This is a genomic window from Pseudomonas sp. P7779 (assembly GCF_013386315.1).
GTDB lineage: Bacteria > Pseudomonadota > Gammaproteobacteria > Pseudomonadales > Pseudomonadaceae > Aquipseudomonas.
In genome coordinates, this window is record NZ_JACARZ010000075.1 from 1 (window position 1) to 57013 (window position 57013).

At 61.0% G+C, this 57013-nt stretch carries 50 protein-coding genes and 1 riboswitch (1 of these 51 cut by a window edge); of the genes, 18 read left to right on the forward strand and 32 right to left on the reverse strand.

What is annotated here, in order from left to right; all coding sequences use genetic code 11:
- Window positions 1–37: 37 nt before the first annotated feature.
- Both HX869_RS21530 and HX869_RS21535 read right to left on the reverse strand, forming a co-directional pair.
- Window positions 38–757 (reverse strand): 16S rRNA (uracil(1498)-N(3))-methyltransferase, encoded by a 720-nt coding sequence (locus HX869_RS21530; protein ID WP_178903615.1) that lies wholly within the window; start codon window positions 755–757, stop codon window positions 38–40.
- Between the two features lie 86 nt (window positions 758–843).
- The gene (locus HX869_RS21535; protein WP_003216840.1) at window positions 844–2250 is read right to left on the reverse strand and encodes an adenosylmethionine--8-amino-7-oxononanoate transaminase; all 1407 of its coding nucleotides are present in this window, start codon (window positions 2248–2250) and stop codon (window positions 844–846) included.
- Between the two features lie 280 nt (window positions 2251–2530).
- Here HX869_RS21535 and HX869_RS21540 point away from each other — a divergent pair, with 280 nt between their 5' ends.
- Both HX869_RS21540 and HX869_RS21545 read left to right on the forward strand, forming a co-directional pair.
- On the forward strand, window positions 2531–3082 hold the full coding sequence (locus HX869_RS21540; protein ID WP_003216842.1) for a cytochrome b: 552 nt from the start codon (window positions 2531–2533) through the stop codon (window positions 3080–3082).
- 32 nt (window positions 3083–3114) lie between these two features.
- Complete coding sequence (locus HX869_RS21545; RefSeq protein ID WP_003216844.1) at window positions 3115–3711, forward strand: YceI family protein; 597 nt, start codon at window positions 3115–3117, stop codon at window positions 3709–3711.
- Between the two features lie 69 nt (window positions 3712–3780).
- On the opposite strand, the gene HX869_RS21550 is transcribed toward HX869_RS21545, so the two are convergent.
- The 5 genes from HX869_RS21550 to ahcY form a co-directional block, all read right to left on the reverse strand.
- On the reverse strand, window positions 3781–5664 hold the full coding sequence (locus HX869_RS21550; protein WP_003216846.1) for a DEAD/DEAH box helicase: 1884 nt from the start codon (window positions 5662–5664) through the stop codon (window positions 3781–3783).
- A 222-nt stretch (window positions 5665–5886) separates the two neighbouring features.
- Window positions 5887–6690: an ABC transporter substrate-binding protein gene (locus HX869_RS21555; protein WP_087693230.1), complete on the reverse strand. Its 804-nt coding sequence runs from the start codon at window positions 6688–6690 to the stop codon at window positions 5887–5889.
- Window positions 6691–6760: 70 nt separating this feature from the next.
- The gene (locus HX869_RS21560) at window positions 6761–7843 is read right to left on the reverse strand and encodes a hypothetical protein (RefSeq protein WP_178903616.1); all 1083 of its coding nucleotides are present in this window, start codon (window positions 7841–7843) and stop codon (window positions 6761–6763) included.
- Between the two features lie 75 nt (window positions 7844–7918).
- Complete coding sequence (gene metF, locus HX869_RS21565; RefSeq protein WP_008434100.1) at window positions 7919–8764, reverse strand: methylenetetrahydrofolate reductase [NAD(P)H]; 846 nt, start codon at window positions 8762–8764, stop codon at window positions 7919–7921.
- A 174-nt stretch (window positions 8765–8938) separates the two neighbouring features.
- Window positions 8939–10348, reverse strand: coding sequence for an adenosylhomocysteinase (gene ahcY, locus HX869_RS21570; RefSeq protein ID WP_178903617.1), 1410 nt, complete (start codon window positions 10346–10348; stop codon window positions 8939–8941).
- Between the two features lie 21 nt (window positions 10349–10369).
- Window positions 10370–10475, reverse strand: a riboswitch (S-adenosyl-L-homocysteine riboswitch).
- 198 nt (window positions 10476–10673) lie between these two features.
- Between ahcY and HX869_RS21575 the strand changes: the two genes are divergently transcribed.
- Entirely contained in the window at window positions 10674–11078 is a 405-nt protein-coding gene (locus HX869_RS21575) for an acyl-CoA thioesterase (RefSeq protein WP_003216852.1), read from the forward strand.
- A 77-nt stretch (window positions 11079–11155) separates the two neighbouring features.
- A complete protein-coding gene (locus HX869_RS21580) occupies window positions 11156–12043 on the forward strand; it encodes a formate/nitrite transporter family protein (protein ID WP_008434095.1) in 888 nt (295 codons plus the stop codon).
- On the opposite strand, the gene HX869_RS21585 is transcribed toward HX869_RS21580, so the two are convergent.
- Together HX869_RS21585 and HX869_RS21590 are read right to left on the reverse strand one after the other, a co-directional pair.
- A complete protein-coding gene (locus HX869_RS21585; protein ID WP_008434094.1) occupies window positions 12037–13302 on the reverse strand; it encodes a sodium:proton antiporter in 1266 nt (421 codons plus the stop codon). The two genes, HX869_RS21580 and HX869_RS21585, sit on opposite strands and share 7 nt — an antisense overlap.
- A 157-nt stretch (window positions 13303–13459) precedes the next feature.
- Window positions 13460–13600, reverse strand: coding sequence for a hypothetical protein (locus HX869_RS21590; protein WP_178903618.1), 141 nt, complete (start codon window positions 13598–13600; stop codon window positions 13460–13462).
- A 155-nt stretch (window positions 13601–13755) separates the two neighbouring features.
- Between HX869_RS21590 and HX869_RS21595 the strand changes: the two genes are divergently transcribed.
- Together HX869_RS21595 and HX869_RS21600 are read left to right on the forward strand one after the other, a co-directional pair.
- Window positions 13756–14589 (forward strand): EamA family transporter, encoded by an 834-nt coding sequence (locus HX869_RS21595; RefSeq protein WP_063026578.1) that lies wholly within the window; start codon window positions 13756–13758, stop codon window positions 14587–14589.
- A 31-nt stretch (window positions 14590–14620) separates the two neighbouring features.
- Complete coding sequence (locus HX869_RS21600) at window positions 14621–15007, forward strand: MAPEG family protein (RefSeq protein WP_003216858.1); 387 nt, start codon at window positions 14621–14623, stop codon at window positions 15005–15007.
- Between the two features lie 140 nt (window positions 15008–15147).
- Here the strand turns inward: HX869_RS21600 and HX869_RS21605 are convergent, their stop codons facing one another.
- Complete coding sequence (locus HX869_RS21605) at window positions 15148–16317, reverse strand: murein transglycosylase A (protein ID WP_178903619.1); 1170 nt, start codon at window positions 16315–16317, stop codon at window positions 15148–15150.
- Between the two features lie 128 nt (window positions 16318–16445).
- On the opposite strand from HX869_RS21605, the gene HX869_RS21610 reads away from it, so the two are divergent.
- Window positions 16446–16895 carry a cytochrome c gene (locus tag HX869_RS21610; RefSeq protein ID WP_178903620.1) on the forward strand — a complete coding sequence of 150 codons (450 nt, stop codon included), beginning with the start codon at window positions 16446–16448 and terminating at the stop codon, window positions 16893–16895.
- Window positions 16896–16902: 7 nt separating this feature from the next.
- Here the strand turns inward: HX869_RS21610 and HX869_RS21615 are convergent, their stop codons facing one another.
- The 4 genes from HX869_RS21615 to HX869_RS21630 all read right to left on the reverse strand — a co-directional run bounded on the left by HX869_RS21615 (window position 16903) and on the right by HX869_RS21630 (window position 21414).
- A complete protein-coding gene (locus HX869_RS21615; protein ID WP_008434082.1) occupies window positions 16903–17298 on the reverse strand; it encodes a DUF1090 domain-containing protein in 396 nt (131 codons plus the stop codon).
- A gap of 81 nt (window positions 17299–17379) precedes the next feature.
- A complete protein-coding gene (gene ligB, locus HX869_RS21620) occupies window positions 17380–19065 on the reverse strand; it encodes an NAD-dependent DNA ligase LigB (RefSeq protein WP_256344254.1) in 1686 nt (561 codons plus the stop codon).
- A gap of 143 nt (window positions 19066–19208) precedes the next feature.
- The gene (gene metK / locus HX869_RS21625; protein ID WP_003216863.1) at window positions 19209–20399 is read right to left on the reverse strand and encodes a methionine adenosyltransferase; all 1191 of its coding nucleotides are present in this window, start codon (window positions 20397–20399) and stop codon (window positions 19209–19211) included.
- Window positions 20400–20418: 19 nt separating this feature from the next.
- Window positions 20419–21414 carry a metalloregulator ArsR/SmtB family transcription factor gene (locus HX869_RS21630; protein ID WP_178903621.1) on the reverse strand — a complete coding sequence of 332 codons (996 nt, stop codon included), beginning with the start codon at window positions 21412–21414 and terminating at the stop codon, window positions 20419–20421.
- A gap of 249 nt (window positions 21415–21663) precedes the next feature.
- Here HX869_RS21630 and tkt point away from each other — a divergent pair, with 249 nt between their 5' ends.
- The 6 genes from tkt to fba all read left to right on the forward strand — a co-directional run bounded on the left by tkt (window position 21664) and on the right by fba (window position 27947).
- A complete protein-coding gene (gene tkt / locus HX869_RS21635) occupies window positions 21664–23661 on the forward strand; it encodes a transketolase (protein ID WP_178903622.1) in 1998 nt (665 codons plus the stop codon).
- Window positions 23662–23870: 209 nt separating this feature from the next.
- Window positions 23871–24920: an erythrose-4-phosphate dehydrogenase gene (gene epd, locus HX869_RS21640; protein ID WP_008434077.1), complete on the forward strand. Its 1050-nt coding sequence runs from the start codon at window positions 23871–23873 to the stop codon at window positions 24918–24920.
- A gap of 20 nt (window positions 24921–24940) precedes the next feature.
- A complete protein-coding gene (locus HX869_RS21645; RefSeq protein ID WP_178903623.1) occupies window positions 24941–26104 on the forward strand; it encodes a phosphoglycerate kinase in 1164 nt (387 codons plus the stop codon).
- Window positions 26105–26133: 29 nt separating this feature from the next.
- Entirely contained in the window at window positions 26134–26361 is a 228-nt protein-coding gene (locus HX869_RS21650; RefSeq protein WP_008434073.1) for a hypothetical protein, read from the forward strand.
- Window positions 26362–26421: 60 nt separating this feature from the next.
- A complete protein-coding gene (locus HX869_RS21655; protein ID WP_178903624.1) occupies window positions 26422–26757 on the forward strand; it encodes an MliC family protein in 336 nt (111 codons plus the stop codon).
- A 125-nt stretch (window positions 26758–26882) separates the two neighbouring features.
- Complete coding sequence (fba, locus tag HX869_RS21660; RefSeq protein ID WP_003177554.1) at window positions 26883–27947, forward strand: class II fructose-bisphosphate aldolase; 1065 nt, start codon at window positions 26883–26885, stop codon at window positions 27945–27947.
- A gap of 792 nt (window positions 27948–28739) precedes the next feature.
- Here fba and HX869_RS21665 read toward each other — a convergent pair.
- The 4 genes from HX869_RS21665 to HX869_RS21685 form a co-directional block, all read right to left on the reverse strand.
- On the reverse strand, window positions 28740–29426 hold the full coding sequence (locus tag HX869_RS21665; RefSeq protein WP_178903625.1) for a transposase: 687 nt from the start codon (window positions 29424–29426) through the stop codon (window positions 28740–28742).
- 232 nt (window positions 29427–29658) lie between these two features.
- Complete coding sequence (locus HX869_RS21670) at window positions 29659–29952, reverse strand: fructose-bisphosphate aldolase (protein ID WP_177068429.1); 294 nt, start codon at window positions 29950–29952, stop codon at window positions 29659–29661.
- A gap of 492 nt (window positions 29953–30444) precedes the next feature.
- A complete protein-coding gene (gene alr / locus HX869_RS21680) occupies window positions 30445–31674 on the reverse strand; it encodes an alanine racemase (protein WP_003216875.1) in 1230 nt (409 codons plus the stop codon).
- Between the two features lie 141 nt (window positions 31675–31815).
- A complete protein-coding gene (locus tag HX869_RS21685) occupies window positions 31816–32481 on the reverse strand; it encodes a polysaccharide lyase family 7 protein (RefSeq protein WP_003216876.1) in 666 nt (221 codons plus the stop codon).
- Window positions 32482–32789: 308 nt separating this feature from the next.
- Here HX869_RS21685 and HX869_RS21690 point away from each other — a divergent pair, with 308 nt between their 5' ends.
- From HX869_RS21690 to HX869_RS21700, 3 genes are read left to right on the forward strand one after another with little or no spacing between them, the layout of a single operon-like run.
- Window positions 32790–34901, forward strand: a complete 2112-nt coding sequence (locus tag HX869_RS21690; RefSeq protein WP_003216879.1) for a bifunctional diguanylate cyclase/phosphodiesterase — start codon at window positions 32790–32792, stop codon at window positions 34899–34901.
- Window positions 34902–34944: 43 nt separating this feature from the next.
- The gene (locus HX869_RS21695; protein WP_087693221.1) at window positions 34945–35445 is read left to right on the forward strand and encodes a M48 family metallopeptidase; all 501 of its coding nucleotides are present in this window, start codon (window positions 34945–34947) and stop codon (window positions 35443–35445) included.
- 19 nt (window positions 35446–35464) lie between these two features.
- Window positions 35465–35761 (forward strand): helix-turn-helix domain-containing protein, encoded by a 297-nt coding sequence (locus HX869_RS21700; RefSeq protein ID WP_087693220.1) that lies wholly within the window; start codon window positions 35465–35467, stop codon window positions 35759–35761.
- A 115-nt stretch (window positions 35762–35876) separates the two neighbouring features.
- Here HX869_RS21700 and HX869_RS21705 read toward each other — a convergent pair whose 3' ends face one another.
- Window positions 35877–36329, reverse strand: a complete 453-nt coding sequence (locus HX869_RS21705) for a GNAT family N-acetyltransferase (RefSeq protein ID WP_003216885.1) — start codon at window positions 36327–36329, stop codon at window positions 35877–35879.
- A 219-nt stretch (window positions 36330–36548) separates the two neighbouring features.
- On the opposite strand from HX869_RS21705, the gene HX869_RS21710 reads away from it, so the two are divergent.
- The gene (locus HX869_RS21710) at window positions 36549–37286 is read left to right on the forward strand and encodes an ABC transporter substrate-binding protein (protein ID WP_178903626.1); all 738 of its coding nucleotides are present in this window, start codon (window positions 36549–36551) and stop codon (window positions 37284–37286) included.
- A gap of 104 nt (window positions 37287–37390) precedes the next feature.
- Here the strand turns inward: HX869_RS21710 and yccS are convergent, their stop codons facing one another.
- The 10 genes from yccS to betI form a co-directional block, all read right to left on the reverse strand.
- Window positions 37391–39574 (reverse strand): YccS family putative transporter, encoded by a 2184-nt coding sequence (gene yccS / locus HX869_RS21715; protein ID WP_178903627.1) that lies wholly within the window; start codon window positions 39572–39574, stop codon window positions 37391–37393.
- Between the two features lie 234 nt (window positions 39575–39808).
- On the reverse strand, window positions 39809–40987 hold the full coding sequence (locus HX869_RS21720; protein ID WP_177020221.1) for an NAD(P)/FAD-dependent oxidoreductase: 1179 nt from the start codon (window positions 40985–40987) through the stop codon (window positions 39809–39811).
- A 160-nt stretch (window positions 40988–41147) separates the two neighbouring features.
- Entirely contained in the window at window positions 41148–42485 is a 1338-nt protein-coding gene (dbpA, locus tag HX869_RS21725; protein ID WP_236260841.1) for an ATP-dependent RNA helicase DbpA, read from the reverse strand.
- Between the two features lie 130 nt (window positions 42486–42615).
- Window positions 42616–44043, reverse strand: coding sequence for a multidrug transporter subunit MdtD (mdtD, locus tag HX869_RS21730; RefSeq protein ID WP_003216894.1), 1428 nt, complete (start codon window positions 44041–44043; stop codon window positions 42616–42618).
- A gap of 36 nt (window positions 44044–44079) precedes the next feature.
- Window positions 44080–44970, reverse strand: a complete 891-nt coding sequence (locus HX869_RS21735; RefSeq protein ID WP_102604368.1) for an alpha/beta fold hydrolase — start codon at window positions 44968–44970, stop codon at window positions 44080–44082.
- A gap of 329 nt (window positions 44971–45299) precedes the next feature.
- Window positions 45300–46616 carry a TldD/PmbA family protein gene (locus HX869_RS21740; RefSeq protein ID WP_178903628.1) on the reverse strand — a complete coding sequence of 439 codons (1317 nt, stop codon included), beginning with the start codon at window positions 46614–46616 and terminating at the stop codon, window positions 45300–45302.
- Window positions 46616–48058, reverse strand: a complete 1443-nt coding sequence (locus HX869_RS21745; RefSeq protein ID WP_134327445.1) for a TldD/PmbA family protein — start codon at window positions 48056–48058, stop codon at window positions 46616–46618. The genes HX869_RS21740 and HX869_RS21745 overlap by 1 nt, the downstream gene beginning before the upstream one ends.
- 211 nt (window positions 48059–48269) lie before the next feature.
- Window positions 48270–49973, reverse strand: a complete 1704-nt coding sequence (gene betA / locus HX869_RS21750; protein ID WP_178903629.1) for a choline dehydrogenase — start codon at window positions 49971–49973, stop codon at window positions 48270–48272.
- Between the two features lie 196 nt (window positions 49974–50169).
- Window positions 50170–51642, reverse strand: coding sequence for a betaine-aldehyde dehydrogenase (gene betB, locus HX869_RS21755; RefSeq protein ID WP_003216900.1), 1473 nt, complete (start codon window positions 51640–51642; stop codon window positions 50170–50172).
- Between the two features lie 61 nt (window positions 51643–51703).
- Window positions 51704–52297 carry a transcriptional regulator BetI gene (gene betI / locus HX869_RS21760; protein ID WP_003216902.1) on the reverse strand — a complete coding sequence of 198 codons (594 nt, stop codon included), beginning with the start codon at window positions 52295–52297 and terminating at the stop codon, window positions 51704–51706.
- Window positions 52298–52673: 376 nt separating this feature from the next.
- Between betI and HX869_RS21765 the strand changes: the two genes are divergently transcribed.
- Complete coding sequence (locus HX869_RS21765; protein ID WP_236260840.1) at window positions 52674–54608, forward strand: BCCT family transporter; 1935 nt, start codon at window positions 52674–52676, stop codon at window positions 54606–54608.
- A gap of 154 nt (window positions 54609–54762) precedes the next feature.
- Here the strand turns inward: HX869_RS21765 and choV are convergent, their stop codons facing one another.
- The 3 genes from choV to HX869_RS21780 form a co-directional block, all read right to left on the reverse strand.
- On the reverse strand, window positions 54763–55941 hold the full coding sequence (choV, locus tag HX869_RS21770; protein ID WP_178903630.1) for a choline ABC transporter ATP-binding protein: 1179 nt from the start codon (window positions 55939–55941) through the stop codon (window positions 54763–54765).
- A complete protein-coding gene (choW, locus tag HX869_RS21775) occupies window positions 55938–56783 on the reverse strand; it encodes a choline ABC transporter permease subunit (RefSeq protein WP_003216909.1) in 846 nt (281 codons plus the stop codon). The genes choV and choW overlap by 4 nt, the downstream gene beginning before the upstream one ends.
- A gap of 68 nt (window positions 56784–56851) precedes the next feature.
- On the reverse strand, window positions 56852–57013 hold the 3' end of the coding sequence (locus HX869_RS21780) for a choline ABC transporter substrate-binding protein (protein ID WP_178903631.1). The gene runs 786 nt beyond the window's last position; 162 of the gene's 948 nt are visible here — the last part of the coding sequence; its start codon lies off the right edge, out of view — the gene reads right to left on this strand; it ends in the stop codon at window positions 56852–56854.

The window sequence follows — 57013 nt, forward strand, 5'->3', positions numbered from 1 at the left end:
GCCCGCTCCCACATTTGATGGGGTTTGCAAAACGGGTTTAGAAGTCGCCCCAGAGTTGTTGAGCCACCGCCAGCGCCACGACTGGCGCAGTTTCGGTACGCAGCACCCGTGGGCCCAACCGTGCGGCATGAAACCCCGCACCTTGTGCCGTTTCGACTTCGCCATCAGTCAATCCACCCTCCGGCCCGATCAGGAAGGCCAGGCTCCCAGGCTTGGCGTGGCTCACCAGGGGCTCGGCCACCGGGTGCAGCACCAGCTTCAAATCCGCTTCGGCCTGTTTCAACCAATCCGCCAGCAACAGCGGTGGGTGAATCACCGGCACTCGCGAGCGACCGCACTGCTCGCACGCGCTGATCGCCACCTGGCGCCAGTGCTGCAGGCGTTTGTCGGCGCGTTCGTCCTTGAGGCGCACTTCGCAGCGGTCGCTGAAGATCGGGGTGATTTCATTCACCCCAAGCTCGGTGGCTTTCTGGATCGCCCAGTCCATTCGCTCGCCACGGGACAGGCCCTGGCCGAGGTGAATCTGCAACGGCGATTCGACCTGCCCGGCGAAGGTTTCGGTGACTTGCACCACCACGCGTTTTTTGCCGACTTCCAGCAAGCTGGCGCGAAACTCCTGGCCGGAACCGTCGAACAACTGCACGGGGTCGCCTTCGCCCATGCGCAATACGCGGCTGATGTAGTGCGCCTGGGCTTCCGGCAACTCGTGGTCGCCAAGGCTCAGGGGGGCGTCGACAAAAAAGCGGGACAGTCTCATTTCTGTTCTCTGGAAATAGTGTGCAGGGCGGACGCGGAGCGTCCATGGCTGCATTCCCACGCGGAGCGTGGGAACGATCAACTCAATCAGCCCGGATCACGAAACCCCGGGTGGAAATCCTTGGGCACCGCCACGCTGACCTTGCTGTTGGTGGCAATGTCGATCCCTTCGCTGGCCACTTCAGCCAGGAAGTCGATCTGCTCCGGGGTGATCACATAGGGCGGCAGGAAGTACACCACGCTGCCCAACGGCCGCAGCAACGCGCCTCGCTCCAGCGCATGTTCGAATACCTTCAGGCCACGGCGTTCCTGCCACGGGTAGGCGGTCTTGGTGGCCTTGTCCTGCACCATCTCGATGGCCAGCACCATGCCGGTCTGGCGCACTTCCGAGACGTGCGGATGGTCCACCAGGTGCGCGGTGGCGGTGGCCATGCGCTGGGCCAGGGCCTTGTTGTTTTCGATGACGTTGTCTTCTTCGAAGATATCCAGGGTCGCCAGGGCCGCCGCACAGGCCAGCGGGTTACCGGTGTAGCTGTGGGAGTGCAGGAAGGCCCGCAGGGTCGGGTAGTCGTCGTAGAAGGCGTCGTACACATCGTCGGTGGTGACCACCGCGGCGAGCGGCAGGTAGCCGCCGGTCAGGGCCTTGGACAGGCACAGGAAGTCCGGGCGGATGCCGGCCTGTTCACAGGCGAACATCGTACCGGTGCGGCCAAAGCCCACGGCGATTTCGTCGTGGATCAGGTGCACGCCATAACGGTCGCAGGCTTCGCGCAGCAGCTTGAGGTACACCGGGTGGTACATGCGCATGCCGCCGGCGCCCTGGATCAGCGGCTCGACGATCACGGCGGCCACGGTGTCGTGGTTTTCGGCCAGGGTCTGCTCCATGGCCAGGAACATGTTCCGGGAATGTTCTTCCCAGCTCATGCCGTCGGGGCGCAGGTAGCAGTCGGGGCTCGGCACCTTGATGGTGTCCAGCAGCAGGGCTTTATAGGTCTCGGTGAACAGCGGCACATCGCCAACCGACATCGCGGCGATGGTTTCGCCGTGGTAGCTGTTGGTCAGGGTGACAAAGCGCTTCTTGTTCGGCAGGCCGCGGTTGAGCCAATAGTGAAAGCTCATCTTAAGCGCGACTTCGATGCACGACGAGCCGTTGTCGGCATAGAAGCAGCGGGTCAGGCCTTCGGGGGTCATCTTCACCAGGCGCTCGGACAGCTCGATTACCGGCTGGTGGCTGAAGCCGGCGAGGATCACGTGTTCCAGCTGGTCGACCTGGTCCTTGATGCGCTGGTTGATGCGCGGGTTGGCGTGGCCAAACACGTTGACCCACCAGGAACTGACGGCGTCGAGGTAGCGTTTGCCTTCGAAGTCTTCCAGCCAGATGCCTTCACCGCGCTTGATCGGGATCAGCGGCAGTTGCTGGTGGTCTTTCATCTGGGTGCAGGGATGCCACAGCACCGCAAGGTCGCGTTGCATCCACTGGTTATTCAAACCCATGTTTATTCTCCTCGAAGCGGCTCGCGACGTGCGCGGGCGAAACAATCGCGCAAGCCTATGCAATGCCGGCCTGTGTCACAACCCATTGCGAGTCTGAAGCGTAAATTGGTGGTAAACGCAGGACAGTCCGTCACGTTTCTTCTGGATAGTCCTTAATCTCTTGTTAACTTACTCTGCATACGCTCTTGATCGTATTTCTCGATATTTCAAAGCGAAATTTTCCGCTTTAATTCGATAGGTAAATCGATAGTCTTGCCACAGCTCTTACGGGATTTGGGACATGCAACTACGTAATTCACCGGCCCGCTATGGCTGGGTCAGCATCGTTTTGCACTGGGGCGTGGCCCTGGTGGTGTTCGGTCTGTTCGCATTGGGCCTGTGGATGGTCGGTCTCGACTACTACAGTGCCTGGCGCAAAGACGCCCCGGACCTGCACAAGAGCATCGGCATTACGCTGTTCGCCATCATGCTCGTGCGGATCGTCTGGCGCCTGGTCAGCCCGCCGCCGCCACCGCTTGCCAGCTATAGCCGCATGACGCGTCTGGGGGCTGCGTTTGGCCACGCGTTCCTGTATCTCGGGCTGTTTGCCGTGATGATTGCCGGTTACCTGATTTCCACCGCAGACGGTGTCGGGATCCCGGTGTTTGGCTTGTTTGAGATTCCTGCGCTGGTTTCCGGGCTACCGGACCAGGCAGACACTGCAGGTGTGGTGCATTTGTACCTGGCCTGGGTATTGGTGGTGTTCGCCGGCCTGCATGGCGTGGCCGCGCTGAAACACCATTTCATTGATCGTGATGTGACCCTGGTTCGTATGCTGGGGCGCAAAGCCTGATGTTCAACCTCGACTCACAAGGAATAGAAAGCATGTTGAAAAAGACTCTCGCCGCTCTGGCCATCGGTTCTGCCCTGCTGACTGCCGGTCAGGCGATGGCAGCTGACTACGTTGTCGACAAGGAAGGCCAGCACGCCTTCGTTGACTTCAAGATCAGCCACTTGGGCTACAGCTTCATCACCGGTACCTTCAAGGACCTGGACGGCAAGTTCAGCTTCGATGCTGCCAAGCCTGAAGACAGCAAGATTGAGTTCAACGTCCGCACCGCCAGCGTGTTCACCAACCACGCCGAACGTGACAAGCACATCGCCAGCAAAGACTTCCTGGACGTTGGCAAGTTTGCCGATGCCAAGTTCGTCTCCACCAGCGTCAAGACCACTGGCAAGAATGCCGCTGGCCAAGTCACTGCTGACGTGACCGGCGACCTGACCTTTCACGGCGTGACCAAGCCGATCGTCGTCAAGGCGACCTTCCTGGGTGAAGGCAAGGATCCATGGGGCGGCTACCGTGCCGGCTTTGAAGGTACTACCTCCTTCAATCGCCAGGACTTCGGCAAGCAGATGGACCTGGGTCCAGCGTCCAACAACGTTGAGCTGTACGTGACGTTTGAAGGTGTGAAAGCGAAGTAATTTTCGCCGGCCACACAAAAATGCCCCGGATCTCGCGAACCGGGGCATTTTTTATGGCGCTTTGAAAACTCAGCGGTTGCGGGTCAGCAACGCCGGTTTTTCACCACGTGGACGGCCCGGCAGTTGATCCAACTGCTCAGGTGTCAGCGTGCGATCGCTTTTCGACTCTTTGTGGATGATCTTCGGTGCCGGGCCGCCGCGCGGGTTTTGCACCGCTGGCTCCGACAGGCGAGGTTGATCATCACGGGCCGGGCGACGGTTGCGCGACTCTTCGCGACGGGCCTGGCCGTCACGCGGTGCACCGTTGCGCGGGCCGCTGCGCTTGGCAGGCGGGGTGCCGGTGGTGGCGCCATTGCTGCTGCGCGGACCGTTCTGGCGACCTTGTGGCTGGCCGCCGGTACGCGGAGTACCGGCGCCTGCGCCCTGGGCTGGAGCGCCCGGACGACGACCACGGCCCTGGGCCGGCTTGGCCTGGGGCACGTAGTCAACGCGGTTACCGAAGTTGTCCACGTCGTCGTCCAGGAACTCGTCCGGAGCACGGTCGGCAGCAGCACGTGGCGGCTGGCTCGGCTGGCGCTGTTCGCGGGCCGGGGTGCCTTCACGGGGCTTTTGCTCACGGGCCGGGCGTTCGCCACGGCCATTGGTCGCAGCCTTGTCCTTGCCGCCCTTGTCCTTGCCCTTGTCTTTACGACCGCCACCACCGCCGCCGCCGTTCGGGCCATCGCCCTTCGGACCGCGTGGGTTGTTGCGCGGGTTGCGCACGTCCGGACGTTCGCGCACTTCAGGCTTCTCGGCCTCAACGGCGCTGGAGTCGAAGCCCATCAGGTCGCCGTCGGCGATTTTCTGCTTGGTCATGCGCTCGATGCTTTTCAGCAGCTTTTCTTCGTCCGGTGCGACCAGGGAAATGGCCTCGCCCGAACGACCGGCCCGGCCAGTACGGCCGATACGGTGCACGTAGTCTTCGTCGACGTTTGGCAGCTCGAAATTGACCACGTGGGGCAGTTGGTCGATGTCCAGGCCGCGAGCGGCGATGTCGGTGGCGACCAGGATGCGCACTTCACCGGCCTTGAAGTCGGCCAGGGCTTTGGTGCGGGCGTTCTGGCTCTTGTTGCCGTGGATCGCGACGGCGGTGAGGCCGTGCTTGTCCAGGTACTCGGCCAGGCGGTTGGCGCCGTGCTTGGTGCGGGTGAACACCAGCACCTGTTCCCACGCGCCGGCGGTGATCAGGTGGGCCAGCAGCGAACGCTTGTGGGCGGCCGGCAGGCGGAATACGCGCTGCTCGATACGCTCGACCGTGGTGTTCGGCGGCGTGACTTCAATGCGCTCGGGGTTGTGCAACAACTTGCCCGCCAACGCGGTGATGTCGTTGGAGAACGTGGCCGAGAACAGCAGGTTCTGGCGTTTGGCCGGCAGGCGCGCGAGGACCTTTTTCACGTCATGGACAAAGCCCATGTCGAGCATGCGGTCGGCTTCGTCCAGCACGAGGATTTCCACGTGGGACAAATCGACGCTGCCTTGGCCGCACAGGTCGAGCAAACGACCCGGGCACGCAACCAGTACGTCGACACCGCGGGACATGGCCTGAACCTGTGGGTTCATGCCGACGCCGCCGAAGATGCAGGCGCTGACGAACTTCAAGTCGCGGGCATACAGCTTGAAGCTGTCATGCACTTGTGCGGCGAGTTCGCGGGTAGGGGTCAGGACCAGTACGCGCGGTTGGCGCGGGCCATGACGCTGGGATTTGTCCGGGTGACCGTTGGGGAACAACCGCTCCAGGATCGGAAGGGCGAAGCCGCCGGTTTTACCAGTACCTGTCTGAGCCGCAACCATCAGGTCGCGGCCTTGCAACACGGCGGGAATGGCCCGCTGTTGCACCGGAGTAGGCTCGGTATAGCCCGCTGCCTCGATGGCGCGGACTAAAGCCTCGGAGAGACCGAGGGAAGCAAAGGACATGAGTAATCCTGTTTTAGTTAGGGCTTGGCCCAGAGGGATAGTCTTGCCTGGCGTGAATGGCGTTTAGATGAACGCAATCCCGTCCGGTCCTGCTGGGGCTGGCGGGCACTCAGACGGCTCGCGCGGGCTTGAAAGCTGCGCTGTAGCGGGGTCGGGTGCCTTTTGCAAGACCGAAGCGTCCGGGCGTAAGCCTGGCGGAAAGGCCGGAGTATAACAGAGCAATCACTCTGCGCCGCTTTCCTGCTGCTCAACGGTGCGTACGGGCAGGGCTGATGCGCTGGTTTGCGGGCTGCTGCCCGCATATTTGGCACTCAAGGCCGCGTAGGCAGGCTCTTGCTTGAAGCGTTTGAGTTCGGCGGCGAAGCGTTGCACCAGCAAATCCATGCCGGCACCGCGGCGCACGGCCAGGAACTGTGGCTGGCTGCTGACTACCTGGGGTGCCTGGGTGACCTGGTCCTCAAGTCCAAGGGCCTTGAGTACATGCTGGCCAACCCGACGGTCCGTGATCACCAGGTCGATCCGGCCAAGGGCCAGTTTGCCGAAGTTGGCCTCATGGCTGGCGGCCGGCTCCTGCTTGAAGAGGGTGGACTCGCTGAATTCGGCGCCATAGAGGTAGCCTGGCGAGGTGCCGATGGTCAGGCCGCGCAGGTCGTCGAAGGTCTGGAACGGGTGTGGGCGCTGATTGGCGTAGAACAGCACGAACTCCACCTCGGACAGCGGCTCGCTGGGGTACAGCAGCACCGCGTCGCGTTCATGGCTATGGAAAATATCCAGTGCGCCGTCGGCCTGGCCCTGGTCGAGCATCGCCAGGCAGCGCTTCCAGGGCAGGAATTGCCAATCCACATCGATGCCCAGGCGCTGGAACACGATCACCGTGGTCTCGTAGTCGAGCCCGCGCATGGTGCCGTTGTCGTCGTAGACGTAAGGCGCCCAGGGCTCGGTGACAATGCGCAGTTTCTCGCCATGGGCACCGAGGCTCAGGCAAGCGAAAAGAACAGCAGTCAATAACCGGAAAGTGACAGGCATACCCTGAGATTACGACTGTATCGGGCTAAAGAGAAGCTCTGGCACAGTGATCTGCGGGCGCCCGCCAGGTTTACTTGCCCGGAGATTTGATCAGGTGTTCGTAGATCGCCTCGCGCCGCTCGCCGAGAATCAGCCGCACCACGGGATTGTCAAACCAGTGCTCCAGCAGATGGGCATCCACCGGTCGACCCTGGCGCTCTTCCTGGTTTTGTCGGGCCTTGTCCCACCAAACCGGGCCACACGCCTGGTCGAACTCGTTTTCATGTTCGTAGCAGCCGTAGAGGATTTCCCGGATGAACTGCTGCTGGTGCTTGGGCAATGCCAGGGTGATCAGCTTGTACATCAGGCGTTGCAGACGAGGCGGGCGGGGCAGGTGGGCGGAAACCTGGCGCGTGTCATCCAGGGCCGTGGCGCCGGTGGGGTTTGCCCCATGTTTGGCGATCCACGCCTTGACCTTGGCCCGGAACAGCTGCTTGCGGCTCCAGTAATGGTGGATCAGGTCCGGGCATTCGCGCACGTTGAGGGTGCGATAGGCGGCAATGGACAGGCAGAACTCTTCCAGGGTGTAGGCGCCCTGGGCATGGGGAAACAGTTCGTCCATCAATTCGATCGAGCGGTCGAGGATGTGCGCGTCCTGCTGCGTCAGGCCCATGACCCCGGAATTGAGGGTCATCATGTCATCGTCGGCCACGCCCATGTCCAGCAGGCGCTGGTACAGGGCGCTGTACAGAATGCTTTCGTGGTTGTCGCCGTACTTGGTGTAGAAGGCGTTGCACAGCAGGGTGCCCGGCTGCACGCGTTCAAACAGCGCCAGGGGCGAATGATGGAAAAACGTGTCGGTGTCGATCAGCAGCGCCACTTCGGATTCTTGCAACACTTGCCGCAGCACTACGTGCTTGGTGCGAAAGTGGTAGCCGTGAGGCTCGCTCCAGCGTTTGCGCGTGGCTTCGTCCAGCGGGCGTACCCGTACCGGCAGCAGGCGGTAGGGCTCGGGGTTGTCGGTGAAGACCTGGATGTCGATGCCTGTGTCCGGCTCGTCCCGCAGGAACGACAGGGCGCTGGCGATGCTGAATACCGCTTCCTGATGGTAAGTCTCTGCGCCGAACACCAGGTAGACCAGTTGCGGGCGGGACGTCGGGGCGGTTGTATTCATGGACTGCAGAATTCCGTGGGCGTTTAGAACGGCAAAGGCCCTCATTATGAGGGCCTTTGCATTTCGGAACAGACCTTAGCGTGGCAGCTTCAGGTTGTTCCAGACAGCGAGGCTTGGCTCAGCCTGGTTCAGGGTATAGAAGTGCAACCCTGGCGCGCCACCTTGCAACAATTGTTCACACATTTCGCTGATGACCTGTTCGCCGAACGCCTGGATGCTCTTGACGTCGTCGCCGTAGGCTTCCAGTTGTTTACGAATCCAGCGTGGGATTTCCGCGCCGCAGGCGTCAGAGAAGCGCGCCAGTTTGCTGTAGTTGGTGATCGGCATGATGCCCGGCACGATCGGGATGTTCACGCCCATCGCTTGTACACGCTCAACGAAGTAGAAGTAGCTCTCTGCGTTGAAGAAGTACTGGGTGATCGCGCTGTTGGCGCCGGCGTTGGCCTTGCGCACGAAATTCTGCAGATCGTCTTCGAAATTGCGCGCCTGGGGGTGCATCTCCGGATAAGCGGCCACTTCGATGTGGAAGTGATCGCCGGTTTCTTCGCGAATGAAGCTCACCAGGTCATTGGCGTAGCGCAGCTCGCCGCTGGCCATGCCCATCCCGGACGGCAGGTCACCGCGCAGGGCGACGATGCGCTTGATGCCGGCTTGCTTGTATTGGGTCAGCAGGCTGCGCAGGTCGGCCTTGCTGTCGCCCACGCAGGACAAATGCGGAGCTGCAGGTACTTTGACTTGGCTTTCCAGCTGCAGCACGGTGTTGATCGTGCGATCGCGGGTGGAGCCACCGGCACCGTAGGTGCAGGAGAAGAAATCGGGGTGGTAGCTGGCCAACTGCTTGGCAGTTGCCATCAGTTTTTCATGCCCAGCATCGGTCTTGGTCGGGAAGAACTCGAAGCTGTAGCGACGGTCTTGGGACATGGTCATACCTATGGAAACTCATAAAGCCAGAAGGTGCACACCGTCAATGTGGGAGCGGGCTTGCTCGCGAAGGCGGTATGCCAGTAGTAGATAAGTCGACTGACACACCGCCTTCGCGAGCAAGCCCGCTCCCACAAAAGCCTGCCCCCACATGGGGAGCAGGCAGCAGGCAAATCAGTAGCGGTAAGCGTGCGGCTTGAACGGGCCTTCGACCGTCACGCCGATGTAGTCGGCCTGGGTCTTGGTCAGTTGAGTCACTACGCCGCCGAAGCCGCGGACCATTTCCAGGGCCACTTCTTCGTCGAGTTTCTTCGGCAGTACTTCCACGGTCAGGCGCTCGGCTTTCTGGGCGGGCGACAGGTCGGCGTATTTCTGGCCGAACAGGAAGATCTGCGCCAGTACCTGGTTGGCGAACGAGCCATCCATGATGCGGCTTGGGTGGCCAGTGGCGTTGCCCAGGTTCACCAGACGGCCTTCGGCCAGCAGGATCAGGTAGTCATCGTTCTGCGGGTCGAAATCGCCAGCACCGGTACGGTGAACCTTGTGTACCTGTGGCTTCACTTCTTCCCATGCCCAGTTCTTGCGCATGAAAGCGGTGTCGATTTCGTTGTCGAAGTGACCGATGTTGCACACCACGGCGCGCTTTTTCAGGGCCTTGAGCATGTTCGAGTCGCACACGTTCACGTTGCCGGTGGTGGTCACGATCAGGTCGATCTTGCCCAGCAGAGGCTTGTCGATGCTGGCTTCGGTGCCGTCGTTCTGGCCGTTGATGAACGGCGAAACCACTTCGAAACCGTCCATGCAGGCTTGCATGGCGCAGATCGGGTCGACTTCGGAGACTTTAACGATCATGCCTTCCTGACGCAGGGACTGGGACGAACCCTTGCCCACGTCACCGTAGCCGATCACCAGCGCTTGCTTGCCGGACAACAGGTGGTCGGTGCCGCGCTTGATCGCATCGTTCAGGCTGTGACGGCAGCCGTACTTGTTGTCGTTCTTGCTCTTGGTCACCGAGTCGTTGACGTTGATGGCCGGGATTTTCAGCTCGCCCTTGGCCAGCATGTCCAGCAGGCGGTGTACGCCGGTGGTGGTTTCTTCGGTCACGCCGTGGACGCGGTCGAGGATCTGCGGGTATTTCTTGTGCAGCAGCTCGGTCAGGTCGCCGCCGTCGTCGAGGATCATGTTGGCGTCCCATGGCTTGCCATCCTTGAGGATGGTTTGCTCCAGGCACCACTCGTACTCTTCTTCGGTTTCGCCTTTCCAGGCGAACACGGCGATACCGGCAGCAGCGATAGCGGCAGCGGCCTGGTCTTGAGTCGAGAAAATGTTGCAGGACGACCAGCGTACTTCGGCACCCAGGGCAACCAGGGTTTCGATCAGCACGGCAGTCTGAATGGTCATGTGGATGCAGCCGAGAATCTTCGCGCCCTTGAGCGGCTGCTCAGCGGCGTACTTGCGACGCAGGCCCATCAGGGCTGGCATTTCGGATTCGGCGATAAAGGTTTCGCGACGGCCCCAGGCAGCGAGGGACATGTCGGCGACTTTGTAGTCGGTAAAACCTGCAGGCGTGATTACAGCGCTCATGAAGAGCCTCCATTCGTAGTGTGCGAATGGGCGCCGTTGTGCGTTTAGTATCCAGCTGGCTAACCAGGCCGGACAACGCCCCATCCGAGCCTGACAGGTCGAGCCTGCTGCAGCGCCCCTCGGACAGGTGGCGGGAGAACGGTATCAATCGAAGATGACCGTTTTGAAGCGGAGGCGATTATAGCCGCCTGCGCCTGACTTCTAAAGCCTTTCTGTCGGCGGCATGAAGATCGCTCATGGGGTTGATAGGCAATGGCTCATAGAGCTTGGGCCCGGCCTCTGCCATGATGTTGCCCATCATTTCGCAACACGCTTTGGAGTGAACATGAACTTCCACACTCGCAAATGGGTAAAACCCGAAGACCTCAACCCCAACGGCACCCTGTTCGGTGGCAGCCTGCTGCGCTGGATCGACGAAGAAGCGGCCATTTACGCGATTGTCCAGTTGGGCAACCAGCGGGTGGTGACCAAGTACATCTCCGAAATCAACTTCGTCAGCGCCTCGCGCCAGGGCGACATCATCGAACTGGGCATCACCGCCACCGAGTTCGGTCGCACCTCCATCACCCTGACCTGTGAAGTGCGCAACAAGATCACGCGCAAGAGCATTCTGACGGTGGAAAAAATGGTCTTCGTGAACCTGGGCGAAGACGGGTTGCCGGCGCCCCACGGCCGTACCGAGATCAAGTACGTGAAGGATCAGTTCCAGTCGGAAGGCCTCGGCGAGTAATCCTGCGCAGGGCCAGTGAACGCTCTTGATCAACCATAGGTCGTACCTGAACATCGCCCCCCCGTTCAGGTATCACCATGGCCACGCAAGAAGACGGCAAGACCCCCAATCTGTCGCAGGAAGAGCAGCACGACGTCGACAAGAACCAGCCGCCTCGCGCGGCGGTTCTGCATGAAATCATCCGCACTCAAGGCGATCAGGAACTGGAGCGCAACGTCGCCGCGTTGTGGTGGTCGGCGCTGGCCGCCGGCCTGACCATGGGCCTGTCACTGATGGGCATGGGCTTGCTCAACTCGCGCCTGCCGGATGGCGAGGAGTTCAAGGTGATCGCCAGTTTTGGTTACTGCGCCGGCTTTCTTGCCGTGATCCTCGCCCGTCAGCAGTTATTCACCGAAAACACCCTGACCGCGGTGTTGCCGGTGATGAGCAAACCCACGCTGAAGAATTTCGCACGCCTGCTGCGTTTATGGGCCGTGGTGCTGGTGGGCAACCTGTGCGGCACCTTGCTGGTGGCGTATGTGATGCTGCACTTGCCGATCTTTGACACCAAGACCGACCTGGCCTTCCTGGAAATCGGGCGCAAGGTCATGGAAAACGACGCCTACCAGATGTTCGCCAAGGGCATCGTGTCGGGCTGGATGATCGCCACCATGGTGTGGATGATCCCCTCCATGGAAAGCGCCAAAATCTGGATCATCATCCTGATCACCTACCTGATGGCACTGGGAGACTTCACCCACATCGTGGTGGGCTCGGCGGAAGTGTCGTACCTGGTATTTGCCGGCGAGCTGCCGTGGAAAGACTTCTGGCTGGTGTTCGCCGGGCCGACGCTGGCGGGCAATATCATCGGCGGCAGCTTTATCTTTGCGCTGATCAGCCATGCGCAGATTCGCAGCGAAAGCAGCCTGCCGGGCAAAGCCGCTGCGGACCCGAGGCATCCGCAGCAGATCAACAAGGGTCAGTGAGTCTCCGGCGCCGCAGCAGGCGCCGGCTCATCCTTGGTCACATGCTTGACCAGCTTGCCGATGCTCAAGCCCTGCAACAGGATCGAAGACAGCACCACGATGTAGGTGATGCTCAGCAGCAAGTCACGCTCCGGGCCCAGTGGCAGGGCCAGGGCCAGTGCCACGGAAACCCCGCCGCGCAAGCCGCCCCATGTGAGGATGCGGATAGTGCCGCGGGGCACCGTGCGCCAGCGGCGCAGCAGCAGGATCGCCGGGGCCACCGTCAGCAGGCGTGACAACAGGATTGCCACGGCCAGCAAACTGGCGGCCAACACGTGCAGCCAGTTGAACGGCAACAGCAGCAATTCCATGCCGATCAGCGCAAACAGCAGGGCGTTGAGCATGTCATCGAGCAGTTCCCAGAAACCGTCCAGGTAGCGCCGGGTCATGTCGTTCATCGCCAGCTTGCGGCCGAGGTTGCCGATGATCAGGCCCGCCACCACCATCGCAATGGGTGCCGAGACGTGCAGTTCAGTGGCCATCGCCGAGCCGCCGATCACCAGGGCCAGGGTCAGCATCACTTCGATCTGATACTGCTCGATGCTCTTGATCATCAGGTACACGATGTAGCCGATCAGCCCGCCAAACACCACGCCGCCAATCGCCTCATGGGCAAACAGCATGGCCGTGGCGCCGACCGTAGGCGTCTCGCCCAGTTGCGCGATGCCCAGCAACACGGTGAACACCACCACCGCCGTGCCGTCGTTGAACAGCGATTCGCCGACGATGGTGGTTTTCAGCGGTTTCGACGCATTGGCGGTCCGCAGCACACCGAGTACGGCGATCGGGTCGGTGGGGGAAATCAGTGCGCCGAACAGCAGGCAGTACAGGAAACTCACGTGCCAGCCGAACAGGGCAAAGATGTAGAAGGCCAGGCTGCCGATCACCACCGTGGCAATCAATACGCCGAAGGTGGCGAGCAGGCCGATGGGCCAGCGGTAGCTGCGCAGGTCGCTCAGGTTGACGTGCAAGGCGCCGGCGAACAGCAGGAACGAGAGCATCCAGTTCATCAGCAGGTCGCCGAAGTCGATCTGGCCGATCAACTGCTGGATGCGCTCTTCAAGGCCGGGGTAGCCGATAAAGCTCAAGCCTTGCAGCAGCAGGGAAAACATCAGTGCCGTGACCATCACACCGATGGTGGGCGGCAGGCCGATGAAGCGGTAGTTCACATACGTGAGCAGGGTGGTGAGGCAAATAAACGCAGCGACAAGTTCAAGCATCCGGGGTCCTTGGATGGAGGAGTGAGTAGAGATCATATGTGGGAGCTGTCGAGCCCCAGCGAGGCTGCGATGGCATCACCTGGGTGAGGCTGCAAGACCGCAGCGCCTGTATCGCAGCCTCGCTAAAGCTCGACAGCTCCCACACAGAACACATTTATCAGTTGGCTACGTTGACCGCAGCAAGGCGACGACGTTGCAGGTCGATGAACAAAAGTGCCGCCACCACCATCCCGCGGATCCAGGCACCGAGCGGCAGGCGAGGATCTCCTTCGGTAATCGTGACGCTCTGATCAGGCATACGCAGGCCGACGCCCGGATCGGCGAAGATCGGGCAGCGGCAAAAATTTATTGGTCTAGGTCTTTGCGCAACTGAGTGCGGCGTGGTCGGCTTTAGTATAAACAGGTGCTGAAATATGGCGAATCAATTCCGCTTTTTATGACTGGGGAGTCACCGTGATTGCAACAGCTCTGGTACTGGTAGCGGCGTTGTTGCATGCGACGTGGAACACCTTGATCAAATTCAGCGGCGAGCGCCTGTTGGTCATCGCGTGCATGGACACGGTGGCGTTGCTGTTTGTGGTGCTGGCGGTGGGGTTTGTATCGTTTCCGCCACTGGAAATCTGGCCGTGGATCATCGCCTCGGCGTTGTTTGAATTGCTCTACCGCTACCTGCTGATCCAGGCCTATCGCGTGGGTGACCTGGGCCTGGTGTACCCATTGATGCGCGGCTTGTCGCCTTTGGTGGTGCTGGCGCTGACGCTGGTGTTTGCCGGTGAGGTGCTCAGTACCCAGCAGATTCTCGGCATTCTGCTGATCCCGTTCGGCATGCTGTGCCTGTTGTGGCAGGGCGGCGGTGGCGACCGGTTGCCCTGGTCGATGCTGCCGGTGGTGGCGTTGATCGGCTTGTGTATCGGTTGCTACACCTTCCTCGATGGCCAGGCATTGCGCCGTTGGTCACACCCGCTGGACTACCTGGTGTGGCTGACGCTGATAAGCGCATGGCCGTTTCCGTTGCTGGCGATGGTGCGCAAACGGGCGGCGTTCGGGCTGTTCTGGCGCACGCAGTGGCGGCTGGGGCTGAGTGTCGGGTTGTGCGTGTTGTTGAGCTACGCTCTGGTGCTTTGGGCCATGCAGTTGGGCTCGATTGCCGAAGCCGCCGCGCTGCGCGAAGTCAGTGTGATCCTGGTGGTGCTGTTCGGCATGCGTTACCTGAAAGAACCTTTCGGCCGCCCACGGCTCATAGCCTGTGGGTTGGTGCTGATCGGCATGTTCGTGATGAAACTCTAACCGTCGGATAAAACTAAAAAAGGAATGGGTTATGACAGTCGCTTTCTGGTGTGTGTTGATCGCAATTTTTCTGCCGTACCTGTGCACGGGCGTGGCCAAGTTCAGCGGCGGCAAGTTCGGGCCGCGGCAGAACCATGATCCGCGGGCGTTCCTCGACACCCTCGAGGGGTTTGCCAAGCGCGCCCACAGTGCGCAACTCAACAGCTTTGAAGTGACCCCGGCGTTTGCGGCGGCGGTGATCATTGCCCATCTGGCTGGCGTTGCGTCGCTGGTGACGATCAACGTCCTGGCGGTGCTGTTCATCACCAGCCGGTTGCTCTACATCATCTGCTACCTGGCGGACTGGGCGATGCTGCGGTCGGTGGTGTGGGCGGTGGGGATGGCGTTGATTGCGAGCTTCTTCTTCGTCTCGATCTGAAGCCTGACACTGTTCAAATGTGGGAGCGGGCTTGCTCGCGAATGCGGTGTGTCAGTCACCGGATGTATCGACTGATCCACCGCATTCGCGAGCAAGCCCGCTCCCACACAAGCCCGCTCCCACATAGACCTTGGTGTTCTTCAGGTGCCTGTCGGCGCGTCCGGCACTTTTGGCAACGCTGCGCCTTTGGGCCACAGCATCCAGATCTGACCCTGCTGCTTCATGTTGCCCGCCAACTCACCAGCGGCATCACCGGTTCCCCAGAACAGGTCGGCCCGCACTTCGCCGGTAATTGCACCACCGGTATCCTGCGCAGCCACCGGGCGGGCAATCGGCGCACCATCCGGTCGGGTAGTCGACAGCCACAACAGGCTGCCCAGTGGAATCACCTTGCGATCCACCGCAACGCTATACCCCGCAGTTAGCGGCACGTTCAGCGAGCCACGCGGGCCTTCGTTGCTGTCGGGGCGGGCACTGAAGAACACGTAGCTGGGGTTGCTTGCCAGCAATTCAGGAATACGCTGCGGATGCGCCTTGGCCCAGGCCGCGATGGCGCCCATGGTCACGTCTTCTTTTTTCAGCTCGCCCTGCTCCACCAGCCAGCGGCCGATGGGGCGGTACGGGTAACCGTTCTGGTCACCGTAACCCACCCGCAATTGGCGGCCGTCGGCCAGTTGGATACGACCTGAACCCTGGATCTGCAGGAATTGCAGGTCCATCGGGTTGGTCAGCCAGGCGATGGGCTTGGCGGTGGAGCCTTGGTGGTTGATGGTGCTGGCGTCGTCATAGGGTTTGAGTACCCGGCCTTCCAGGCGACCGCGCAGGCGCTTGCCCTTGAGCTCCGGGTAGATGCTTTCCAGGTTGACGATGATCAGGTCATCCGGCACGCCGAACACCGGTACATGGGCGGTGGCGGTTTCGGTGAGGCTGCCGGGGTAAACCGGTTCGTAGTAGCCGGTGATCAGGCCGTTGGGGCTGTTGTCTGCCGAGCGCAAGCCGTAGACATCGAGGTTGGCCTTGAGGAAGTCGCGAATCGCCACTGCCGTCGACGGCACAGTGGCCGATGCCGCGCACGTCGTGCCCCACACCGGGTCAGCCTTGAGTCGTTGACAGGCACTGCGCCAGGATTCAAAGCCGGCTTGCAGGTCGCTGTCCGACACGGCCGGCAGGTTTTCCCAGGTAGCGCCAACGTAGGTGGCGATGGCGTGGGGCTTGGCTTTTTCGTCCTTGCCGGTGTCGCAACCGGCCAGCAGCGCGATCATTGGCAGGGCCCACACGAGGCGGCGCCAAGGCTTAAAACGGGTATTCATACACAAAATTCCTGAAGCGATTGCTCGTATCGGCTGGCGTTCGAGCAACCCTTATTATTAATAGGGGTATTGGTCTTTGCGGGCGGGGCGAGGATACTGGCCGCCGTTTCCCGTGACCTTGAGCCATCATGACTTTTAAAAGACTGACCGTTGTATTGCTGGCCTGCCTGACACTGTCCGCCTGCGGCGGGGTTGATCCGAATTCGCCCCTTGGCCAGCGCAAGGCCATTTTCAAGCAGATGCTCAAGACCGGCGAAGACCTGGGCGGCATGTTGCGTGGGCGCATTCCATTCGACGGCGGCAAATTTGCCGAAGGCGCGGTCAAGCTTGATGCGTTGTCCCACGAACCGTGGAAACATTTCCCGAGCGTGCGTGAAGAAGACCACACCAGCGCCAAGGACGACGTGTGGCAGCAGCAGGCACGTTTCCAGGAAATGGCTCGAAACCTTGAAACGGCCACCGGTGAACTGGTGATCGCCAGCCAGGTCCAGCCCTACAAGGCCAGCAACCTCGTGCCGGCGGTGCAGAAAGTCGAAGATGCCTGCACCGCGTGCCATAAACAGTTCCGCGATCACTGAGGCCGTCTTACTTGTCCAGTTCGTCCAGGGCTTCCTGCAAGTCCTTGCGTGACTGGGCCAGCTTGTCCTTGCGCTTGTTGATCTTGTCGGAATCACCCTTCTTCATGGCCTTGTCGAGGTCAGCCTGACGGCGGCTGACTTCGTGCTTGGCGTCGAGCACCTTGTTTTCCCGCTCCTTTTTCAAGGAGGCATCGGTGCAGTTGGCGGTGACTTCACTCAAGGCTTTTTCCAGGCCGGCTTGTTGCTCACTGTTGCCGTGGGCCTTGGCTTGTTCGATCTGGGTGCTGATGGACTCGCGCTTGGCGGCGCAGCCTGTGAGTGGCGCAGCTTCCTCGGCTGCCAGCAATGGCGCGGACATAAGGGTAGCGACGGTCAACAGGGCAAAAGGTGCAAGAAATTTCATAAAGGCTCCAAGGCAAACAAGGTCGCAATCAGGTGGGCAGGATGAATTCTGCCGGCACCGGTTAATGCCGTCGGGCAGAGGTCAAAAACCATCTATCCCGGCAGCCCGTAATGTTTCACTCAAGGCCAGTACCTGCGGGTCGCGAAAAAAAGCGCTCAGTTGCGCCGCGCGACCCGGGCCTATGCCGTCTTCGGCCAGCCAGGCTTGAGTGTCTCTGGCGGCCAGGGTTTGCCAGCCGCCTTGTAGATTGTTGCGCGCCGTGGGCGGTACTCCCAGGGCCATCAGCCATTGCGCGAACGGTCGCTGCCGGGCGCTGCGCAAGCTGTCGAGTAAACGCGCACTGCTGCGTTCGCCGAAGCCATCAATGTTAGCAAGCTCTGCCTCATCCAGGGTTAACCAATCGAGCAGGCCGTCGATCAGGCCGGCCTGGATCAAGGTGTTCCAGGTTTCGCGGCCGATGTGTGGCAGGGCCAGGCCCTGGGCGCCGCTCAGCCAGGTCAGGCGCGCGAGCAGCTGTTCTTCGCAACCCGGGGCCAGTTGCCAGCAACTCAAGGGGTGGAAGTCCCTGGCCTGCGGGACCTGCAACTCGGCCCGTGGCTGGCTGCGCAGGATGACGCGGTCAAGGCGTGGGATGACGTGCCCGGCGAGGCTGATGGAGACCTGGTCGCCAGTACGGATATCCAGTTCCCGCCAGCGTTTCAGCGAACCGACACTGACCCGGCTGATCTTCCGGTCATCGAGCAGTACCGGTTCCAACTCCAGGATGGAGGTGATGCGCCCGGTGCGGCCAATCTTGAAGTGCACCTTGCGCACATGGGCCAGCGCCTTGGCCACCGGGTACTTCCAGGCAACCGCCCAGTAGGGCGCGCTGACCCGCCAGCGCTCGGCCGGGGCCCGCTGGCCTTGATGCAATACCACGCCGTCGCTGGCGAAGGGCAGCGGGTGGCTGTACCAATAGCTGCGCCAGTGCGCCGCTTCGGTCATGTCCTTGATCGGGTGGCTGTAGCGCCCGCTGTCGGTGAAGCCCCACTGCGCCAGCTGGCTCAGCCGCTCGGAAAAGTCATCGGGGCCCTGGGGCCAGGCCCAGACAAACAGACCGATATTGGCGGCCTCGGCGTCGCTCAACTGCCGGCGATTCATCAGCCCGGCCACTTTGCCGCGGGCGCCGAGGCCACCTTTGGCAGCTTGCACATGGTCATTCAGTCGCCAATAGAGTTCGCCCTGCAACAGCAGGTCAACGGGCTCGGGCAGTTGCTGCACGATCCCCGGAATCCGGCGGGCGGAGGCTGACCAATCCTGGCCCAGCCGGCCATCGCCGCGACTGATGACCCGGCTCAACCGGCCCTTGCGGTAAACCAGCGTGACGGCGACGCCATCGACCTTGGGCTGGATCCACACGTCCTGGCGAGTCCCCAGCCAGGTTTGCACGGCGTTATCGTCCAGCAGTTTTTCCAGGCCGGTGTGGGGCGTCGGGTGGGCGGTCGTGCCCCGCGAGCTGCCCAGCGGGTCGTCCGTGACTGGGGCGGAGGGAGTGAAACACCTGCGCCATTGGGCAAGGCGCTGGCTGGCCTGGTCATACAGCTCATCGCTGATCAATGACTGGCCGAGCCGGTGGTAGCTGTCATCCCACAAGCGGATTTGTTGCGCCAGGGTGCTGATCTGGGCCCGGGCGTGATCGGCCTCCCAGTCGGGGCACTCCTGCGACCACGCAGTGAGCGGCGAGAAGCTGAGTAAAAGGAAAAACAGCCAGCGCATAAGTGACGTCATCATGAGCATCCTTGCTCTGAAAAGGGCGCCCAGCCTAAGCCATCCCTGCGGGCATAAAAAAGCCCCGCAACCGCGAGGCTTTTTACCCGATGTTTCTGCTCGCTTGAACAGAACGCCGGGGCTTTGTGTACACCGTAGGACGATTACAGGCCGGCGGCAGTACGCAAGTCGTTGGCACGGTCGGTCTTTTCCCAGGTGAACGTAGTGAACGTGTCGTTGCCGACAGTCTTCTGCTCAGGGGTACGACCGAAGTGGCCGTAGGCCGCAGTTTCCTGGTACATCGGGTGCAGCAGGTCGAGCATGGTGGTGATTGCGTAAGGACGCAGGTCGAAGATCTCACGCACCAGCTTGACGATCTTGTCGTCGCTGATCTTGCCGGTACCGAAGGTGTTCAGCGAGATCGACGTAGGCTGGGCCACACCGATTGCGTAGGACACTTGAATCTCGCAACGCTCGGCCAGGCCGGCGGCCACGATGTTCTTGGCCACGTAACGACCGGCGTAGGCCGCCGAACGGTCAACCTTGGATGGATCCTTGCCGGAGAACGCGCCACCGCCGTGACGGGCCATGCCGCCGTAGCTGTCGACGATGATCTTGCGACCGGTCAGGCCGCAGTCGCCCACCGGGCCACCGATGATGAACTGGCCGGTCGGGTTGATGTGGAACTGGGTGTCCTTGGTCAGCAGTTCGGCAGGCAGCACGTGCTTGACGATCAGCTCCATGACGCCTTCGCGCAGGTCGGCGTAGGAAACGTCCGGGTTGTGCTGGGTCGACAGTACCACCGCGTCGATGGCGACGACTTTGCCGCCTTCATAACGGCAGGTCACCTGGGACTTGGCGTCCGGGCGCAGCCATGGCAATGCACCGGATTTACGGGCTTCGGCCTGGCGCTTCACCAACTGGTGGGAGAAGGTGATCGGTGCCGGCATCAGCACGTCGGTTTCGTTGCTTGCATAGCCGAACATCAGGCCCTGGTCGCCCGCGCCCTGATCTTCAGGCTTGGCACGGTCGACACCCTGGTTGATGTCAGGGGACTGCTTGCCGATGATGTTCATCACGCCGCAGGTCGCACCGTCGAAGCCGACGTCGGAGCTGTTGTAGCCGATGTCGATGATCACGTCACGCACGATCTGCTCCAGGTCTACCCAGGCAGAGGTGGTGACTTCGCCGGCGATGATCGCCACGCCCGTTTTCACCAGAGTCTCGCACGCCACTCGGGCGAACTTGTCTTCAGCGATGATGGCGTCCAGCACCGCGTCAGAGATCTGGTCGGCGATTTTGTCCGGATGCCCTTCAGACACGGACTCGGAGGTGAAAAGGGAGTATTCGCTCATCTCGATGTTTTCCTGATATTTACCGATGGTGAGTGTCGCCAGTCGGCCGCTGAAAATGGCGGACCTGAATCTGGAAACCATTACGTAAACCTACATAGAGGCTTTCCCCGGGAACGAGTCCCGCAGCGGTGGCCCAACGGGCCAGATCGTCCTGTTCAAAACCCAGCCAGAGATCACCGCAGGCTTCCCTGGCCCAACTCTGGTTGTGGCTGCATAAATCCGTGACCAACAGGCTGCCGCCTGGTTGCAGCAAATTCGCCATCTGCCTGAGGGCGTCTGCCGGGGCGGCGAAATGGTGCAGGACCATGTTCAGCACCACGCAATCGGCCCGCAGGCTGGTGTCATTCAGGGCGTCCGCCAACTGCAGGTGGACATTGCCCAGCGCTTCGCGCTCACACAATTGGCGGGCCAGCTCCAGCATCGCTGGGCTGTTGTCCAGCGCCGTGACCTGATGAAAGCGCCGCGCCAGCTCCGGCAGGAAGCCGCCGTCACCCGGGCCCACTTCAACCGCCGTAGCCTCATCACTGAAGCTCAGCTTGTCCAAAAGTGCCAGTACGCTTTCGCGGTATTGCGCCAAGCCGGCGATCAGATCCTGCTGGGCGCGAAACTTCTCGGCTACCCGTGAGAAAAAGTCCTGGCTGGCGGCAGCACGTTGCCCGTGCACCTGGCTGATGCGCGACTGCACGTCAGCCGGCAGCGCCAGGCTGTCTATTTCTTCGAGCAGCGCGGCGTGCAGCTTGCCGCCCAGTTGCTCGGTGTGGGGCAGGGCGCGACGGTAAAAAATCGCATTGCCCTCGCGGCGGGTCGCCACCAGGTCGGCCTGGGCCAGTACCTTCAAGTGGTGGCTCATGCCGGATTGGCCGATGGCGAAGATCTGCGCCAGCTCCAGCACCCCGAACGAATCGTTGGTCAGCGCGCGCAACACATTCAGGCGCAACGGATCGCCACCGGCCTTGCACAGGGCCGCCAGCTCGTCGCTGTCGTCGGGTCGAATAGAAGGTGCGCTCAGGTTCATAAGGCCAGCAGTCTAGTGACGGTGGGAAAACCCCGCAAGGGCAATATCAAAAAGTTTTGATATTGGTCGATAATCGGTGGTTATAAGCAGCCGCTATAACCCATGGACGAAGCGGTAAACGGTTTCTCCAGGCAATCCGCAGGAAAAACACCCCCAAGTGACTATCTGTCATTGCCCCGAGGGCCGTGGCTGAGGGAAAATGCCGATCCTTTTTTCCGTTTCTTTTATTCAACCTCCAGGAGATCAGCGATGCCCAGCCGTCGTGAGCGTGCCAACGCCATTCGTGCCCTCAGCATGGATGCCGTGCAAAAAGCCAACAGCGGCCATCCCGGTGCCCCGATGGGCATGGCGGATATCGCCGAGGTACTTTGGCGTGACTACCTGAAACACAACCCGAGCAACCCGTCGTTCGCCGACCGTGACCGGTTCATCCTGTCCAACGGCCACGGCTCGATGCTGATCTACTCGTTGCTGCACCTGACCGGCTACGACGTCACCATCGACGACCTGAAAAACTTCCGCCAGATCCACAGCCGCACCCCGGGCCACCCGGAATACGGCTACACCCCTGGCGTTGAGACCACCACCGGTCCACTGGGCCAGGGCCTGGCCAACGCCGTGGGTTTTGCCCTGGCTGAAAAAGTGCTGGCTGCGCAGTTCAACCGCCCGAACCACAACGTTGTCGACCACCACACCTACGTGTTCCTGGGTGATGGCTGCATGATGGAAGGCATTTCCCACGAAGTCGCCTCCCTGGCCGGTACCCTGGGCCTGGGCAAGCTGATCGCCTTCTACGATGACAACGGCATCTCCATCGACGGCGAAGTCGAAGGCTGGTTCACCGACGACACGCCTAAGCGTTTCGAAGCCTACAACTGGCAGGTGATCCGCAACGTCGACGGCCACGATCCTGAAGAGATCAAGACCGCCATCGACACCGCCCGCAAGAGCGAGCAGCCGACCCTGATCTGCTGCAAGACCACCATCGGCTTCGGTTCGCCGAACAAGCAAGGTAAAGAAGACTGCCACGGCGCCCCACTGGGTGACGCGGAAATCGCCCTGACCCGCGCTGCGCTGAAGTGGAACCACGGCCCGTTCGAAATCCCGGCTGACATCTACGCCGAGTGGAACGCCAAGGAAGCCGGCCTGGCGGTCGAAGCCGAGTGGGACCAGCGTTTCGCGGCCTACTCCGCCGAATTCCCTGAGTTGGCCAACGAACTGGTTCGCCGCCTGGCCGGTGACCTGCCTGCCGACTTCGCTGAAAAGGCCTCGGCCTACATTGCCGAAGTGGCGGTCAAGGGCGAAACCATCGCCAGCCGTAAAGCCAGCCAGAACACCCTGAACGCGTTCGGCCCGCTGCTGCCTGAGTTCCTCGGCGGTTCGGCTGACCTGGCCGGTTCCAACCTGACCCTGTGGAAAGGTTGCAAAGGTGTCTCGGCGGAAGACGCCAGCGGCAACTACATGTACTACGGCGTGCGCGAGTTCGGCATGAGCGCCATCATGAACGGCGTTGCCCTGCACGGCGGCCTGGTGCCTTACGGCGCGACCTTCCTGATGTTCATGGAATACGCCCGCAACGCCGTACGCATGGCGTCGTTGATGAAAAAGCGTGTGATCTTCGTCTACACCCACGACTCCATCGGCCTGGGCGAAGACGGCCCGACGCACCAGCCGGTCGAGCAATTGACCAGCCTGCGCACCACGCCGAACCTGGACACCTGGCGCCCATCGGACGCGGTCGAATCGGCTGTGGCCTGGAAGCACGCAATCGAGCGCAAGGACGGTCCTTCGGCGCTGATCTTCTCCCGTCAGAACCTGCAGCACCAAACCCGCGACGCGGCGCAGATCGAAGGCATCAGCCGTGGTGGCTACGTGCTGAAAGACTGCATCGGCGAGCCGGAGCTGATCCTGATCTCCACCGGTTCGGAAGTGGGCCTGGCGGTTCAGGCGTACGACAAGCTGACGGCCGCCGGTCGTAACGTGCGTGTGGTTTCCATGCCGTGCACCAGCGTCTTCGAAGCCCAGGACGCCGACTACAAGCAATCGGTGTTGCCGTTGCAGGTCAGCGCACGTATCGCCATCGAAGCGGCTCACGCCGACTACTGGTACAAGTACGTGGGCCTGGAAGGTCGCGTGATCGGCATGACCACCTACGGTGAGTCGGCGCCGGCGCCAGCGTTGTTCGAAGAGTTCGGTTTCACCCTGGAAAACATCCTGGGTCAGGCTGAAGAGCTGCTGGAAGACTAAAGCGCGTCCCCTTGTAGGAGCGAGCTTGTTGTGGCGAGGGAGCTTGCTCCCGCTGGGCTGCGAAGCGGCCCCAAGCCGTGCGATCGAGATGTGTCAGATACACCTCGTCAGCCGGTCTGGGAGTGCTTCGCACTCCAGCGGGAGCAAGCTCCCTCGCCACACAAGCGAGTTCCTGCAAAGGTTTGTGTCGCCCACAATGCGAGAACCCCATGCCTCAACCGCGTCCCTACAAAGTTGCACTCAACGGCTACGGCCGGATTGGTCGTTGCGTCTTGCGTGCTCTGTTCGAGCGAGGGCCGGCGGCCGGGTTTGAAATTGTCGCGATCAACGATCTGGCGGACATGGCCAGCATCGAATACCTGACACGCTTTGACTCCACCCACGGCCGGTTCCCCGGCGAAGTGCGGGTCGAGGACGATTGTCTGCATATTAATGGCAACTGCGTGAAGGTCCTGCGCAGTGCCACCCCTGAGGGCATCGACTGGGCGGCGCTGGACGTCGACCTGGTGCTGGAATGCTCCGGTGCCTATCACACCCGTGCCGACGGCCAGCGGTTTCTCGACGCCGGCGCACCACGGGTCCTGTTCTCCCAGCCGATGGCCAGCGAGGCGGATGTCGACGCCACCATCGTCTACGGCGTGAACCAGGATTGCCTGACCGGTGCCGAATTGCTGGTGTCCAACGCCTCCTGCACCACCAACTGCGGCGTGCCGCTGTTGCGCCTGCTGGACCAGGCGATTGGCCTGGAATACGTGTCGATCACCACCATTCACTCGGCAATGAACGATCAGCCGGTGATTGACGCTTACCACCATGAAGACCTGCGCCGTACGCGTTCGGCGTTTCAGTCGGTGATTCCGGTGTCCACCGGCCTGGCGCGCGGTATCGAGCGACTGTTGCCGGAACTTGCCGGGCGAATCCAGGCCAAAGCCGTACGGGTACCGACGGTGAATGTGTCTTGCCTGGACATCACCATGCAAACCGTCAGCGACACCGATGCCGGCGAAGTCAACCGGATCCTGCGCGACGCCGCCACCAGCGGCCCGCTCAAAGGCCTGTTGGCCTACACCGAGTTGCCGCACGCCAGCTGTGATTTCAACCACGACCCGCATTCGGCCATCGTCGATGCCAGCCAGACCCGCGTTTCCGGCCCACGGCTGGTGAACATCCTGGCTTGGTTCGACAACGAATGGGGTTTTGCCAACCGAATGCTGGACGTTGCAGAACACTATCTGCAAACAGCCTCTCCACAACTTTAGCTCTCAGGAATTGCCCCCCCATGACCGTGTTGAAGATGACCGACCTCGATCTGCAAGGTAAGCGCGTACTGATCCGCGAAGACCTCAACGTCCCAGTCAAGGACGGTGTTGTCACCAGCGATGCGCGAATCCTGGCCTCGCTGCCGACCATCAAGCTGGCCCTGGAAAAAGGTGCGGCCGTGATGGTCTGCTCCCACTTGGGTCGTCCGACCGAAGGTGAATTCTCGGCAGAAAACAGCCTCAAGCCTGTAGCTGAATATTTGAACAAGGCCCTGGGCCGCGACGTGCCGCTGGTAGCCGACTACCTGAACGGTGTGGACGTGAAGGCTGGCGACATCGTGCTGTTCGAAAACGTGCGCTTCAACAAGGGCGAGAAAAAGAACAGCGACGAACTGGCCCAGCAATACGCTGCCCTGTGCGACGTGTTCGTGATGGACGCTTTCGGTACTGCTCACCGTGCCGAGGGTTCGACCCATGGCGTGGCCAAGTTTGCCAAAGTTGCCGCAGCTGGCCCGTTGCTGGCGGCTGAACTGGACGCACTGGGCAAGGCCCTCGGCGCTCCGGCCCAACCGATGGCCGCCATCGTTGCCGGCTCCAAGGTCTCCACCAAGCTCGACGTGCTGAACAGCCTGAGCCAGATCTGCAACCAGCTGATCGTCGGCGGCGGCATTGCCAACACCTTCCTGGCGGCTGCCGGTCATCCTGTGGGCAAATCACTGTACGAACCGGACCTGCTGGACACCGCCCGCGCCATCGCCGCCAAGGTCAGCGTGCCGCTGCCGGTAGACGTGGTGGTGGCCAAGGAATTCGCTGAAAGCGCCGAAGCCACCGTCAAGCTGATCGCTGATGTGGCCGCTGACGACATGATCCTGGACATCGGCCCGCAAACGGCAGCCAACTTCGCTGAACTGCTGAAGTCGTCCAAGACCATCCTGTGGAACGGCCCGGTCGGCGTGTTCGAGTTCGACCAGTTCGGCAACGGCACCAAAGTGCTGGCCCACGCCATCGCTGAAAGCTCGGCATTTTCCATCGCTGGCGGTGGCGACACCCTGGCGGCCATCGATAAATATGGCGTTGCTGACCAGATCTCCTACATTTCTACGGGGGGTGGTGCGTTCCTCGAATTCGTTGAAGGCAAGGTACTGCCGGCTGTCGAAGTGCTGGAAAGCCGGGCCAAGGGATAAGGCACTTGCTGAGGAAAAGGAGCATTCCGATGATCAGGTCGTTGGCACTGGTGATTGCAGCGGGCCTGCTGGCCGGCTGCGGCAGCACGCCGAAAGCGGCGCCCGAGTCTGAAAAGGCCGGGGCGGCGCGGCAAAAGAGTTGCTATCAGGCTGACTGGCAAGCCGAAACCATGCCGGTGATCAACAAGCGCATCGGGCCGGACGGGTTGGAGAAATACGACTCTGCGCCCAACGGTCAGGAACAGGGTTGCCCTTGACGGGTCTGATTCACTAACCGACAGCAGCGGTGGCCGCGGGTCGCCGCTTGAGGATTGGCAATGAAAGGCGTTTTCGCCCTGGCAGCACTGGTGTTATTGGCCGGATGCACCAACCTGAACATGTTTGACAAGAAGGCAGCGCCGGCAGACAAGTGGACCACCTGGACGTGTGACAGCCAGGCGCAAGTCAACTGGCGGTTTGCCGACCAGGCCCGCACCCAGGTGGATGTACGCCTCGGCGGCTCGGACCAGGTGTATCGCCTCAAGCAGGATGTGGCGGCCTCGGGCGTGCTGTACAGCGACGGCCAGTTGGCGTTTCACACAAAAGGTGAGGAAGGCCTGGTTTACTGGATTGCCACCGATGATTTGATCGGGCGCGGCTGTAAAGCGCAGTAACCCCGACAGCAATAACGATTCAGCAGGGCAGGCTTTGAAAGCCTGACCTTCAATAACTTGAATAGCAGCCGCCGCTACGGCAGGCTTGCACGATTAACGACCCTCGATCGGGAGAGAGACTCACAATGGCACTTATCAGCATGCGCCAGATGTTGGACCACGCAGCCGAATTCGGCTATGGCGTTCCAGCCTTCAACGTCAACAACCTTGAGCAGATGCGCGCCATCATGGAAGCCGCTGACAAGACTGACTCTCCAGTGATCGTCCAGGCTTCGGCCGGCGCACGCAAATACGCCGGTGCCCCGTTCCTGCGTCACCTGATCCTCGCCGCGATTGAAGAATTCCCGCACATCCCGGTGTGCATGCACCAGGACCACGGCACCAGCCCTGACGTGTGCCAGCGCTCCATCCAGCTGGGCTTCAGCTCGGTAATGATGGACGGTTCCCTGGGCGAAGACGGCAAGACCCCGACCGACTACGAATACAACGTACGCGTCACCCAACAAACCGTGGCCATGGCTCACGCCTGCGGCGTTTCGGTCGAAGGCGAGCTGGGCTGCCTGGGTTCCCTGGAAACTGGCATGGCCGGTGAAGAAGATGGTATCGGCGCCGAAGGCGTACTGGATCACAGCCAAATGCTGACCGATCCGGAAGAAGCCGCCGACTTCGTGAAAAAGACCCAGGTTGACGCCCTGGCCATCGCCATTGGCACCAGCCACGGTGCCTACAAATTCACCAAGCCACCTACCGGCGACGTGTTGGCCATCGACCGCATCAAGGAAATCCACAAGCGCATTCCGAACACCCACCTGGTGATGCACGGTTCTTCCTCGGTACCGCAAGAGTGGCTGGCGATCATCAACCAGTACGGCGGCGACATCAAAGAAACCTACGGCGTGCCGGTTGAAGAAATCGTCGAAGGCATCAAGTACGGCGTGCGCAAGGTCAACATCGACACCGACCTGCGCCTGGCCTCCACCGGTGCGATGCGTCGCCTGATGGCCACCAACCCCAGCGAGTTTGACCCGCGTAAGTTCTTCGGCGCGACTGTGACAGCGATGCGTGATGTGTGTATTGCTCGTTATGAGGCGTTTGGTACTGCGGGTAATGCTTCGAAGATCAAGCCGATCTCGTTGGAAGCGATGTACCAGCGGTATTTGAAAGGTGAGTTGAACGCTAAAGTTAATTGAGCTCGAAATTTCAAAGAAAAAACCCGCAGAAATGCGGGTTTTTTTGAGCCGAAGTTGCTTAACGTGCTAGCCGGCTATGGTTATAGGTGCGCTCCAGGCCGAATATGTGCTGGGATCGCTCTTAACCACGTAACTTTGGGCTTGGATTATATACCATTTGCCCGGTGCAATACTCAGATCGGAAGCCCATTGTCCAGTGGGTCCGGCAACGCCAGTTCCCACTACAGTGGCAGTGCCAGCGTCAGTAATAGCAACATTAACGCTGTGATTAGGCTCTGCAGATCCGAAAATCCTGGGGGTTGCCCCAAGTCCTGAAGCACCATTCGAAGGGGATGTGATGACCGGTGTCTGTGCCATATAAAATCTCCGTATATTTAGTTGAAATCACTAGGTTTTAATTAAAAAAAAGCGCCGCAATCAGCACTCCATGGCGCTTGTATTTAATAATAAGAACAATATAAGTTTGCGTAACCTGTGAGAAATTACAGTCTTTTATATCGTTTTCTTCTGGCTATGGTTTCAAAAAGATATATAACGAAATTTAGTTGGGCACCAAGTTAAACTAAGGCTCATGCGTCAATAAGAAAGCCCGCAGCAATGCCAGCTAATGTGGCTGAAATTTGATCAGGCGGCTGCGGGGGTGTCGAAGCCGCGGTATTCGATGACGCGGAATACGTCGCTTACGTCCTGCACCTGCGGATAAAGGGGACAGATTTATTTAAATCACCATGGCCTACCACGTCCGCGATTGGTGATACGCAACCCGGGATAAAGGGGACAGATTTATTTAAATCACCAAGGCCTACCCCGCCCGCGATTGGTGATACGCAACCCTGTAATTTTCTCAATCTCATCTACGAAAACTGAATTGCCCGTCAACTGCCCTCGTTGTAATGCGTTCCTGATCAACTGAATTTCAGATGTTGGAATGCCTTGCTCAATAAGGGCGACGTAGCGTGCTCGCTTTTCCTCAAGCGCTAGACCTGACGTTTCAAAACAAGGGATCTCATCCAGCCAGTCAGCCGTGGCCGTCGTGTTGAAACGTGTATTGAAGCTGGACCACGGATAGTCGCTTGGATGAGCAACCATCCTGGCACGGATTGGATTGAGTTCGATGTATCGGGTGCACGCAAGTAGATAGGTATCGTTCTGAACAATGCTTGAACGGTATCGACTTTCCCAAAGCGTGCCCGTACGACCTTCCAGTCGGTTGCGGTAACGCGTCGTACGTGCTGCTAAGACCTTCATTAGCTTGGCTAATGCCATAGGGTCATCGCCCGGATCCAGCAAGAGGTGTACATGATTGGTCATAAGGCAAAAGGCGTACACCTTTACTGCCAGCGATCGTTTCAGTTCCCGCAAGTTCGTGAGGTAGTGTTCGAAATCTGATGCATCAGCAAAGACGACCTGCTTGTTATGACCACGTTGAACGACATGGTGTGGGTAATTAGGCAGTACCAGCCGTGCCATTCTGAGCATGTTGACCTCCTACTTCCGTGTAGAGAGATAAAAGTGTAGCACTCGGAAAAACAGGGTTCGGCTTCACGCGTGTGGTGTGATGTGACGGGGGAATTCTCCTTCAAGGCTCCTTGGTGAACTGATAGGGCACGGGCCGAGTGGTAGGAGAGTGTCAGATAGTTCGACAAATAAATCTGTCCCCTTAAGAAAAAAGCGCCCGCAGGATGCGGGCTTTTTTGTGGCTGAAATTTGATCAGGCGGCTGCGGGGGTGTCGAAGCCGCGGTATTCGATGACGCGGAATACGTCGCTTACGTCCTGCATCAGGATGCGGGCGGTGTTGGCTACGTGGTTCAGGTCACGCTCCGCAAAATCGGGCAGGCTGGAGCAGGCCATCAGGTTGAGGTGTTCGAGGGCGGCGTTGAGGCGTTCACGCAGGCAGGCGTGCAGGTCCTGCAGCGGAGCTTCGCTGTCGATCAGGAGTACCGGGTATTCGGTGGCTGTTTCGGTGCAGGGGGTGAAACGGCGGGGCGGGAGTTCTGGCGTCATGGCAAATATTCCTCGTATCTAAAAAGGACTACCGCCGTTCGCTGCGAAACGAATGGGTGGTAGCTGTGTGCGGGTTCGCAGACCGAGGATACGAGGAACCCGGCAGACCCGAAGGTCTCCCACACACAGCCACCATAAAATAAACGACGGACGTAGAAGCGCTAGTCGTTGCATTCATGATGCTTGGTTACACACGTATCGTTAGGGCTGCGAAACCCTATCGCCGTTCAATGCCGGCGACGGGGCGAACTATAAGCGGCGCTCCGATTCACCGCAACGGCCCTGTAGGACACAGAACCCCTGTGGGAGCCGGGCTTGCCCGCGATGGCGGTGTGCCAGTCGAAGAATAAGTTGGCTGATACACCGCCATCGCGGGCAAGTCGAATCGTCGCACCGCCAGCTCCCACAGGGATAAGTGTTGTTTAATTGATTGTGTTAATCACCGAATGATCCTTGGGTCCATAGGACAGTGCCTACGAGATGTGGGGAGACTTAGTTCTCCACCAGCACCTTCGGATTCGAGTTACCCCACACCGTATACAGATCCGCCAGCAACGCACCGTTGATGTCTTCAACCTCCGCCTGGCTGGTCTCCACCGCGCCCTGCTTGCCGAACAACACCACTTCATCGCCGCTCTTCACGGTCGGCACGTCGGTGACATCGACCATCAGGGTGTTCATCGACACCTTGCCCACCACCGGCACCCGGTGCCCGTTGATCAGCACGATGCCTTTGTTGGTAAACGCCCGGCGATAGCCGTCGGAATAACCCACGGTGATGTTCGCCAGTTTCGAATCCCGCGCCAGGGTGTAGGTGCGGTCGTAGCCTACGGTGTTGCCTTTCGGGTAGCTGTTGACGGACGCCACGTGGGATTTGAACTGCATCACCCGCTTGTATTCGGTGAACGACGGTACGGTATCGCCAAACAGCAGGCCGCCCGGACGAACCATGTCCAGCCGCGACTCGGGCACTTCCAGGGTGGCGAAGGAGTTGGCGGCGTGCAGGGTGATTTTGCTGCGGTCGAGCTGGGCGACGTTGATCAGCCAGTTGGCTTGTTCGTTGAACGCCTTGAGGCCGGTGCGCACGTCGGCGGCGTCTTCAACGGCGAAGTGGGTCATGATCGCCGTCACCTGCAGGTTTGGCACCTTGGTAATGGCTACGGCGTCGCGGCGGCCCTGGGCGGTGGTCATTTCCACGCCGTTGCGGCTCATGCCGCTGGAGTTCAGGCCCAGGTGCACGACCAGTGGGCGGCCGTGGTTTTCGGCGATCAGGCTGGCGCGCACGGCGAAGTCCAGATTGCCCACCAGCTCTTCGACGTTATACGGCAAAGCAGCTTCCAGCTCGCTCAGGGCGGCGGTGCGTACGCGGATCAGTTGGCCCTTGAAGCCGCTTTCACGGACCACGCGGGCTTCTTCGTTGCTGGCGATGCCGACGCAGGGCACGCCCAGTTTGATCACCGAGGGCATCAGTAAACCGATGCCGTGACCGTAGGCATCCGCCTTGAGCACGGCGCAGATTTTCGACTTGTCAGCGAGGCTGGCTTGCAGGGTGCGGATATTGTTTTCGAAGGCGACCTTGTTGATTTCGACCCAGGCGTTGCTGTCCTGGATATTGACCTGGGCCACCCCGTCGGCCATCGAGAGGGGCGGGGCGGCGAAGGCCGGGTTTTGCAGCAGTGCCATGCCCATAGAGAGGGCGAGCAGGGTGCGGGAAAAGGGCATTGGGCAGTCTCCATGACTTTCTTGTAGGGGGTAGTGCGCGTGCGCGGCGCCATACTCGGATTGTCCTACAAGAAAGTCGAGACCCTGGGTCGCGGTTCTGTCCTAAAGCGTCGTGGGACCGGTCGCTGAAGCGAATCAGCTTCAGTCGTGATCAATGTCCAGCTTGGCAAACGTCACGCGGGCGCCTTCCTTGCTGTTGCCGCTGTTGTCCTGCACGTAGGCGCCGGCCTTGAAGTACAGCGGCTGTTTGCCCCACGCAGCACCGATGCGTTCGTTCCACTGCCCGTTGGCGGCGTCGACGCTCAGCAGGCCGGCCTTGTTCAGGTGGATGACGTAGGTGAAGTCGCGGTCCAGCGGTACGTTCTCGGCGACGATGATCACCCGACCTTCCGACTCGTCAGGGCGCATGCGCACCTTGGCGACGATGTTGCCGGTCTGGGTTTTTTCCTTGTATTGGTATTCGACCTTGATCAGTGGCTTCTGGCTTTCGTAGGCGTGGATTTGACCGATCACCACCTTGCCGGACGACGGCACCTTGTTGACCGCCAACGTGGCACGCAGGAAATTGTCGGCGTCGCTGTACAGCCAGTTGCGCAGGCGGCCGTCGGCGTAGGTTTCCCGCAGTTCGCTGCGAGGGTAGACGGCGTTCTCGGTACGCGTGCCGGTCACCGGGGTCCAGAATTGCACGCTGCTGCCTTCGGCCTGGAAGTATTGGTCCTTGAACCCGCTGAGCAGTTTCGGCGTGTCGATGGTCGAGGGCGGGGAGCCGACGGGGATGCTCAGGTTCCAGGTGGACAGATCAATCATTGAATACGCCTTTAACGGGGAGAGAAGGCCTTGGCTCGGGAGCCGGCACTTTCTTTATAGGTGGCTCGAAATGGATTGTTAATGGCTTTGTGGCGGATTGTTGGCGCCAATGAAATGTCAAAAAGCCATGTTTCCCGTAAACCGCGGGCTGTAGACACTGACCGTTAGTCGGTTGTCTGGGCTTTGGCGCAATGATGGCACCGTCGTGGCTTCTGCTTTATGGGATCCAGGGCTAGAGTGAGCCCTTATTGTTTATCCGGTTTTGTCGCAAAAATGACCGGAATGACTCCGACGAAAGAGAAGCAGCAATGGAATGCGCTCCAATCAAGCCTCGCGATGGTTGTTCAGTGCTTTTGGTGGTCGATGACTATCCCGAAAACCTGATCAGCATGCGTGCGCTATTGCAGCGTGAAGATTGGCATGTGGTGACGGCGGCCTCCGGGGTTGAAGCCCTGGGATTGCTGCTCGAACACGACGTCGACCTGGTGTTGCTGGATGTGATGATGCCCGGCATGGACGGGTTCGAGGTGGCCCGGCTGATGCGCGGCAGCCAACGCACACAAATGACCCCGATCATCTTTCTCAGCGCTCACGCCCAATCGCCGGCGGCGATGCTGGAAGGCTATGCCAGCGGCGCGATCGACTACCTGCTGAAACCCTTCGACCCGAATATCCTCAAGCCCAAGGTCCAGGCCCTGCTGGAGCACCAGCGCAACCGCCGTGCCTTGCAGCGCCTGAGTCACGATCTGGAATCGGCCCGGGCCTTCAATGCCTCGGTGCTCGACAACGCCGCCGAAGGCATCCTGGTGGTGGGCGAAGACGGCGTGATCAGCTACGCCAACCCGGCGATTTCGCGGCTGATCAATGCGCCGGTCGCCGAGATCCAGGGTGCCGAGTTCCTGGGCTTCCTACAGAAGCCCCATGTGCCTGGGTGGTCCGATTCTGCCTTGTATGAAGGCTACAAACGTGGTGAAACCTGGCGCCTGCACGACGCCATCTTGCGCACCGCGCCCGGCCAGCAGTTGCCCGTGGCGATGTCGTGCGCCCCGCTGCCGGCCGAGCAGAAAGCCATGGTGGTCACGGTGCTGGACATGTCCGAGGTGCGCCATCTGCATCAGCAACTGGAGTTCCAGGCCGTCACCGACCCGCTGACGGGCCTGCTCAATCGGCGTGGGTTTCACCAGTCGGTGGAGAATGTGCTGTTGCGCAGTGAGCGTAACGAGCAGTCGCTGGTACTGCTGTACCTGGACCTGGACGGGTTCAAGCGGGTCAACGATTCCCTCGGCCACGACGCCGGAGACCGCGTGCTGCGCTGGGTCTCGGAACAGTTGAAGGCGTGCCTGCGCTCCTACGACATTCTCGGGCGCATGGGCGGGGATGAATTCACCGCGCTGCTGGAGCTGGAATTCCCGGAGCAGGCGGCCAAGATTGCGGAAAAACTGATCGAACGGGTGTCGATCTGTCAGCAGGTCGACGGTCTGGATGTGATGCTGGGCGTCAGTATCGGCATCGCCACTTTCCCGGACTGCGGCTCGGACCTCAACGGCCTGCTGCGCGCGGCGGACGTCGCGATGTACGAGGCCAAGCGCGCCGGGCGTCAGCAATATCGCTACTACGACCAGGAAATGAACGGCCGGGCCCGCTCGCGCCTGATGCTCGAAGACAGCGTACGCAGCGCCATCGACAGCAAGGATTTCACCCTGGTGTACCAGCCGCAGGTGTCGTTGCACGACGGCCATCTGCGGGGCGTCGAAGCGCTGCTGCGCTGGCAGCACCCGAGTGTCGGCGATGTGCCGCCGGGGCTGTTTCTGCCGTTGCTCGAAGAGGCGCGGCTGATCAGCCAGTTGAGCACCTGGATCTACCAGCAGGTGGCCGCCCAACGGCAGGCATGGGCAGGGGTGTTCAGCGATGAGTTGGTCCTGAGCGTGAGCTTGAGCAGCAGCCAGTTCAATATGCCGAACCTGGCCAGCCAGCTGCAGCAGGTGCTGGAGCGACATGGGTTGCAAGGCCGGCAGCTTGAGGTGGAGATCAGTGAAGAAAGCCTGATGCACAACCTGGATGAGTCCACCAAGCAGCTCAAGCTGTTGCGCCGGGCCGGCGTGCGGATTGCCCTGGATGATTTCGGCGCGGGCAACTGCTCCCTGGCCCACCTGCGGGACCTGGAATTCGACACCCTCAAGCTCGACCCGAAGCTGATCGCCCGCCTGCCGGGTTCATCCCGGGACGCGGCGATGGCGCGCAGCATTATCGAATTGTGCCGGCATTTTGATCTGCTGGTGATTGCCGAAGGCGTCGAGACCCAGGAGCAAGTTGAGTGGCTCAAGGCCAACGGCTGCCAGTTCATCCAGGGCCCGCAGGTGGCGCCGCCGTTGATCGCGGATGAAATTGCCGACTGGCGCCTGCGCGCAGCGGCCCGCTGAATTCGCTACACTGGCGCCCATTCAAATACCCGTTGTTGACCCCATGACCGCGCTGAAATACCTCCAGGCCTACCCCCCAGCATTGCAGGAGCAAGTGCGCCAGTTGATTGCCAAGGACCAACTCGGCGACTACCTGACCCAGCGCTACCCCGAACGGCATGGCGTGCAGAGCGACAAAGCGCTCTACAACTACGCCCAGGCCCTGAAGCAGGAACACCTGCGCAACGCCCCGGCCATCGACAAGGTGTTGTTCGACAACCGCCTGGACCTGACCCACCGCGCCCTCGGCCTGCACACCACCATCTCCCGGGTGCAGGGTGGCAACCTCAAGTCGAAGAAAGAAATCCGTATCGCCTCGCTGTTCAAGGAAGCCGCGCCGGAATTTCTGCGCATGATCGTCGTACACGAACTGGCGCACTTCAAGGAATCGGACCACAACAAGGCGTTCTACAAACTCTGTGAATACATGTTGCCGGGCTACCATCAGGTGGAATTCGACCTGCGGGTGTACCTGACCTGGCGGGACCTGCAGGGCAAGCCCTGACCTTCAAAGGCGATCGAGCATGGATGTGAGCAAGACCAAAAGCAGCTTCTACCGGCGCCTGTATGTGGCGTACCTGATTGATAGCCAGCTGGCCAGCAGCGTGCCGGCACTGACCGAGGTGACGGGCATGCCCCGGCGTACTGCACAGGACACGATTGCGGCGTTGGCGGACCTGGATATTGTGTGTGAGTTTGAACAGGAAGACGGGGCCCGCAATCATGCCGGGCGCTATCGGATTCGTGATTGGGGCGCGATTGATCGGCGCTGGATCGAGGCGAACCTAAGCCGGATCAAGGCTGTCCTGGATTACCCCTGAAGGCTTGTGGTGACCGGGCTGACGCCTTCGCGAGCAAGCCCGCTCCCACATTCGACCGCATTCCAAAGGTGGAACTCGGTCAAATGTGGGAGCGGGCTTGCTCGCGAAGAGGCCCTCATGCCCGGCGCATGCCTATATGTGGAATGTCATCCTCCAGGTATTCCTCACCCGCCACCACAAACCCGTACCGCCCGTAATACCCTTGCAAATGCGCCTGGGCCGACAGATAGATCGGCACGTCGGGCCACTGTTTCTCCGCCTGCCTGAGGGCCTCATCCATCATCTGGTGGCCCAGCCCGGTACCCCGCGCGCTCGGCGCAACGATCACCCGGCCGATCACCACATCACCACCCTGTGATTCAGGATCCAGCAGGCGCAGGTAGGCCTGCAGTTGACCATCATCCCAGGCCATCAGGTGATGGGTGTCACCGTCCAGGTCCTGGCCGTCGATGTCCTGGTACACGCATTTCTGCTCGACCACGAAGACCTCCGAGCGCAGGCGCAAAATGGCGTACAGCTGCTCCTTGCCCAGGTCACTGTGGTGTTTGCAGACCCATTCGACTGTCATGGTGTTCTCTCGGCTGATTGTCTGGTCAGGATAGTAAGCGCGCGGGAGGCGGGTGTCTAAATTGCGGTTTTTTTGTGAGTGAGATCAATTTGCCATCATTCTCTGCGTGCGACGCTGCCGTCTTTGTGTAATCTGCAGTACAGCTCATTGATGAGCTACTGTTAAATCCTCGGGTTGCCCCAGAGGTCAGGCCATAGAATGCCCGCCAAGGACTTGAGCATGCCGCGATTTTCTCGTGCCGTTGCTTTGATCGGTTTGTTGTTGCTGGCCCAGGCGGTGGCGGCAGAACGCTTGCGACTGGTGGCGGATGCCTGGCCGCCGTTCACTGACGCCACCCTGGTCAATGGTGGTTTGGCCACCGACATCGTGACCACCGCCCTGGCCCGTGCCGGCTATGCCAGTGAGTTTGAACAGGTGCCCTGGGCCCGCGCCCTGATGGGTGTGGGCGATGGGCGTTACGACGTATTGGTGAACGCCTGGTACGACGATGCGCGTACTCAGTTGGGGCAGTTTTCCGGCGAATACCTGCTCAACCGGGTGCTGTTTCTCAAGCGCCGCGACGATCCCATCGACTACCAGAACCTGGAGCAGTTGCACGACTACCCCGTCGCGGTGGTGCGTGGCTATGCGTATTCAGCGGCGTTCGATGCCGATCCGCAATTGCAGAAAGTCCCGGTGCATAACTTCGCCATGGCCGTGCGCATGCTGGCGGCGCAGCGGGTGCGGCTGACGTTGGAGGACGAATTCGTCGCCCGCTACTACCTGGCTCGGGAGTCCGCCACCGTGCGCAACGCGGTGGAGTTTTTGCCGGCGCCGCTGAGCGAAAACAGCCTGCACATTCTGGTTAGCCTGAAAAATCCTCAGCATCAGCAGATTGTTGCCGGGTTTGATCGGGAGATTGCCAGGATGAAGGCAGATGGCAGTTATGCGCGGTTGATGAAGCAGCACGGGATGTAGTGAGGCTAATGGCCCCTTCGCGAGCAAGCCCGCTCCCACATTCGACCGAAATCCAAAGGTGGAACTCGGCCGAATGTGGGAGCGGGCTTGCTCGCGAAGAGGGTTCAGGCTTCGCTGGTATCTTTGATCAGGTGAGCCGCCAACGTGCGCAACGGCCCCAGTTGCCGGCAGATCAGCGCCAATTGCGTCTGCACCAGCCGCTGCCCTTCATCAATCTCATCCGGCATCTGCTCCAGATCCACTGCCAAGGCTTCCTCGGCATCACTCTGAATCGCAATTGGCTGCTTGTTCGCCAGCCCGGTGGCGATCTCGTCGATGCTCGCCGCCAGCGTCTTCCCGGCGCCTTCGATCAAGTGCTCGCGCACTTCCGCCGGCAGTTGGGTTTCCCGGTGGGCGCCCAGCCCCGACAGGTAGCTGAGCAGCGTGTGGGACAGCACCAGGAACCTGAACCCCACGTCCGCTTCCTTACGGAAATGCCCCGGCTCCATCAGCATGTTCGCCAGGGTGGTGGACAGCGCGGCGTCGGCGTTGTGGGCATTGCGCCGGGCGAGGCGGTAAGCCAGGTCGTCGCTTTTGCCCGCGGCGTACTGCTGCATGATCTGGCGCAGGTAGATGCTGTTGCAGGTCAGGGTATTGGCCAGCACCTTGTTCAGGCGCCGGCCCTGCCAGTCCGGCAGGAACAGGAACACCGCCAGTCCGGCGATCAGGCTGCCGAGCAAGGTATCCAACAGCCGTGGCAGGAACAGCCCGTAACCGTCGCCCACCTGGTTGAAGCAGAACAGCACCATCAGCGTGATCGCGGCGGTCGCCAGGGTGTAGCGCGTGGTACGGTTGATAAAGAACACCAGGCCCGCGGCGATGGCGAACATCGACTGGATCAGCGGGTTGGGGAACAGGTCGAACAGCGCCCAGGCGATGGTCAGGCCGATGGCGGTGCCGATGATCCGCTGGCCCAGCTTGCGCCGGGTGGCGCCGTAGTTTGGCTGGCACACGAACAGCGTGGTGAGGATGATCCAATAGCCTTGGGACGGGTGAATCAAGTGCACCATCCAGTAGCCGATACTCAGCGCCAGGGGCAGGCGCAGGGCGTGGCGGAACAGCAACGAAGTCGGCGTCAACTGCGTGCGCAGGCGCGTCCACATTTCCTTGAGGTTGCGCGGTGCACGGTCCAGCAGGCTGCTGTCGGTGGCATCGGCCAGGCTGTCGGGGTTAGCGGCGTCGCCCAGCAGGCGGTCCAGGGTCGACAGGTTGGCCGCCAGGGCGCGCAGGGAGCGCAGCAGGCCGCGCCAGGCCGGGTTGCTCTGGATGCGCAGGTGTTCCAGGGAGGCGTTGAGGTCGCCCAGGGCTTCGGCGAAGCTGTCGTCATAAACAAACGGCTGGCGCATCTGGATCGATTCGGCCAGGGTCTGGCAGGCCTTGCCTTGCTGGCGCAGCAGGCGCTGGCAGCGGAACAGCACGTCGCTGTGGAAGAAGGCTTCGGCGAGGGCGTTGTAAGGGTAGTGCGAGGAGCTGGCGCGCTCGTGGATGTCCTGGGCCAGGAAGTACAGCTTGAGGTAGCGGCTGACCTTGGAGCCCGGGCGACCATTGCCGACCCGGTGCAGGATGATCTCTTTGGCGGCGTTCAGTGCTGCCACCACCCGGCCGTTCTGCTGCGCCAGTTCCAGGCGCCGCGCTTCCACATCCAGTTGGCGGATCGGTTCGAACAGTGACGACTTGAGCTTGAGGTAACGCCCCAGCTCGCGAAACAGTCGCGCCAGGCTCTGCTGCACCGGCTGGTTGGAAAACAGCACCTGCCACAACACCGACAGCGCGCCATACCACGCGGCGCCGGCCACCAGCAGCAAGGGTTCATGCCAGAAGTCGGTGACGGCGCCACCGCGCTGGTCCACGCCGATCATGGTGTAGACCGAGAGAATCAGGGTGGCCGAAGCGATCGCCCCATAACGCTCGCCGAGGGCACCGAGCATGGTCAGGCCGAAGCTGGATAGAGCCAGGAAGATCGCGAAGATCCAGGGATAAGGGAAAAGCAGTTCGACGGACAGTGCCGCAGTGCTGAAGCACACCAGTGTCACGGCCAGGGCGTTGAGCCGGCCTTGCCAGTTGTCATCGGTCTCGGCCAGGGCGCTGGCGATAATGCCCAGGAACAGCGGGATCAGCAGCGCCATTTCATTCTGGTACCAGCACAGCGCCATGCTGCCGGTCAGGGCGATGAATACCCGTACGCTGTAACTGAACTTATCCAGTGCCCAAAGGCGCCGCATGGACTGCTTGAAGGAGGTCGATGACATGAAGTCTGGGGTCTTCCGGGACGATGCCGCTAAATTGAGCCAGTAATGACGCCACGGCAAGCGTGGCGATCACATCTGAGAGCAAAATTTATTCCAGTCATTACTTCCAAGCACACCACGAACCAAATGTGGGAGCGGGCTTGCTCGCGAAGGCGGTGTATCAGTCACTGATGTATTAGCTGACACTCCGCCTTCGCGAGCAAGCCCGCTCCCACATTTTTTTACCGCGTTCCGTCAGGCAAATTGGGCAGCGGCATAACCGGAGGCCCACGCCCACTGGAAATTGAACCCGCCCAGGTGACCGGTCACATCCAACACTTCGCCGATGAAGTACAGGCCGGGGCTTTTCAGGGATTCCATGGTCTTGGACGAAACCTCCCGGGTGTCCACGCCACCCAGGGTGACCTCGGCGGTGCGATAGCCTTCAGTACCCGCCGGCACCAGTTGCCAGCTCCCCAGTTTGCCGGCGATGTCGGCAATCTCGGCGTGGGTGTACTGCTTCATCGGCTTGGAAACGAACCAGGTTTCGGCCAGCAGGTTGGCCATCTTCTTGGTGAAGATCTCACCCAGCAGGGTTTTCAGCTCGCTGTTCGGGCGCTCCACCTGTTGCGCTTGCAGCCAGGTATGGGGGTCGTGATCGGGCAGCAGGTTGATTTCCAGGGTGTCGCCGGGTTCCCAGTAGGAGGAAATCTGCAGGATCGCCGGCCCGCTCAGGCCGCGGTGGGTAAACAGGATGTTCTCGCGAAAGCTTTGGTCGTTGCAGCTCACCAGGCAATCCACGGACGTACCGGACAGCTCGCCGCACAATTCCTTGAGCTGGTCGGTGATGGTGAACGGCACCAGCCCGGCGCGGGTTGGCAGCAGTTCATGGCCGAACTGCTTGGCGACCTGGTAACCAAAGCCGGTGGCCCCCAGGGTCGGGATCGACAGCCCGCCGGTGGCGATCACCAGTGATTCGCAGCGCAACTCACCCAGGGTGGTTTGCAACTGATAGCCGCCATCGACCTTGGCAATCTCCTGCACCGAGGTGTCCAGGTGCATGCTCACGCCGACCTGGATGCACTCATCCAGCAGCATCCCGAGGATGTCGCTGGACTTGTTATCGCAGAACAGCTGGCCGAGTTTTTTCTCGTGGTACGGCACGCCGTGCTTGGCCACCAGCGCGATGAAATCCCACTGGGTGTAGCGGGCCAGGGCGGACTTGCAGAAGTGCGCGTTGTGGGAGAGGAAGTTGGCAGGCTCCGTGTACATATTGGTGAAGTTGCAGCGGCCACCGCCGGACATCAGGATCTTTTTTCCGGCCTTGTTCGCGTGGTCGATCAACATCACCTTGCGCCCACGCCCGGCGGCGGTCAGCGCACACATCAAGCCTGCGGCGCCGGCGCCAATGATCACAACTTCGGTCGAGCGCACAGCCATGTCCTCATACAAATTCTGAATTGGAATACAGTCAAATGTGGGAGCGGGCTTGCTCGCGAATGCGCAGTGTCAGTCACCGAATCTGTCGACTGATATACCGCATTCGCGAGCAAGCCCGCTCCCACATTTTTGATCTCGGTATAGCTTGAGATCTTTACAGGATACGCACGCGCAACGAACGGCCTTTGATCTTGCCGTCATTCAAACGCTGCAATGCCTGCTTGGCGATCCCGCGTTCAACGGCCACGAACGCCTGGAAATCAAAGATCGCGATCTTGCCGACCTGGGCCCCCGGGATCCCGGCTTCACCGGTCAGTGCGCCGAGGATGTCGCCCGGGCGAACCTTGTCTTTACGGCCGGCGGCAATGCACAGGGTGCTCATCACCGGCAGCAACGGGCCGCCGCTCTGAGGCTTGAGGTTGTCCAACTGGTCCCAGTTCAGCGGCGACTTCTGCAACTGCTCGATGGCCTGGGCGCGGTGGGCTTCAGACGGGGCAACCAGGCTGATAGCGATGCCAGTCTCACCCGCGCGACCGGTACGGCCCACGCGGTGAATGTGGATTTCCGAGTCGCGGGCCAGTTCGACGTTGATCACCATGTCCAGTGCATCAATGTCCAGGCCACGGGCGGCAACGTCAGTGGCGACCAGTACCGAAGTACTGCGGTTGGCGAACATCGCCAGTACCTGGTCACGGTCGCGCTGTTCCAGGTCGCCATGCAGGCCAACGGCGGAGATGCCCTTGGCGGTCAGGTGATCCACGGTTTCCTGCACTTGCTGCTTGGTAAAGCAGAAGGCTACGCAAGACGCCGGGCGGAAATGCGCCAGGACCTTGGTCACCGCGTCCATGCGCTCTTCCGGGGAGATCTCGTAGAAGCGTTGCTCGATCTGGTCGTCCGAGTGGAACGCTTCGGCCTTGACCTGTTGCGGCGCGCGCATGAATTTCGAGGCCAGCTGCTTGATGCTCACCGGGTAGGTGGCCGAGAACAGCAGGGTCTGGCGGCGGGCCGGGGTCTTGCTGATGATGTCTTCGATGGCGTCGTAGAAGCCCATGTCGAGCATGCGGTCGGCTTCATCGAGGATCAGCGTGTTCAAGCCGTCCAAAACCAGCGAACCCTTGCGCAGGTGCTGCTGGATACGGCCCGGGGTGCCAACGATGACGTGGGCGCCGTGCTCCAGGGAAGCGATCTGCGGGCCGAGGGACACGCCGCCGCACAGGGTCAGCACCTTGATGTTGTCTTCGGCGCGGGCCAGGCGACGGATTTCCTTGGCCACCTGGTCAGCCAGCTCGCGGGTCGGGCACATGACCAGTGCCTGGCAGCCGAAGTAGCGCGGGTTGATCGGGTTCAACAGGCCGATGCCAAAGGCTGCGGTCTTGCCGCTGCCGGTCTTGGCCTGGGCAATCAGGTCCAGCCCTTTGAGGATCACCGGCAAGCTTTGCGCCTGGATCTGCGTCATCTCGACATAACCCAGCGAGTCGAGGTTAGCCAGCATGGCGGCGGACAGGGGCAAAGTATTAAAAGCGGTGGCGATGGTAGTCACGGGACTGGCTCTGCAAAACAAAATGTCGCGCAGTGTACCAGCCTCGTGGGATTTTCCCTGCAAGTTCTAGACGAGAAGCCTGTTAATGCTCAATGTCGTGCTCACGGCTGACCACGCGTTTGCCGTCTTTTGGCGACAATTGCAGGAAGATCGCCGCCGCCAGCATCGCCATGATGCCCACGGTGACGAAGGTCAACTGGAACGCGCCGAGCACGGTGTCGACCCCGTCGTTGCCCACTTCGGCGGTAAAACCACCCAGCAGCGCACCGGCGCAGGCCACCCCAAGGCTCAGGGACAACTGCGCCACCACCGACAGCAAACTGTTGCCGCTGCTGGCCTGGGCGTCGTCGAGGTCGATCAGGGTCACGGTGTTCATCGCGGTGAATTGCAGCGAGTTGATCGCCCCGAGGATCGCCAGCATGCTCAGCAGCAGCGGGTAGGGCGTGTGTTCGCTGACCAGGCCCATGCTTGCCAGCATGATGCCCAGCGCCAGGGTGTTGCCGGTCAGCACCACGCGGTAGCCCAGGCGCTCGATCAGCGGCCGGGCGATGGACTTGGCAAACATCGCCGCCGCCGCCAGGGGCAGCATGCTCATCCCGGCTTCGGACGGTGAGTAACCGAGCGCCACCTGCAGCAACAGCGGCACCAGGAACGGCAACGCGCCGCTGCCCAGGCGAGCGAACAGGTTGCCGAGGATGCCCACCGCAAAGGTCCGGGTCTTGAACAGCACCGGCGAGAACAGCGGGTTGTCGATATGCCCGGCGCGCAGCCAGTAAGCCGCCAGGCACGCGAGGCCGCCGAACAGCAGCAACATCACCCGCAGGTGCGGCAGGTGCAATTCGCCGAGGCCTTCCATGGCGATAGTGATCAGCACCATCGCCGCGCCGAACAGCAGGAAACCCACGCCGTCGAACCGCGTACGTTCGCTGCCGCGCAGGTCGGGGATGAATTTCCAGACGGCGTAGCAGCCGATGATGCCCACCGGCAGGTTGATCAGGAAGATCCAGTGCCAGGTCAGGTATTGCACCATCCAGCCGCCCATGGTCGGGCCGAGCAGTGGGCCGAGCAGCCCGGGAATGGTGATGAAACCCATGATCCGCACCAGCTCCGAGCGCGGGTAGGCGCGCAGCACCACCAGCCTGCCCACCGGCAACATCAACGCACCGCCCAGGCCCTGGATCACCCGGGCGCCCACCAGCATGGTCAGCGTGCTGGAGAGCGCGCAGAGCAACGAGCCAATGCTGAACAGCATGATCGCGCCGAAGAAAATCTTCTTGGTGCCGAAGCGGTCGGCCACCCAACCCGAGGCGGGAATCAGCAGGGCCACGGTGAGCATGTAGGCAATCACTACGCCTTGCATGCGCAAGGGGTTCTCCGCCAGGTCTCGAGCCATGGCCGGCAAGGCGGTGTTGAGAATCGTCCCATCCAGCGACTGCATGAAGAAGGCAATCGCTACCACCCAGGGTAGCCAGCGGGCGGTCTTGGCATCGAGAGGGGCGCGATTCGGCATGAGTTACCTTTTTGTTAGCAGCCTATGTGTCGGCGATTATGCGCCATCGGCGGCTCCTTTTCCCACAGGCCCTTCGTCTATATCTGACAACTCCACGTGTTTGCCCACCAGGAAATCAATCAGCGCGCGGTGCACGGCCAGGGCCGCTTCGCGGGATTCCAGGTCAAGCAAATGGCCAGTGTGCTCGGCGGTGGCGAAGCTGCTGCGGCCTACGTATTTCTTGAACAGTTGGGCTTCGTCTGCCGGGGTGTACTCGTCCAGCACGCCGTTGAGGAAGTGCACCGGGGTTTCGATCCGGGTCAGTTGCGGCAGGTAGTTGCCGTCACCCAGGGCCAGCACCTGATGGATATGGAAGCGTGCCTGGCGATACTCGGTGGTGGCCATGGTCGACAGGTGCCGGTGGTTGTTGCGCTTGAGCCGGGGCGACAGGTATTTGCCCACGGTTTCATTCAGCAGATGGCCGACGGCGGATTTGTCATCGGCCTCGATCAGCACGCGCACCCGCTCTACGTATTCGAGCATGGCCTGGTTGAGGTTGGGCGCCAGTGCCATCACCACCGAGCTTTCAATCGACGGCGGGTTATGGGCGAGGGTCAGCAGCGTGGAAATCCCGCCCCATGAGGCAGACACCAGGTGGTTGACCTCAAAGCGTTCCACCAGAGCGCGCAGGATCTGCACTTCATCGTCCTTGGTCACAAGGTCGAGGTCGGTGTTGTGCGGGCGTGAATAGCCGGAGAACGGCAGGTCGAACATCAGCACATTGAAGTGCTCGGACAGGCACTTGCTGGTGCGTGCAAACGAGCGGGTGGTGGACAGCGCGCCGTTGACCAACAGCACGGTTTTCTTCTCTGGGTTGTTACCAAGCTGCTCTACGTGAACGTTGTAGTGCTTGAACAGCTTTTCAATGACAAAACTTCCATGGTTCATGTCAACGCTCCAGCTTGCCCTATCCCGGGCAAGGTCGTGCATCACTTGCGTGCAAGTGGGTTGAGGACGGCGGGGTGTTGTTTGAGTTTTTTTACCGCGCGGACGTGGCTAGGTGCCACCAACCTTTATAACGAGGTTTTTCGCGAGCGACAACTGGCCGGACGGCCAGGTGTCTGGAGTGGGGCTTTGAGGATGAACCGAATCAAAATGTGGAATGCGATCAACTGTGGGAGCGGGCTTGCTCGCGAATGCGGTGCCTCAGTCACAGATGTAGTGGCTGACACGCCGCATTCGCGAGCAAGCCCGCTCCCACATGGGTTTTGCGTTGTTTATAAGGTCAGGGTCAGGCGTTTTACCAGCGCCCCCGGCAGCAGATTGGATGACGTATTGCGCTGGCTATACGTACTCGCCGACAGCAGCAATTCCCGATCAGCGGTCAGCGCTTCCAGTTGCGAGCCCAGCAGGCTGTACACGCTGTCATCAAAACGCATGGTGCTGACCGGCGCCTTGATCTCGCCGTCTTCGACCCAGAACGTGGCGAAGCGGGTCATGCCGGTCAGGCGCGCGGCGGGCTGGTCGGAGTAGTTCAGGTACCACAGGTTGCTGATGTACAAGCCGGTGCCCAATTGCTTGAGGATATCGGCCTGGGCCAGGTCGCCGGCGGCCATCTGCAGGGCGCTTGGAGATTCATCGCCGCTGGCGCCATTGGTGCTCAAGCCGTATTCGGCAGCACTGCGAGAGTTCACCAATTGGCCTTCAGCCTTGCCGGCATTGATCAGTTTCACATCACTGCGCGGATAGCCGTCACGGGAAAACGCCGAGCTCAGGGAGCCGCTGACCTGTTCGTCCAGGGTCACCAGCGGGCTCAAGGACTGATCACCGCCATACAACCGTTGCAACGGGCTGCCTTTGCTGGCTATGGCCTGGGCGGAAAACCCGCCCCAGGTGAGCATGCTGATGATTTCTTCCATGGCCGCCGGGGCAAGGTAGGCGCGATATTGCCCCGGTGCCAGCGGGTGCAGCGGGCGACCAAGGTATTCCAGTTGCTCACGGGCCTGCTTGAAACGCTGCGCGAAGGCCACGCTGTCCCAATCGTTGCCGGCGTAGCTGGCTTTCACCGCTTCACCGTTGGCGTGGAACAGGCTGAAGTCGAAGTTGAAACTGTTGGCCTGGTGCCAGCCGAAGGCGCCTGATGAACTGGCGAAACCACGGCTGATAGGGCCGGCGGCGTAGAAGCCGACCATGTCCACACCTTCAGCGGCCAGGCTGACTGCTTCCAGCACCTGGGCCAGGTCCGGCAGCGGTCGGTCCTGCTGGTCCTTGTTTTGCCAGGCGTTGTGGTTGAGCAGCAGGTACGGATCCTGCGGCAACAACGGCAAGGTCTCGCGCAGTTGTTGCAGGCCGTTGGCCAGGCGCTGGCGATCCAGTTCAGGCTCGCCCGCCAGAGTGATACCGAGGTCGGCGTGGCGCCCGTCGTTGATCAGCTTCAGGTTCAGGCTGGCCTGTTGCACCTGGCCGGCCTGGCGCACTTTGCCGTGGTTGAAACGCACAAACTCGGAGGACTCGTCGGCGTAGCCGAGGTGGAATTGTTCGTGGTCGGTGATGGCCTGCTTGAGCCAATCCACCAGGGCTTTGAAATTATTCATCAGGCGTCTCCCCCGAACACGTCCACGTTGCTGAACACACAGGCCGGCGACGCATGGCCGACGCGGATCACCTGGTTGGGTTCGCCCTTGCCGCAGTTCGGCGTGCCCAGCACCTTGAAGGTGCTGGCGTCGCCGACGGCGCTGAGGTTGCGCCAGAACTGCGCGGAAATCGCCCGGTAGTTGGGGTTCTTCACCACGCCTTTGAGTTCGCCGTTTTCAATCAACTGGCCCCACTCGCAGCCAAACTGGAATTTGTTGCGTGCATCGTCAATCGACCACGAACGGTTGGTGGACATCAGGATGCCGTTCTCGATGCCGCCAATCAGCTGCGCCATGTTCTGGTCGCCGGCCTCGATATTCAGGTTGGCCATGCGGTCGATCGGCGCGCGGTTCCAGCTGCAGGCACGGCTGTTGGCCACGCCTTGCATGCCGGCGCGGTATTGCGACAACGCACCGCCCAACGGCTTGAGCAGCAAGCCTTCGCGGATCAGGAATTGTTTGCTGGCCTTCGTGCCGTCGTCGTCATGCCCGTAGCTGGCGAGCTGCTCGGGAATGTCCGGGTCGAAGGTCACGTTCAGCAGGTTGGAGCCGTATTGCAGGTGACCGAAATCGCTGGCCTTGACGAAGCTGGTGCCGGCGTAATTGCGCTCGTCGCCCAGGATGCGGTCGAGTTCCAGCGGGTGGCCGATGGATTCGTGGATCTGCAGGATCATCTGGTCGGGCATCAGCAGCAGGTCGCGTGGGCCCTGGGGTGTGTTCGGGGCCAGCAGCAGTTGCAGCGCCTGGTCGGCAATTTGCGGCGCGGCGCCCACCAGGCCGAAGCGGCTGATCACGTCAAAGCCGCCTTGCTGGCCGAAGTTGGTGCCGCCCAGGGTGCGGGTCTGGCTGTCATTGCCGTCGTAGGCCGTGACGTTGACACCCGGGAACACAAACCGCTGGGCCTGGCGCAGTTCGGCGCCGGCGCTGTTGAGGTAGATCTGTTCGACGTGGGTGGTGCCCAGGCTGACTTCCCAGTTCACCAGGCGCTCGTCCTTGGGCACGGCGGCCGATTCGGCGCCGAGCAGTTGGTAGCAGTCGCTCAGGGACGGGAAGGGCTGGTCGAGGCTCGGCGACAGGTAGTCGGCAATGTCGCTGGACACTGGCTGGTCGCGCAGGTCGAGCAGGGCGTGGGGCTTGATGAGGCGGGCTTGCTGTTCGGCGCGCTCAAGGGCGGCTTGCAGGCCGGGCAGGGAAATGTCGTGGGTGGCGGCGTAGGCTTCGACGCCATTGAGGCGCACGGTGAGCATCGCGCCTTCGTCCTGGCTGAGGTGTGGCGGCTCGGCGACGTTCTTGCGTACCGACAGGTACTGGCCGGACTCGCGGACGTAGCGCAGGGAAAAGAATTCGGCGGTGGTGCGCAGGGCACTGAACTGCTTTTTGAGTGTGGCGTGGTGTTCGAACATGGGGCCTTCCTTGTGGGCGGCTCGGCGCGGGCAGGCAAACAGAGTAGGCCTGGGCTGGGAGCTGATCAAGGAAAGTGTAGGCGGGCGGGAGGTCTTGCGGTGTCAGATCGGGCCTCTTCGGGAGCAAGCCCCCTCCCACATTTGATCGGGTTCACACGGTCAAAAATGTGGGAGCGGGCTTGCTCGCGAAGGGAGCACCTCGGTCCATCAGTTACTGCGCAGCAGGACCCACTTCACGCATCGGCTTGCCACGCACCGGCGCATCGCCTGCCACGTAGTAATCCGCAGTGCTGCGCGGCAGTGGCTTGCGGCCACGGATCTTGTCGGCGATTTTCTCGGCGATCATGATCGTCGGCGCGTTCAGGTTGCCGGTGGTGATGATCGGCATGATCGAGGCGTCAACCACGCGCAGACCCTGCATGCCATGCACACGGCCTTCGGCGTCAACCACGGCCATCTCGTCGGTGCCCATCTTGCACGAGCAGGACGGGTGGAACGCGGTCTCGGCGTGCTCACGGATAAACTTGTCCAGTTGCTCGTCGGTCTGCACGTCGATGCCCGGGCTGATTTCGCGGCCACGGTATTGGTCCAGTGCCGGCTGTTGCATGATTTCACGGGTCAGGCGGATGCCGTCGCGGAATTCCTGCCAGTCCTGTTCGGTAGACATGTAGTTGAAGAGGATGCTCGGGTATTCCCGTGGGTTCTTCGACTTCAGCTGCACGCGGCCACGGCTCGGCGAACGCATGGAACCCATGTGCGCCTGGAAACCGTGCTCTTTCACACCGTTGCTGCCGTTGTAGTTAATCGCTACCGGCAGGAAGTGATACTGGATGTTCGGCCAATCGAATTCTTCACGGGTACGGATGAAACCGCCCGCTTCGAACTGGTTGCTGGCGCCGATGCCGGTGCCGTTGAACAGCCACTCGGCACCAATGGCCGGCTGGTTGTACCAGAGCAGCGACGGGTACAGCGAGACCGGTTGGGTGCAGGCGTATTGCAGGTACAGCTCAAGGTGATCCTGCAGGTTTTCGCCGACGCCTGGCAGGTCGTGGACCACCGGGATGTCGAGGCTTTCCAGCAGTTTCGCCGGGCCAACGCCGGAACGTTGCAGCAGTTGCGGCGAAGCGATTGCGCCGCTGCACACCAGGACTTCCTTGCGGGCACGGGCTTCAACACGTTCTTCGGCAGCACCGATCAGGTAGCGAACGCCAACGGCGCGCTTGCCTTCGAACAGGACTTTGTCGGTCAGGGCGTGGGTGACGATGGTCAGCGTCGAGCGCTTCTTGGCCGTGTCCAGGTAACCGCGAGCGGTGCTGGCGCGACGACCGTTTGGCGTCACGGTACGGTCCATCGGGCCGAAGCCTTCCTGCTGGTAGCCGTTCAAGTCTTCGGTACGTGGGTAACCGGCCTGTACGCCGGCTTCAACCATCGCGTGGAACAGCGGGTTGTTGCCGGCCTTTGGCGTGGTCACGCTGACCGGGCCGTCGCCACCGTGGTAGTCGTTCGGGCCGATGTCGCGGGTTTCGGCTTTACGGAAATACGGCAGGCAGTCCAGGTAGGTCCAGTCTTCCAGGCCCGGCAGTTTCGACCAGTTGTCGTAGTCCATCGCGTTGCCGCGGATGTAGCACATGCCGTTGATCAGCGAGGAGCCGCCGAGGCCCTTGCCGCGACCGCACTCCATCCGGCGGCCGTCCATGTGTGGCTCTGGATCGGTTTCGTAGGCCCAGTTGTAGCGACGGCCTTGCAGCGGGAATGCCAGGGCGGCTGGCATCTGGGTACGGAAATCGAAACGGTAGTCTGGGCCGCCGGCTTCCAGCAGCAGGACGGTGACGCCTTCGTCTTCGGTCAGACGGGTCGCCAGGGTGTTACCGGCGGAGCCGGCACCCACAATGATGTAGTCGTATTCTTGGGACATTGAATGCACCCTCGTGAAAGTTGGTTCAGGCTGCTTTTGTGGCGAGGGAGCTTGCTCCCGTTCGACTGCGCAGCAGTCGCAAAGTCAGCGCTCGAGTTCTGTCTGAAAGAACTGCGGTACCTGGCATGGGGCTGCTTCGCGGCCCGACGGGAGCAAGCCCCCTCGCCACATGGGCCATGCCAGGCTCAATCAGGTTTTAGAACACCGAGGCGTAGTCGCCCAGCTCAACCTGTACCGATTTGATGCGAGTGAAGTTGTTCAGCGAGCTGATCCCGTTTTCACGGCCCACGCCCGACTGCTTGTAGCCGCCCACCGGCATCTTCGCGTCGGACTCGCCCCAGGCGTTGATCCAGCAGATACCGGCTTCCAGCTGATGAATCACGCGGTGGGCGCGGTTCAGGTCCTTGGTCACCAGGCCAGCGGCCAGGCCGAAGTCGGTGTCGTTGGCACGGCGGATCACTTCTTCTTCGGTGTCGTAGGTGAGGATGCTCATCACCGGGCCGAAGATTTCTTCACGGACGATGGTCATTTCGTCGGTGCAGTCAGTGAACACGGTCGGGGCCACGTAGGCACCCTTGGCGAATTCACCGTCGGTCAGACGGTCGCCGCCGCACAGCACGCGGGCGCCTTCTTCTTTACCTTTGGCGATGTAGCCGAGCACGCTTTCCATGTGGGCGAAGCTGACCAGCGGGCCGAAGTTGGTGTTTTCATCTTCCGGGTTGCCGATGCGGATGCGGGCAACGCGCTCGGCGATCTTGGCTTCGAAGGCGCCTTTGAGGGCGGTCGGAACGAATACGCGGGTGCCGTTGGTGCAGACCTGGCCCGAGCTGTAGAAGTTGGCCATCATCGCGATGTCGGCGGCGCGGTCGAGGTCGGCGTCGTCGAAAATGATCAGCGGGGATTTGCCGCCCAGTTCCATGGTGACTTCCTTGAGCGAAGAGCTCGAAGCGCTGGCCATGACTTTCTTGCCGGTGTCGGTGCCGCCGGTGAAGGAGACTTTCTCGATGCGCGGGTGTTCGGTCAGCCAGGTGCCGACTTCACGGCCGCTGCCGGTCAGGACGTTGAACACGCCATCCGGAACGCCGGCGGCGGTGTAGATTTCAGCCAGTTTCAGGGTGGTCAGCGAGGTGACTTCGCTTGGCTTGAAGATCATCGCGTTACCGGCCGCCAGGGCCGGTGCGGATTTCCACAGGGCGATCTGGATCGGGTAGTTCCATGCGCCGATACCGGCCACGACGCCCAGCGGCTCGCGACGGGTGTAGACGAACGAGGTGTCACGCAGCGGGATCTGCTCGCCTTCGATGGCGGGCACCAGGCCTGCGTAGTATTCCAGCACGTCAGCGCCGGTGACGATGTCGACGTATTGGGTTTCGGAATACGGCTTGCCGGTGTCCAGGGTTTCCAGGGCGGCCAGTTCGTCGTTGCGCTCACGCAGGATATCGACGGCACGACGCAGGATGCGCGAACGCTCCATGGCAGTCATGGCGGCCCAGATTTTCTGGCCCTTTTCGGCGCTGACCACAGCGCGCTCGACGTCTTCTTTGGTAGCGCGTTGCACGTTGGCGAGAACTTCACCGTTAGCCGGGTTGATGGCTTCGAAAGTGGCATCGCTGCCAGCGTCGGAGTAGCCGCCGTCAATGTAGAGTTTTTGCAGTTCGAAACGGGCCATAAAGTCCTCGCAAGTGCATTAGTGGTTGGCGCGGTTCGGGAGTTGAGCGTTTATGTGTGCTCTAACTCACCTGCTTGGCCAATTGGAAATCCATGTATTCGTAAGCGATCCGTTGCGCCTGCTCCGTGTCGAAAGCGTCTCCCGACAGGGCGCCGCGCAACCACAAACCGTCGATCAGGGCCGCCAGGCCTCGGGCTGCGCTGCGTGCCTCGGGCAACGGCAACGCTCGGCGGAACTGGCAACACAGGTTGGAATACAGACGGTGATCGTTGATCCGCTGCAGCCTGTGCAATGACGGGTGGTGCATGCTGGTGGCCCAGAAGGCCAGCCAGGTTTTCATAGCCGGGCCGTTGACTTGGCTGGCGTCGAAGTTGCCTTCGATGATCACCTGAAGATGGGCCCGCGGGCTGTCATCTTTCAGCGCCAACCGGCGCTCGGTGACGTTCTCGATCAGCACGTTCATCAGGTACCGCATCGTGGCGGCGATCAGGCCATTCTTGTCCTGAAAATAGTGACTGATGATGCCATTCGAGACACCGGCCAGACGGGCGATCAGCGCAATGCTGGCATCCCCCATTCCGACCTGATCGACGGCCGTCAATGTGGCTTCGATCAACTGCTGGCGGCGTATGGGTTGCATACCGACCTTGGGCATCGTGCACCTCTCCTTAGGCCTGCCAACGGGCGATAAACGTCCGTCGGCTTGAGGGCCAGTCTATTTTGTTTTGATTGAACGTTCAATCAACAAAGAATAAGATCTGCGACAAATGGTCGCTGCCTACAGGTATTTCCTACGTGCATGTGGCGCCACCTGACATCGGGAAAACCCATGAAACAGCCCGGCACAGCGGTTCGCCGGGGGTTTATGGTTTTTCGGGGTGTCTTTATACACCCGTCCGTCGACTGCCGAAAAATCGATGGCTCGGGTCAAGCGTTGCCTTGTGTTTCTCTGCACTGCCCGGAGCATCTGTGCCATGAGTTCTGCCTCTCTTATAAAGACCCCGCCAGAAAAGGTGCGGGTCAACGGTTGGGTGTTCTACACCTCCACCGCGCTGATTCTGTTGTTGACCGCGATTCTGATCATCGCCCCGCAGGAAGCCGGCAGGATGCTCGGTGTGGCCCAAGCCTGGTTGTCGAAAAGCTTTGGCTGGTACTACATGGTCGTGATCGCCGCCTACCTGGTGTTTGTGGTGGGCCTGGCGTTTTCGTCCTATGGCAAATTGAAACTGGGCAGCAAGGACGACACCCCGGACTTCAGCTACGGCGCCTGGGCCGGCATGCTCTTCTCGTCGGGCATCGGCATCTCGCTGCTGTACTTCGGCGCCTCCGAGCCGCTGGACCACTACTTCAACCCGCCTGAAGGCGCATCGGCCACCGGCGAAGCTGCACGCCAGGCGTTGCAGTTGACGTTCCTGCACTGGGGCCTGCACGGCTGGGCGATCTACGCACTGGTCGGCCTGGCCGTGGCGTACTTTGCCTACCGTCATAACCAGCCGCTGGCCCTGCGCTCGGCGCTGTACCCGCTGGTGGGCGAGCGTTGGGTCAAAGGCGCGGCCGGTCACGCGGTGGACGGCTTCGGCATGTTCGTGACCCTGCTGGGCCTGGTGACGAACCTGGGGATTGGCTCGATGCAAGTGTCGTCCGGGCTGGAAAACCTGTTCGGCATGCAGCACAGCAACACCAACCTGCTGATCGTGATCATCGTGATGAGCACTGTGGCGACCATTGCCGCCGTGTCGGGTGTGGAGAACGGCATTCGCCGCCTGTCCAACCTGAACATCGTGCTGTTCAGCGGCCTGCTGATTTTCGTGCTGCTGTTCGGCCCGACCCTGCACCTGCTCAACGGCTTCGTGCAGAACATCGGCGACTACATGAACGGCATCGTGCTGAAGACCTTCGACCTGTACGTGTACGAAGGCGACGCCGACAAGACCGAACGCTGGATGGGCCTGTGGACCCTGTTCTACTGGGCCTGGTGGATTTCCTGGGCGCCATTCGTGGGCATGTTCATCGCGCGTATTTCCCGTGGTCGCACGGTGCGTGAACTGGTGGCCGGCGTGCTGCTGATCCCGCTGGGCTTCACCCTGGCGTGGCTGTCGATCTTCGGCAACTCGGCCCTGGACCTGGTGGTGAACCATGGCGCGGTGGAGTTGGGCAAGACGGCGCTGGAACAGCCGTCCATGGCGATCTACCAACTGCTTGAGCATTACCCGGCGTCGAAAATCGTCATCGGTGTGTCGATCTTCGTGGGCTTCGTACTGTTCCTGACCCCGGCGGATTCCGGCGCGGTGATGATGGCGAACCTGTCCTGCAAGGGCGGCAACGTTGACGAAGATGCGCCGCATTGGCTGCGGATTTTCTGGTCGGCGGTGATCACCCTGGTGACCATCGGCCTGCTGTTCGCCGGTAACTTCGAAGCCATGCAAACCATGGTGGTGCTGGCGGGCTTGCCGTTCTCGGTGGTGCTGGTGTTCTTCATGTTCGGCCTGCACAAGGCGATGCGCCAGGACGTGGCGATCGAGTTGGAGCAGGCGCAGTTGGCCGAGCGTGGTCGGCGTGGTTTCAGCGAGCGTTTGACTGCCCTGGACCTGCAACCTAGCCAGGGTACCGTGCAACGCTTTATGGACAAGCACGTCACGCCGGCGCTGGAAGAAGCGGCGACTGCGTTGCGTGACCAGGGGCTGGAAGTGCAGACCCTGCTGGGCAAATCCAAGCGCTGCATTGGTGTGCGCATCGAGATGCAAGAGGGCAATCCGTTTGTCTACGAGGTCAGCCTGGATGCTTATTCGTCGGCACCGAACGACTTGCCCGAGGAAGAACGCACGCGCTACTACCGCGCCGAGGTTTACCTGCACAACGGGCCTCAGGAATACGACCTGATGGGCTTCACCCAGGAGCAGATCACCCGGGACGTGCTCGATCAGTTTGAAAGCCATCGGCAGCTCCTTGGCCGTGTCTATAGCTGAGTGTTGAAAGGACAGGTGGTGTCGTTACTGACACCACCTGAGCAAAATGTGGGAGCGGGCTTGCTCGCGAATGCGCAGTGTCAGTCAGTACATCTGACACTGATACACCGCATTCGCGAGCAAGCCCGCTCCCACATTTTTTTTGCGGTGTCTGTTAGCCCAGGTTCTTGCCCAAGAGGGCGTGATAGAGCTCGCTGTCACCCAGAATCCCCACCACCTTGTTGTTGTCCTGCAGCACCAGCTTGTTCCCTGTCTGATACCGAATCTGCAACGCCTCACGCATCCCGATATTCGAATCCACCAGCGTCGGCATCCGGCCCAGGCCCTCCACCGATTGCCCCGGTGCCCAGTTCTGCAGGTTCAGCACCGAACCGTTCTGCCGCGCGCCCTTGATGGTGTTGCCTTCGGCCAGGTCCAGCCACGAGTCACCGCCCGGGTCCAGGCTGATGGAGCCGTTGACATGGGTGCAGTTATCCACCGTGCGCATCAGGCTGCGGCCACACAGCACATTCAGCGGGTTGGTGTGGGCCACAAAGGTCCGCACATAGTCATCCGCCGGGTTCAGCACGATCTCTTCCGGCACGCTGTACTGGATGATCCGGCCGTCTTTCATGATCGCGATGCGGCTGCCGAGTTTCAGCGCCTCATCCAGGTCGTGGCTCACGAATACGATGGTCTTGCTCAGCTTGCGTTGCAGCTCCAGCAACTCATCCTGCAAGCCCTGGCGGATCAGCGGGTCGAGTGCCGAGAAGGGTTCGTCCATCAACAGGATATCGGCGTCCATCGCCAATGCGCGGGCCAGGCCGACACGCTGCTGCATGCCACCGGAAAGCTCGTCGGGCTTCTTGTTGCGCCACTGCGACAGGCCCACCAGTTCCAGCTTGTCGTCCACCAGCTTGCGCCGCTCTTTTTCCGGGCGGCCCTGCATCTCCAGGCCGAAGCTGATGTTCTCGCGCACCGTCAGCCAGGGCATCAGGGCGAACTTCTGGAACACCATGGCGATGCGCTGGGTGCGCATCATTTTCAGCTCGGCGGGGGTGCAGGATGCGATGTCGATCTGCCGACCTTCATGCTCCACAAACAGCTTGCCACGGCTGACGGTGTTCAAGCCGTTGATGCAGCGCAGCAAGCTCGACTTGCCTGAACCAGACAGGCCCATCAGCACGCAGATCTCGCCTTTCTCGACATCCAGGCTGGCTTTTTCAACGCCGACAATCTGCCCGGTCTTTTTCAGGATCTCGTTGCGCGTCATGCCCTGGTCCAGCAGCTTGAGCGCCTCGCGTGGGTCTTTGGAGAAGATCACGTCGACATTTTCGAATCGGATAATGCTCATGCATCACCCCCTACTTTGGCGTCGGGTTGTTTGCAGATGCGGTCGAGCATGATGGCCAGCAGTACGATCGCCAGGCCGGCTTCAAAGCCCAGGGCGATGTCGGCGGTGTTCAGCGCGTTGACCACCGGTTTGCCGAGGCCGTCGGCGCCCACCAGGGCCGCGATCACCACCATCGACAACGACAGCATGATGCATTGGGTAATGCCGGCGGCGATGCTCGGCATGGCGTGGGGCAGTTCGATCCGCGAGAGCAACTGACGGCGCGAGCAGCCAAAGGCCTTGCCGGCGTCCATCAACTCTTGCGGCACATCACGGATACCCAGGTAAGTCAGACGGATAGGCGCGGCAATCGCAAACACCACCGTGGAAATCAGCCCGGGCACCACACCCAGCCCGAAGAGGGTCAGGGTAGGGATGAGGTAGACGAAGGTCGGTACGGTCTGCATCAGATCGAGCACCGGCCGCATCAGGGTGTAGAACATCGGTTTGTGCGCGGCAACAATGCCCAGCGGCACCCCGATCACCACGCAGACCAGGGTGGCGAACAGCACTTGCGCCAGGGTCTCCATGGTTTCCTGCCAGTACCCCAGGTTGAGGATCAGCAGGAAGGAGGCGATGACAAAAACGGTCAGGCCCCATTTGCGTTGAATGAAGTGAGCGAGCAGCGCAATCAGACCGATCAATGCCAGTGGATTGAACCAGGTCAGCGCGAACGTCACGCCGTGGATCATCGTTTCCAGGGTCGATGCGATTGCGTCGAAGTAGGCGGCCCCGTGTTGGGTCAACCACTCAACGAAGGCAGCGATGTACTGGCCTAGCGGGATTTTATGTTCAGTCAGCATGGTAGTGAATGTCCACATGCGAAGAGGAAAAACATCCCGGGCCAGCGTACCGGCCCGGGGTCAGCGGTTTACTTGGCGAGGTAAGCTTTGACGGCCTCCAGTCCTGGTTTGCCATCGACCGTGGTGACACCGGCGAGCCAGGTGTCGAGCACTTGCGGGTTCTTCTTCAGCCACGCCTTGGCGGCGGCGTCAGGCTTCATTTTGTCGTCCAGGACGTTACCCATCAGGGT

What these genes read in the sequence shown, in the direction of transcription:
- HX869_RS21530 (WP_178903615.1), bottom strand. Translation starts at nt 757, where the DNA reads ATGAGACTGTCCCGCTTTTTTGTCGACGCCCCCCTGAGCCTTGGCGAC.
- HX869_RS21535 (WP_003216840.1), bottom strand. Translation starts at nt 2,250, where the DNA reads ATGGGTTTGAATAACCAGTGGATGCAACGCGACCTTGCGGTGCTGTGG.
- HX869_RS21540 (WP_003216842.1), top strand. Translation starts at nt 2,531, where the DNA reads ATGCAACTACGTAATTCACCGGCCCGCTATGGCTGGGTCAGCATCGTT.
- HX869_RS21545 (WP_003216844.1), top strand. Translation starts at nt 3,115, where the DNA reads ATGTTGAAAAAGACTCTCGCCGCTCTGGCCATCGGTTCTGCCCTGCTG.
- HX869_RS21550 (WP_003216846.1), bottom strand. Translation starts at nt 5,664, where the DNA reads ATGTCCTTTGCTTCCCTCGGTCTCTCCGAGGCTTTAGTCCGCGCCATC.
- HX869_RS21555 (WP_087693230.1), bottom strand. Translation starts at nt 6,690, where the DNA reads ATGCCTGTCACTTTCCGGTTATTGACTGCTGTTCTTTTCGCTTGCCTG.
- HX869_RS21560 (WP_178903616.1), bottom strand. Translation starts at nt 7,843, where the DNA reads ATGAATACAACCGCCCCGACGTCCCGCCCGCAACTGGTCTACCTGGTG.
- metF (WP_008434100.1), bottom strand. Translation starts at nt 8,764, where the DNA reads ATGTCCCAAGACCGTCGCTACAGCTTCGAGTTCTTCCCGACCAAGACC.
- ahcY (WP_178903617.1), bottom strand. Translation starts at nt 10,348, where the DNA reads ATGAGCGCTGTAATCACGCCTGCAGGTTTTACCGACTACAAAGTCGCC.
- HX869_RS21575 (WP_003216852.1), top strand. Translation starts at nt 10,674, where the DNA reads ATGAACTTCCACACTCGCAAATGGGTAAAACCCGAAGACCTCAACCCC.
- HX869_RS21580 (WP_008434095.1), top strand. Translation starts at nt 11,156, where the DNA reads ATGGCCACGCAAGAAGACGGCAAGACCCCCAATCTGTCGCAGGAAGAG.
- HX869_RS21585 (WP_008434094.1), bottom strand. Translation starts at nt 13,302, where the DNA reads ATGCTTGAACTTGTCGCTGCGTTTATTTGCCTCACCACCCTGCTCACG.
- HX869_RS21590 (WP_178903618.1), bottom strand. Translation starts at nt 13,600, where the DNA reads ATGCCTGATCAGAGCGTCACGATTACCGAAGGAGATCCTCGCCTGCCG.
- HX869_RS21600 (WP_003216858.1), top strand. Translation starts at nt 14,621, where the DNA reads ATGACAGTCGCTTTCTGGTGTGTGTTGATCGCAATTTTTCTGCCGTAC.
- HX869_RS21605 (WP_178903619.1), bottom strand. Translation starts at nt 16,317, where the DNA reads ATGAATACCCGTTTTAAGCCTTGGCGCCGCCTCGTGTGGGCCCTGCCA.
- HX869_RS21610 (WP_178903620.1), top strand. Translation starts at nt 16,446, where the DNA reads ATGACTTTTAAAAGACTGACCGTTGTATTGCTGGCCTGCCTGACACTG.
- HX869_RS21615 (WP_008434082.1), bottom strand. Translation starts at nt 17,298, where the DNA reads ATGAAATTTCTTGCACCTTTTGCCCTGTTGACCGTCGCTACCCTTATG.
- ligB (WP_256344254.1), bottom strand. Translation starts at nt 19,065, where the DNA reads ATGACGTCACTTATGCGCTGGCTGTTTTTCCTTTTACTCAGCTTCTCG.
- metK (WP_003216863.1), bottom strand. Translation starts at nt 20,399, where the DNA reads ATGAGCGAATACTCCCTTTTCACCTCCGAGTCCGTGTCTGAAGGGCAT.
- HX869_RS21630 (WP_178903621.1), bottom strand. Translation starts at nt 21,414, where the DNA reads ATGAACCTGAGCGCACCTTCTATTCGACCCGACGACAGCGACGAGCTG.
- tkt (WP_178903622.1), top strand. Translation starts at nt 21,664, where the DNA reads ATGCCCAGCCGTCGTGAGCGTGCCAACGCCATTCGTGCCCTCAGCATG.
- epd (WP_008434077.1), top strand. Translation starts at nt 23,871, where the DNA reads ATGCCTCAACCGCGTCCCTACAAAGTTGCACTCAACGGCTACGGCCGG.
- HX869_RS21645 (WP_178903623.1), top strand. Translation starts at nt 24,941, where the DNA reads ATGACCGTGTTGAAGATGACCGACCTCGATCTGCAAGGTAAGCGCGTA.
- HX869_RS21650 (WP_008434073.1), top strand. Translation starts at nt 26,134, where the DNA reads ATGATCAGGTCGTTGGCACTGGTGATTGCAGCGGGCCTGCTGGCCGGC.
- HX869_RS21655 (WP_178903624.1), top strand. Translation starts at nt 26,422, where the DNA reads ATGAAAGGCGTTTTCGCCCTGGCAGCACTGGTGTTATTGGCCGGATGC.
- fba (WP_003177554.1), top strand. Translation starts at nt 26,883, where the DNA reads ATGGCACTTATCAGCATGCGCCAGATGTTGGACCACGCAGCCGAATTC.
- HX869_RS21665 (WP_178903625.1), bottom strand. Translation starts at nt 29,426, where the DNA reads ATGCTCAGAATGGCACGGCTGGTACTGCCTAATTACCCACACCATGTC.
- HX869_RS21670 (WP_177068429.1), bottom strand. Translation starts at nt 29,952, where the DNA reads ATGACGCCAGAACTCCCGCCCCGCCGTTTCACCCCCTGCACCGAAACA.
- alr (WP_003216875.1), bottom strand. Translation starts at nt 31,674, where the DNA reads ATGCCCTTTTCCCGCACCCTGCTCGCCCTCTCTATGGGCATGGCACTG.
- HX869_RS21685 (WP_003216876.1), bottom strand. Translation starts at nt 32,481, where the DNA reads ATGATTGATCTGTCCACCTGGAACCTGAGCATCCCCGTCGGCTCCCCG.
- HX869_RS21690 (WP_003216879.1), top strand. Translation starts at nt 32,790, where the DNA reads ATGGAATGCGCTCCAATCAAGCCTCGCGATGGTTGTTCAGTGCTTTTG.
- HX869_RS21695 (WP_087693221.1), top strand. Translation starts at nt 34,945, where the DNA reads ATGACCGCGCTGAAATACCTCCAGGCCTACCCCCCAGCATTGCAGGAG.
- HX869_RS21700 (WP_087693220.1), top strand. Translation starts at nt 35,465, where the DNA reads ATGGATGTGAGCAAGACCAAAAGCAGCTTCTACCGGCGCCTGTATGTG.
- HX869_RS21705 (WP_003216885.1), bottom strand. Translation starts at nt 36,329, where the DNA reads ATGACAGTCGAATGGGTCTGCAAACACCACAGTGACCTGGGCAAGGAG.
- HX869_RS21710 (WP_178903626.1), top strand. Translation starts at nt 36,549, where the DNA reads ATGCCGCGATTTTCTCGTGCCGTTGCTTTGATCGGTTTGTTGTTGCTG.
- yccS (WP_178903627.1), bottom strand. Translation starts at nt 39,574, where the DNA reads ATGTCATCGACCTCCTTCAAGCAGTCCATGCGGCGCCTTTGGGCACTG.
- dbpA (WP_236260841.1), bottom strand. Translation starts at nt 42,485, where the DNA reads ATGCTGGCTAACCTCGACTCGCTGGGTTATGTCGAGATGACGCAGATC.
- mdtD (WP_003216894.1), bottom strand. Translation starts at nt 44,043, where the DNA reads ATGCCGAATCGCGCCCCTCTCGATGCCAAGACCGCCCGCTGGCTACCC.
- HX869_RS21735 (WP_102604368.1), bottom strand. Translation starts at nt 44,970, where the DNA reads ATGAACCATGGAAGTTTTGTCATTGAAAAGCTGTTCAAGCACTACAAC.
- HX869_RS21740 (WP_178903628.1), bottom strand. Translation starts at nt 46,616, where the DNA reads ATGAATAATTTCAAAGCCCTGGTGGATTGGCTCAAGCAGGCCATCACC.
- HX869_RS21745 (WP_134327445.1), bottom strand. Translation starts at nt 48,058, where the DNA reads ATGTTCGAACACCACGCCACACTCAAAAAGCAGTTCAGTGCCCTGCGC.
- betA (WP_178903629.1), bottom strand. Translation starts at nt 49,973, where the DNA reads ATGTCCCAAGAATACGACTACATCATTGTGGGTGCCGGCTCCGCCGGT.
- betB (WP_003216900.1), bottom strand. Translation starts at nt 51,642, where the DNA reads ATGGCCCGTTTCGAACTGCAAAAACTCTACATTGACGGCGGCTACTCC.
- betI (WP_003216902.1), bottom strand. Translation starts at nt 52,297, where the DNA reads ATGCCCAAGGTCGGTATGCAACCCATACGCCGCCAGCAGTTGATCGAA.
- choV (WP_178903630.1), bottom strand. Translation starts at nt 55,941, where the DNA reads ATGAGCATTATCCGATTCGAAAATGTCGACGTGATCTTCTCCAAAGAC.
- choW (WP_003216909.1), bottom strand. Translation starts at nt 56,783, where the DNA reads ATGCTGACTGAACATAAAATCCCGCTAGGCCAGTACATCGCTGCCTTC.